This is a genomic window from Rhizomonospora bruguierae (assembly GCF_018397995.1).
Lineage (GTDB): Bacteria > Actinomycetota > Actinomycetes > Mycobacteriales > Micromonosporaceae > Rhizomonospora > Rhizomonospora bruguierae.
In genome coordinates this window covers 56,468-104,254 of sequence record NZ_BBQH01000029.1, presented here as the reverse complement: position 1 = coordinate 104,254, position 47,787 = coordinate 56,468, and the positions used below count along the sequence as shown (strand labels likewise).

45 protein-coding genes and 3 pseudogenes (1 of these 48 running past the window's edge) are annotated in these 47,787 nt (G+C 73.9%); 18 read left to right on the top strand and 30 right to left on the bottom strand.

Features of this window, described 5'->3' with window-relative positions; all coding sequences use genetic code 11:
- Positions 1-132: 132 nt before the first annotated feature.
- Positions 133-918: an enoyl-CoA hydratase-related protein gene (locus KJS59_RS16795; RefSeq protein ID WP_213453847.1), complete on the top strand. Its 786-nt coding sequence runs from the start codon at positions 133-135 to the stop codon at positions 916-918.
- A 293-nt stretch (positions 919-1,211) separates the two neighbouring features.
- On the opposite strand, the gene KJS59_RS16790 is transcribed toward KJS59_RS16795, so the two are convergent.
- The 4 genes and pseudogenes from KJS59_RS16790 to KJS59_RS32435 form a co-directional block, all read right to left on the bottom strand.
- Positions 1,212-1,772 carry a hypothetical protein gene (locus KJS59_RS16790; RefSeq protein ID WP_213453834.1) on the bottom strand — a complete coding sequence of 187 codons (561 nt, stop codon included), beginning with the start codon at positions 1,770-1,772 and terminating at the stop codon, positions 1,212-1,214.
- 4 nt (positions 1,773-1,776) lie between these two features.
- Positions 1,777-2,364, bottom strand: a complete 588-nt coding sequence (locus tag KJS59_RS16785) for a DNA-3-methyladenine glycosylase I (protein WP_213453833.1) — start codon at positions 2,362-2,364, stop codon at positions 1,777-1,779.
- Between the two features lie 29 nt (positions 2,365-2,393).
- Positions 2,394-2,909, bottom strand: a complete 516-nt coding sequence (locus KJS59_RS16780) for an SRPBCC family protein (protein ID WP_213453832.1) — start codon at positions 2,907-2,909, stop codon at positions 2,394-2,396.
- 563 nt (positions 2,910-3,472) lie between these two features.
- Positions 3,473-3,826, bottom strand: a pseudogene (locus KJS59_RS32435) (DivIVA domain-containing protein); the annotation flags it as partial.
- A gap of 90 nt (positions 3,827-3,916) precedes the next feature.
- On the opposite strand from KJS59_RS32435, the gene folP reads away from it, so the two are divergent.
- On the top strand, positions 3,917-4,786 hold the full coding sequence (gene folP / locus KJS59_RS16770) for a dihydropteroate synthase (protein ID WP_213453830.1): 870 nt from the start codon (positions 3,917-3,919) through the stop codon (positions 4,784-4,786).
- Between the two features lie 15 nt (positions 4,787-4,801).
- On the opposite strand, the gene KJS59_RS16765 is transcribed toward folP, so the two are convergent.
- A complete protein-coding gene (locus tag KJS59_RS16765; protein WP_213453829.1) occupies positions 4,802-5,182 on the bottom strand; it encodes an NADH-quinone oxidoreductase subunit A in 381 nt (126 codons plus the stop codon).
- Between the two features lie 237 nt (positions 5,183-5,419).
- On the opposite strand from KJS59_RS16765, the gene KJS59_RS16760 reads away from it, so the two are divergent.
- The 3 genes from KJS59_RS16760 (at position 5,420) to KJS59_RS16750 (ending at position 9,110) form a co-directional block, all read left to right on the top strand.
- On the top strand, positions 5,420-7,264 hold the full coding sequence (locus KJS59_RS16760) for a 2-oxoacid:acceptor oxidoreductase subunit alpha (RefSeq protein ID WP_213453828.1): 1,845 nt from the start codon (positions 5,420-5,422) through the stop codon (positions 7,262-7,264).
- The gene (locus KJS59_RS16755) at positions 7,257-8,294 is read left to right on the top strand and encodes a 2-oxoacid:ferredoxin oxidoreductase subunit beta (RefSeq protein WP_213453827.1); all 1,038 of its coding nucleotides are present in this window, start codon (positions 7,257-7,259) and stop codon (positions 8,292-8,294) included. The genes KJS59_RS16760 and KJS59_RS16755 overlap by 8 nt, the downstream gene beginning before the upstream one ends.
- Positions 8,295-8,576: 282 nt before the next feature.
- On the top strand, positions 8,577-9,110 hold the full coding sequence (locus KJS59_RS16750; protein ID WP_213453826.1) for a phospholipase: 534 nt from the start codon (positions 8,577-8,579) through the stop codon (positions 9,108-9,110).
- A 51-nt stretch (positions 9,111-9,161) separates the two neighbouring features.
- Here KJS59_RS16750 and KJS59_RS16745 read toward each other — a convergent pair whose 3' ends face one another.
- On the bottom strand, positions 9,162-11,903 hold the full coding sequence (locus KJS59_RS16745) for an ATP-binding protein (RefSeq protein WP_213453825.1): 2,742 nt from the start codon (positions 11,901-11,903) through the stop codon (positions 9,162-9,164).
- A 302-nt stretch (positions 11,904-12,205) separates the two neighbouring features.
- Positions 12,206-12,424 carry an FmdB family zinc ribbon protein gene (locus KJS59_RS16740; protein WP_213453824.1) on the bottom strand — a complete coding sequence of 73 codons (219 nt, stop codon included), beginning with the start codon at positions 12,422-12,424 and terminating at the stop codon, positions 12,206-12,208.
- Positions 12,425-12,476: 52 nt separating this feature from the next.
- Between KJS59_RS16740 and KJS59_RS16735 the strand changes: the two genes are divergently transcribed.
- From KJS59_RS16735 to KJS59_RS31820, 5 genes are all read left to right on the top strand, one after another.
- The gene (locus KJS59_RS16735) at positions 12,477-13,874 is read left to right on the top strand and encodes a lytic transglycosylase domain-containing protein (protein ID WP_213453823.1); all 1,398 of its coding nucleotides are present in this window, start codon (positions 12,477-12,479) and stop codon (positions 13,872-13,874) included.
- Positions 13,875-14,021: 147 nt separating this feature from the next.
- Positions 14,022-15,044 (top strand): GNAT family N-acetyltransferase, encoded by a 1,023-nt coding sequence (locus KJS59_RS16730; protein ID WP_213453846.1) that lies wholly within the window; start codon positions 14,022-14,024, stop codon positions 15,042-15,044.
- 249 nt (positions 15,045-15,293) lie between these two features.
- Entirely contained in the window at positions 15,294-15,755 is a 462-nt protein-coding gene (locus KJS59_RS16725; RefSeq protein WP_213453822.1) for a cysteine dioxygenase, read from the top strand.
- 5 nt (positions 15,756-15,760) lie between these two features.
- The gene (locus KJS59_RS16720) at positions 15,761-16,174 is read left to right on the top strand and encodes a rhodanese-like domain-containing protein (protein WP_249714299.1); all 414 of its coding nucleotides are present in this window, start codon (positions 15,761-15,763) and stop codon (positions 16,172-16,174) included.
- Positions 16,171-16,779, top strand: coding sequence for a winged helix-turn-helix domain-containing protein (locus KJS59_RS31820; RefSeq protein ID WP_213453821.1), 609 nt, complete (start codon positions 16,171-16,173; stop codon positions 16,777-16,779). Before KJS59_RS16720 ends, KJS59_RS31820 begins: the two co-directional genes overlap by 4 nt.
- 99 nt (positions 16,780-16,878) lie before the next feature.
- Here the strand turns inward: KJS59_RS31820 and hemB are convergent, their stop codons facing one another.
- The 5 genes from hemB to KJS59_RS16690 are packed head-to-tail and all read right to left on the bottom strand — an operon-like array spanning position 16,879 to position 22,457.
- Complete coding sequence (gene hemB / locus KJS59_RS16710; RefSeq protein ID WP_213453820.1) at positions 16,879-17,877, bottom strand: porphobilinogen synthase; 999 nt, start codon at positions 17,875-17,877, stop codon at positions 16,879-16,881.
- 8 nt (positions 17,878-17,885) lie between these two features.
- Positions 17,886-19,466, bottom strand: coding sequence for a bifunctional uroporphyrinogen-III C-methyltransferase/uroporphyrinogen-III synthase (locus KJS59_RS16705; protein WP_213453819.1), 1,581 nt, complete (start codon positions 19,464-19,466; stop codon positions 17,886-17,888).
- Positions 19,463-20,392, bottom strand: coding sequence for a hydroxymethylbilane synthase (hemC, locus tag KJS59_RS16700; RefSeq protein WP_213453818.1), 930 nt, complete (start codon positions 20,390-20,392; stop codon positions 19,463-19,465). The genes KJS59_RS16705 and hemC overlap by 4 nt, the downstream gene beginning before the upstream one ends.
- On the bottom strand, positions 20,389-21,714 hold the full coding sequence (locus KJS59_RS16695; RefSeq protein WP_213453817.1) for a glutamyl-tRNA reductase: 1,326 nt from the start codon (positions 21,712-21,714) through the stop codon (positions 20,389-20,391). The genes hemC and KJS59_RS16695 overlap by 4 nt, the downstream gene beginning before the upstream one ends.
- Positions 21,711-22,457, bottom strand: a complete 747-nt coding sequence (locus KJS59_RS16690) for a redox-sensing transcriptional repressor Rex (RefSeq protein ID WP_213453816.1) — start codon at positions 22,455-22,457, stop codon at positions 21,711-21,713. The genes KJS59_RS16695 and KJS59_RS16690 overlap by 4 nt, the downstream gene beginning before the upstream one ends.
- A 189-nt stretch (positions 22,458-22,646) precedes the next feature.
- Between KJS59_RS16690 and KJS59_RS16685 the strand changes: the two genes are divergently transcribed.
- Both KJS59_RS16685 and KJS59_RS16680 read left to right on the top strand, forming a co-directional pair.
- Complete coding sequence (locus KJS59_RS16685) at positions 22,647-23,951, top strand: sensor histidine kinase (RefSeq protein ID WP_213453815.1); 1,305 nt, start codon at positions 22,647-22,649, stop codon at positions 23,949-23,951.
- Positions 23,952-23,959: 8 nt separating this feature from the next.
- Positions 23,960-24,628 (top strand): LuxR C-terminal-related transcriptional regulator, encoded by a 669-nt coding sequence (locus tag KJS59_RS16680; RefSeq protein ID WP_213453814.1) that lies wholly within the window; start codon positions 23,960-23,962, stop codon positions 24,626-24,628.
- Here KJS59_RS16680 and KJS59_RS16675 read toward each other — a convergent pair.
- From KJS59_RS16675 to KJS59_RS16665, 3 genes are read right to left on the bottom strand one after another with little or no spacing between them, the layout of a single operon-like run.
- Positions 24,613-25,287 carry an HAD family hydrolase gene (locus KJS59_RS16675; RefSeq protein ID WP_213453813.1) on the bottom strand — a complete coding sequence of 225 codons (675 nt, stop codon included), beginning with the start codon at positions 25,285-25,287 and terminating at the stop codon, positions 24,613-24,615. The two genes, KJS59_RS16680 and KJS59_RS16675, sit on opposite strands and share 16 nt — an antisense overlap.
- A 9-nt stretch (positions 25,288-25,296) precedes the next feature.
- Positions 25,297-25,551 (bottom strand): glutaredoxin family protein, encoded by a 255-nt coding sequence (locus KJS59_RS16670; RefSeq protein WP_213453812.1) that lies wholly within the window; start codon positions 25,549-25,551, stop codon positions 25,297-25,299.
- Positions 25,548-27,137, bottom strand: coding sequence for an AMP-binding protein (locus KJS59_RS16665; RefSeq protein WP_306345169.1), 1,590 nt, complete (start codon positions 27,135-27,137; stop codon positions 25,548-25,550). Before KJS59_RS16665 ends, KJS59_RS16670 begins: the two co-directional genes overlap by 4 nt.
- A 564-nt stretch (positions 27,138-27,701) precedes the next feature.
- Between KJS59_RS16665 and KJS59_RS16660 the strand changes: the two genes are divergently transcribed.
- The 3 genes from KJS59_RS16660 to KJS59_RS16650 all read left to right on the top strand — a co-directional run bounded on the left by KJS59_RS16660 (position 27,702) and on the right by KJS59_RS16650 (position 30,976).
- Positions 27,702-28,616 (top strand): ECF subfamily RNA polymerase sigma factor, BldN family, encoded by a 915-nt coding sequence (locus KJS59_RS16660; protein ID WP_249714307.1) that lies wholly within the window; start codon positions 27,702-27,704, stop codon positions 28,614-28,616.
- Between the two features lie 127 nt (positions 28,617-28,743).
- Positions 28,744-29,925, top strand: a complete 1,182-nt coding sequence (locus KJS59_RS16655; RefSeq protein ID WP_249714297.1) for a DUF5667 domain-containing protein — start codon at positions 28,744-28,746, stop codon at positions 29,923-29,925.
- A gap of 142 nt (positions 29,926-30,067) precedes the next feature.
- Positions 30,068-30,976: an HAD family hydrolase gene (locus KJS59_RS16650; RefSeq protein ID WP_213453810.1), complete on the top strand. Its 909-nt coding sequence runs from the start codon at positions 30,068-30,070 to the stop codon at positions 30,974-30,976.
- A gap of 19 nt (positions 30,977-30,995) precedes the next feature.
- Here the strand turns inward: KJS59_RS16650 and KJS59_RS16645 are convergent, their stop codons facing one another.
- From KJS59_RS16645 to KJS59_RS16605, 9 genes and pseudogenes are all read right to left on the bottom strand, one after another.
- Positions 30,996-31,958, bottom strand: a complete 963-nt coding sequence (locus tag KJS59_RS16645; protein WP_213453809.1) for a lysophospholipid acyltransferase family protein — start codon at positions 31,956-31,958, stop codon at positions 30,996-30,998.
- A 110-nt stretch (positions 31,959-32,068) separates the two neighbouring features.
- Positions 32,069-33,148 (bottom strand): annotated as a pseudogene (locus KJS59_RS16640) (NAD-dependent epimerase/dehydratase family protein); the annotation flags it as partial.
- A 59-nt stretch (positions 33,149-33,207) separates the two neighbouring features.
- The gene (locus KJS59_RS16635) at positions 33,208-33,309 is read right to left on the bottom strand and encodes a 30S ribosomal protein bS22 (protein ID WP_007465623.1); all 102 of its coding nucleotides are present in this window, start codon (positions 33,307-33,309) and stop codon (positions 33,208-33,210) included.
- Between the two features lie 219 nt (positions 33,310-33,528).
- Positions 33,529-33,738: a helix-turn-helix domain-containing protein gene (locus tag KJS59_RS16630; RefSeq protein WP_213453807.1), complete on the bottom strand. Its 210-nt coding sequence runs from the start codon at positions 33,736-33,738 to the stop codon at positions 33,529-33,531.
- A 182-nt stretch (positions 33,739-33,920) separates the two neighbouring features.
- The gene (locus KJS59_RS16625) at positions 33,921-35,105 is read right to left on the bottom strand and encodes an ABC transporter permease (RefSeq protein ID WP_213453806.1); all 1,185 of its coding nucleotides are present in this window, start codon (positions 35,103-35,105) and stop codon (positions 33,921-33,923) included.
- Positions 35,105-35,773 (bottom strand): annotated as a pseudogene (locus tag KJS59_RS16620) (ABC transporter ATP-binding protein); the annotation flags it as partial. The gene KJS59_RS16625 and the pseudogene KJS59_RS16620, both read right to left, overlap by 1 nt.
- Positions 35,770-37,146: an efflux RND transporter periplasmic adaptor subunit gene (locus tag KJS59_RS16615; protein WP_213453804.1), complete on the bottom strand. Its 1,377-nt coding sequence runs from the start codon at positions 37,144-37,146 to the stop codon at positions 35,770-35,772. The pseudogene KJS59_RS16620 and the gene KJS59_RS16615, both read right to left, overlap by 4 nt.
- Before the next feature lie 72 nt (positions 37,147-37,218).
- Complete coding sequence (locus tag KJS59_RS16610) at positions 37,219-38,439, bottom strand: hypothetical protein (protein WP_213453803.1); 1,221 nt, start codon at positions 38,437-38,439, stop codon at positions 37,219-37,221.
- Positions 38,440-38,933: 494 nt separating this feature from the next.
- Positions 38,934-39,854, bottom strand: coding sequence for a proline dehydrogenase family protein (locus KJS59_RS16605; RefSeq protein ID WP_213453802.1), 921 nt, complete (start codon positions 39,852-39,854; stop codon positions 38,934-38,936).
- A 135-nt stretch (positions 39,855-39,989) separates the two neighbouring features.
- On the opposite strand from KJS59_RS16605, the gene KJS59_RS16600 reads away from it, so the two are divergent.
- The gene (locus KJS59_RS16600; protein WP_213453801.1) at positions 39,990-40,535 is read left to right on the top strand and encodes a CGNR zinc finger domain-containing protein; all 546 of its coding nucleotides are present in this window, start codon (positions 39,990-39,992) and stop codon (positions 40,533-40,535) included.
- Here the strand turns inward: KJS59_RS16600 and KJS59_RS16595 are convergent.
- Both KJS59_RS16595 and KJS59_RS16590 read right to left on the bottom strand, forming a co-directional pair.
- The gene (locus KJS59_RS16595) at positions 40,532-41,338 is read right to left on the bottom strand and encodes a sugar phosphate isomerase/epimerase family protein (protein ID WP_213453800.1); all 807 of its coding nucleotides are present in this window, start codon (positions 41,336-41,338) and stop codon (positions 40,532-40,534) included. The genes KJS59_RS16600 and KJS59_RS16595 overlap by 4 nt on opposite strands.
- Before the next feature lie 59 nt (positions 41,339-41,397).
- Positions 41,398-42,348, bottom strand: coding sequence for a Ppx/GppA phosphatase family protein (locus KJS59_RS16590; protein WP_213453799.1), 951 nt, complete (start codon positions 42,346-42,348; stop codon positions 41,398-41,400).
- Positions 42,349-42,476: 128 nt separating this feature from the next.
- Here KJS59_RS16590 and KJS59_RS16585 point away from each other — a divergent pair, with 128 nt between their 5' ends.
- Together KJS59_RS16585 and KJS59_RS16580 are read left to right on the top strand one after the other, a co-directional pair.
- Positions 42,477-43,322 carry a hypothetical protein gene (locus KJS59_RS16585; RefSeq protein ID WP_376771191.1) on the top strand — a complete coding sequence of 282 codons (846 nt, stop codon included), beginning with the start codon at positions 42,477-42,479 and terminating at the stop codon, positions 43,320-43,322.
- 24 nt (positions 43,323-43,346) lie between these two features.
- Positions 43,347-44,552: a LacI family DNA-binding transcriptional regulator gene (locus KJS59_RS16580; protein WP_213453798.1), complete on the top strand. Its 1,206-nt coding sequence runs from the start codon at positions 43,347-43,349 to the stop codon at positions 44,550-44,552.
- Positions 44,553-44,601: 49 nt separating this feature from the next.
- Here KJS59_RS16580 and KJS59_RS16575 read toward each other — a convergent pair whose 3' ends face one another.
- From KJS59_RS16575 to KJS59_RS16560, 4 genes are all read right to left on the bottom strand, one after another.
- Positions 44,602-45,420 (bottom strand): ABC transporter permease, encoded by an 819-nt coding sequence (locus KJS59_RS16575; RefSeq protein ID WP_213453797.1) that lies wholly within the window; start codon positions 45,418-45,420, stop codon positions 44,602-44,604.
- Complete coding sequence (locus tag KJS59_RS16570) at positions 45,417-46,181, bottom strand: ABC transporter permease (RefSeq protein WP_213453796.1); 765 nt, start codon at positions 46,179-46,181, stop codon at positions 45,417-45,419. The genes KJS59_RS16575 and KJS59_RS16570 overlap by 4 nt, the downstream gene beginning before the upstream one ends.
- A gap of 38 nt (positions 46,182-46,219) precedes the next feature.
- On the bottom strand, positions 46,220-47,098 hold the full coding sequence (locus KJS59_RS16565; RefSeq protein WP_249714303.1) for an ABC transporter substrate-binding protein: 879 nt from the start codon (positions 47,096-47,098) through the stop codon (positions 46,220-46,222).
- A gap of 236 nt (positions 47,099-47,334) precedes the next feature.
- Positions 47,335-47,787, bottom strand: the 3' portion of a protein-coding gene (locus KJS59_RS16560) for an ABC transporter ATP-binding protein (RefSeq protein ID WP_213453794.1). The gene runs 333 nt beyond the window's last position; only the last 453 of its 786 coding nucleotides appear in the window; the start codon falls outside the window, past its right edge; its stop codon occupies positions 47,335-47,337.

Below are 47,787 nucleotides of genomic sequence, written 5' to 3'. Positions count from 1 at the left end.
CCGGGTTCCGGGCGCACCGACGTAGCCGGCAGCCGGGCCGACCGCACGCCCGGCCGCCGGCGCCCCGCCGGCCCGACCGCACGCCCGACCGCCGGCGCCCCGCCGGCCCGACCGAGGAGGCACCCGAACGCCGTGACCGAGCCGCTGCTCGTCGAGCGCACCGACGCCGTCGCCACCCTGACCCTGAACCGGCCGGAGTCGTTGAACTCCCTCAACGTCGCACTCAAGGAGGCACTCCGAGACGCCCTGGCCGAACTGGAGGCGGACCGCAGCTGCCGGGCGGTGGTCCTGGCCGGCGCCGGGCGGGCCTTCTGCGTCGGACAGGACCTGCGCGAGCACGTCGACGTGCTGGCCGGCGGGGGCGGGCTGAACACCGTGCGGGAGCACTACAACCCGATCGCGCAGCGCCTGGCCAACCTGCCCAAGCCGGTAATCGCCGCCGTGCGGGGCACGGCCGCCGGCGCCGGTGCCGCGCTCACCCTGCTCGCCGACTTCCGCATCGGCGGACCGTCCACCACGTTTCTCATGGCGTTCGCCAACGTCGGCCTGGCCGGGGACACCGGCGTCTCGTGGAGCCTGCCGCGGCTGGTCGGGCACGCCAAGGCGACCGAGCTGATGCTCCTCGCCGAGCCGGTCCGGGCGGCCGACGCCGACCGGCTGGGCCTGCTCACCCGGCTGACCGACGACGACGAGCAGGTCCTGCCGGCCGCGTGGGAACTCGCCGCGCGCCTCGCTGCCGGGCCGACGGTGGCCTACGGCGCGATCAAGCGGGAGCTCTCCCTGGGCAACGGCGCGATGCTCTCCGACGCCCTCGCCGCCGAGGCGCAGGCCCAGGCGATCTGCGGCGCCACCGCCGACCACCGGAACGCCACCGCCGCCTTCGTCGCCAAGCAGCGCCCCACCTTCACCGGCCGCTGACCGCCCCCGACTCGCAGGCCGGCCGCAGCGGCCCAGCCGCCCGGCTCGGCCGGGCACCGCAAACGGCTCGCCGCGGCTCGGCCGGGCATGGCGAACAGCTCGCCGCAGCTCGGCTGCGAGCCGCGGCGCCGTAGCGTCGTCGATTGATGGCAGGTGGCGGCGGGCGGCGGGCACGTCGCTGGCGACCAGGGGGCGGCGGGCGCCCGGCTGTGGGCTCAGCGGCCCGGCCACCCCACGGCCCGGCTACCTGGCACGGGCGAACGGCTCGCCGGGCACGGGCGCCTGGCGGGCGGTCAATCGTCCTCCTCCGGGTCCTGATTGGCCTCGACGCCGAGCACGTACGCCTGCATCGCCAGCTCCTGGCCGGACGGCCAGACGAACGCCGGCAGCTCGCGCGGCCCCAACTCCATCACGTACGACCAGAACCGGCCCACCGCCTCGGCCGGGGTCTCCGCCTCGATCGGCAGGTCCACGCTGACCAGGAAGGCGCGGCGGGCGCCGGGCGGGGCCAGCCGGCCGGCGAGATCCCGGAAGTCGGCCGGGTCGAGGCGGGTGAGCGGGCCGGTCAGCGCCAGCCCGCCGGCCGGCTGCGGGGCGTCGAAGGCGCGGCGGGTGTAGGCGACGGAGCCGTCCGGCGTCACCCGGCCGAGCGCCACCGCGGCCAGGGCGCCCGGCGCGACCACGCCACCTTCCACCGCCGACGCCGCCAGCGCGACGTTCTCGGTCAGGAAGACCACCTCGTCGCCGGGGGCCGGAGGCTCGCCGCCCCTCCCGGACACCTCGACCCGGTCGTGGTGGAACAGCCGCTCCGCCTCGACCCGCTCCGCCGGCAACACCACAGCCCACTGCGCCATGGGTTCATCCCATCACGGCGGCCGCAGCGGCCACGTGGCAGCCGACCAGGTGATCGTCCACCATGCCGGTGGCCTGCATCAACGCGTACGCCGTGGTGGGGCCGACGAAGCGGAAACCGGCCTTCTTCAGCGCCTTGGCCAGCGCGGTGGACGCCGGGGTGAGCGCCGGCACGTCGGCGAGGCCGGCCGGACGGCGCTCCCGCGGCGGCGGCGCGAACGACCAGAGCAGGGCGGCCAGGCCCGCCGGCAGGTCCAGCGCGGCCCGGGCGTTGACGATCGCCGCCTCGATCTTGGCGCGGTTGCGGACGATGCCGGCGTCGGCCATCAGCCGGGCCACCTCCGCCTCGCCGTATGCGGCCACGCTCGGGATGCGGAACCCGTCGAAGGCGGCCCGGAACGCCGCCCGCTTGCGCAGGATGGTCAACCAGGACAGGCCGGACTGGAACGCCTCCAGGGTCAGCCGCTCGTACAGCCCGTCGTCGGTGCGGACCGGCCGGCCCCACTCGGTGTCGTGATAGACCGCGTAATCCGGCGTGCTGCCGCCCCAGGCGCACCGGGCCAACCCGTCCGCGCCGACCACCACATCAGCCACGCGCCGACCCTAACCAGGGGCACCGACAGTCACGGCAGCCGTCCGGCCTCCACGAGCCGGGCGAAGCGCTTCAGCGCCTGGGTCAGGCTGATTTTGGACCCGGGCCAGAGCAGCGGCCAGGCCACCCGGCCCGCCCCGCCCCCGGGCAGGTGGAACCACTCGTGCCAGACCACCTGGGTGCGCTCCCGCTCCATCGGCGTGCACCGCAGCACGCCCGGGCCGCGCAGCAGCCGCCCGCAGTGCACCACGCGCACCTCGTACGGCGGGTCGAGGCTGGCCACCCGCATCTCGTCCCGCAGCACCGCCGGCCCGACCGCGGTCACCGCCTCGATCAGGCTGCCCTCCCCGCCGTCCCCCTCGACGATCCGCACCCGGGTGAACGGGATCCAGTCGCCCTGCCGCTCCCAGGCGGTGAACGCCGCGTAGACCCGCTCGGCGGGCGCGTTCACGATGACGGTGGCGGTCACCTCGCCGGCGCCGGGACGCGCCGCCTCGGGCCACCCCTCCGGGGGCGGGTTCGGGTCTGCCGGCTCCCCCGCGGTCACCGGCCGCCCGCCGCCGGTGCGCCGGTCTCCGCGGCGCTCGCCGGCCCGTGCGGCCCCTCACCGCCGTCCTCCGGCAGGCGTTCGGCCACCGGACCACCACCGTTGTCGCTCGGCTCGGTCGCCGCCGGCACGCCGTCCCGCGGCTCATCGACGCCCTTCCGATCCTCGGGCCCCGTAGCCGCGGGCTCCGCAGCCGGGACCTCCGCCGGGGCGCTCGCCTCCTCAGACCCGCCCGGGGCCTCGTCAGCGGCCTCGTCGGCGGCCGCGGCAGGGGGCTCGGCAGGGGTCTCGTCCGCGGTCTTGTCAGCGGGTTCGCCAGCGACCTTGTCGGCGGGCTCATCAGCGGCCTCATCGGCGGCCGGCACCGTCTCGTCCACCGGCGGCTGCGCCGGAACCGCCTCGACCGCGACCGGCTCGGTGGCCGGCTCCGTGGCGCCGGCGGGGGCCGGCTCGGCCGTCTGGGCGGTGGGGGCCGGCTTGGTCCGCTCGGCGGTGGCCGGGGCAGGAGTCGGCTCGGGGGCGGTCTCGGTACCGGGCTCGGCGGTGGCGGTGGCGGCCTGGAGCGCCGCCTCGCGGGCCCTTCGCAGCACGTCGGCGTCGGCGGTACGACCGGCGCGCAGCGCCTCGACCTCCGCCTCCAGCACGCCGATCAACTCGTCCTTGTACCCGATGTCGTAGGCGGCCCGGCGCATGGCCTGGTCGACCTGGGCCATCCGGTAGCCGCGCAGGGCGAGGTCGAAGCGGACCCGCTGCACGTCCTCCTCCACCAGGGGGCGGGTACCGGGCAGGGGGACCGCGCGACCGTCCGGCTCGACGGCGCCGAGACCTGGGTCGGCGCCGGTCACCAGGACCGAGACGCCGAAGACGATGGCGCCGACGGTCAGCGCGACGACGAGCACGAGGAGGAACTGGGCCATACGCCGATCGTGGCATGACAACCTGTGGCGGGGCGACCCCGGCACACCGGTCGACCATTGGCACGATCCTCGATTTGTTGGGAGACGCAGATGAGCGGGCCCCTGCGGCTCGGGCGACGCACCTTCGGCGCGCGCCGCCCCGCGGTAATGGCGATCGTCAACCGCACCCCGGACTCGTTCTTCGACCGGGGCGCCACGTTCGCCGCCGACGCGGCCCTGCACGCGGTGGAGCGGGCGGTGGCGGACGGCGCGGACATCGTCGACATCGGCGGGGTGAAGGCTGGCCCGGGCGACGAGGTCGACGTCGCGGAGGAGATCCGCCGCACGGTCGGCACCGTGGCCGCGGTGCGCGCCGCGTTCCCGGACGTGGTCATCTCGATCGACACCTGGCGGCCGCGGGTGGCCGCCGAGGCGGTGGCGGCCGGCGCGGACCTGATCAACGACACCTGGGCGGGCGCCGAGCCCGACGTCGCCGAGGTGGCCGCTCGCACCGGCGCCGGCCTGGTCTGCTCGCACGCCGGCGGCCTGCGCCCCCGCACCCGCCCCCACCGGTCCACCTTCGACGACGTGGTGGCCGACGTGATCGGCACGGTCACCCGGCTGGCCGACCGGGCGGTCGCGCTCGGGGTCCGCCGCGACGGCGTCCTCATCGATCCGGCGCACGACTTCGGCAAGAACACCCGCCACTCGCTGGAGATCACCCGCCGGCTGGACGAACTGGTCGCCACCGGCTGGCCGGTCCTGGTGGCGCTGTCAAACAAGGACTTCGTCGGCGAGACGCTGGACCTGCCGGTGGCGGACCGCCTCGAGGGCACCCTGGCGGCCACGGCGGTCTCCGCGTGGCTCGGCGCCACCGTCTTCCGCGCCCACCACGTGCGCCCCACCCGGCGCGTCCTGGACATGGTGGCCGCGATCCGCGGCGACCGGGCCCCCGCCGTCTCCCGCCGCGCCCTCGCCTGATCCCCGGACCGCGGGTCAGGTCCAGTGGAGGGTGCGCTTGCGCCAGGCGTAGAGGATGCCGAGGGCGAGGACGGCGACGAAGATCGCCATCTCCACCACGGTAGCGGCGCCGAAGCCGGGGCGGTCGAAGATCACGGCCCACGGGAACAGGAACACCGCCTCGACCGCGAACAGCACGTACAGGAACGCGTAGACGTAGTAGCGGATCTGGGCCTGCGCCCAGTCGCCGCCGACCGGGTCGAGGCCGCACTCGTAGGACTGGGTCTTGCCCGGCGGGTTGGCGGGGGCGCCGGGGCGCAGGAGGCGGTTGGCGGAGAAGGCGGCGACGAAGACGACGGCGCCGGCGAGCAGCAGGAGGCCCAGGGTGGCGTACGAGCCGAGATAGGACCCGCTCATGTGGGCAGCTTACCGAAGCGGGAATGGCGTCACGGACGGGTGGGACGGCCGTCACTTCTGTGACTCCTCGGGTTTAGGAAAGCGGTTGCTTGCCCGGAAAGTCGGGAAGGTTCGGTTCCACTAGCCGGACCCGAGGCGGAGGATCAGGCCCCCGGCGACGTACGCTTCCAAGTGACTAGCGACGCGGTCCGGCCCGTCAGGCGCGCCCCCGCCGGTATCCCGAGGAGGTCATCTTCCGTGACCAAGCAGGTCCGCCAACTGGACCGGGTGGTTATCCGGTTCGCCGGCGATTCTGGCGATGGCATGCAGCTCACCGGGGACCGGTTCACCTCGGAGACCGCACAGCTCGGCAACGACATCTCCACGCTGCCCAACTTCCCGGCCGAGATCCGGGCCCCCGCCGGCACCCTGCCCGGCGTCTCCAGCTTCCAGGTGCACTTCGCCGACTACGACATCCTCACCCCGGGTGACGCACCGAACGTGCTGGTCGCGATGAACCCGGCGGCGCTGAAGGCGAACCTCGGGGACCTGCCCCGGGGCGCGGACATCATCGTGAACACCGACGAGTTCACCCGGCGCAACCTGGCCAAGGTCGGGTATACGGCGAGCCCGCTGGAGGACGGCTCGCTGGAGGCGTACTCGGTGCACCCGGTGGCGCTGACCACGATGACCATCCGGGCCCTGTCCGAGCAGGAGGTCTCGAAGAAGGACGCCGAACGGGCGAAGAACATGTTCGCCCTCGGCCTGCTCTCCTGGATGTACTCCCGGTCGTACGAGTCGACCCTGGCGTTCCTGGAGCGCAAGTTCGCCGCCCGCCCCGAACTCGTGCTGGCGAACATCACCGCGTTCAAGGCGGGCTGGAACTTCGGCGAGACGACCGAGGACTTCTCGGTCCGGTACGAGGTGAAGCCGGCGAAGATGAAGCCGGGCACGTACCGGAACATCACCGGCAACGCGGCGCTGGCGCTGGGCATCGTCGCCGCGGGCGTGCGCTCGAAGCTGCCGGTCTTCCTCGGGGCCTACCCGATCACACCGGCCAGCGACATCCTCCACGAGCTCAGCAAGCACAAGCGCTTCGGCATCACCACCATGCAGGCCGAGGACGAGATCGCGGCGGTCGGTGCGGCGCTGGGCGCCGCGTACGGCGGCGCGCTGGGCATCACCACGACCAGCGGCCCGGGCGTGGCGCTGAAGGGCGAGACGATCTCGCTGGCGGTCGCGCTGGAACTGCCGCTGGTGATCGTGGACGTGCAGCGGGCCGGGCCGTCCACCGGCATGCCGACCAAGACCGAGCAGGCGGACCTGAACATGGCGCTGTTCGGGCGGCACGGCGAGGCGCCGGTGGCGGTGATCGCGCCGCGCTCCCCGTCCGACTGCTTCTTCGCGGCGCTGGAGGCGGCGCGGATCGCGCTGACCCACCGCACGCCGGTGATCCTGCTGTCGGACAACTACGTGGCGAACGGCTCGGAGCCGTGGCTGCTGCCGGAGGTGGCCGACCTGCCGGACCTGTCGGTCCAGTTCGCCGCCGAGCCGAACGGCCCGCAGGGGCAGTTCCTGCCGTACCTGCGTGACCCGGAGACGCTGGCCCGCCCGTGGGCGATCCCGGGCACGCCCGGGCTGGAGCACCGGATCGGCGGCCTGGAGAAGGCGGACAAGACCGGCGACATCTCGTACGACCCGCAGAACCACGACTTCATGGTGCGCACCCGGGCGGCCCGGATCGACGCGATCAGCGTGCCGGACGTCGAGGTGGAGGACCCGGACGGCGACGCCCGGGTGCTGGTACTGGGCTGGGGCTCGACGTACGGGCCGATCGGCGCCGCCTGCCGGGGCCTGCGGCAGCGGGGGCTGACGCTCGCCCAGGCGCACCTGCGGCACCTGAACCCGCTGCCGGCCAACCTCGGCGAGGTGCTGTCCCGGTACGACCGGGTGGTGATCCCCGAGATGAACCTGGGGCAGCTGGCGCACGTGATCCGGGCCCGGTACCTGGTCGACGCGGTGCCCTACAACAAGGTCCGCGGCCTGCCGTTCACCGCCGCGGAGCTGGAGCAGATGCTGGAGGACGTGGTCAAGAATGCCTGAGCAGCCGATCAGCTTGAAGCTGACCGCCAAGGACTTCAAGTCCGACCAGGAGGTCCGCTGGTGCCCGGGCTGCGGCGACTACGCGATCCTCGCCGCGGTGCAGAACTTCATGCCCGAGCTGAACATCCCGCGCGAGCGGATCGTGTTCGTCTCCGGCATCGGCTGCTCGTCCCGGTTCCCGTACTACATGAACACGTACGGCATCCACTCGATCCACGGCCGCGCGCCAGCGATCGCGACGGGCCTGTCGGTCTCCCGGCCGGACCTGTCGGTGTGGGTGGTGACCGGCGACGGCGACGCCCTCTCGATCGGCGGCAACCACCTGATCCACGCGCTGCGCCGGAACGTGAACCTGAAGATCCTGCTGTTCAACAACCGGATCTACGGGCTGACCAAGGGTCAATACTCGCCCACCTCCGAGCTCGGCAAGATCACCAAGTCGACCCCGGTGGGCTCGGCGGATTCGCCGTTCAACCCGCTGTCGCTGGCGCTGGGCGCGGAGGCGACGTTCGTGGCGCGGACCATGGACTCGGACCGCAGGCACCTCCAGTCGGTGCTGCGGGCCGCCGCCGAGCACGACGGCTCGGCGTTCGTGGAGATCTACCAGAACTGCAACATCTTCAACGACGGCGCGTTCGACCAGCTCAAGGAGCCGGCGACCCGGGATGATTACCTGATCCGCCTGGAGCACGGGCAGCCGATAACGTTCGGCAAGGACGGGCAGTTCTGCGTGGTCCACCCGCCGGGGGCGTTCGGCCTGGAGGTGCGCGAGACGGCGGGCGTGTCCCCGGAGGAGATCGTCGTGCACGACGCGACGGTCACCGACCCGGCGTACGCGTTCGCGCTGTCCCGGCTGGCCGAGGCCGACCTGCGCCACACCCCGATGGGGGTGTTCCGGTCGGTCCGGCGCCCGTCCTACGACAGCATCATCAACGAGCAGCTCAGCACGGCCAGGGCGAAGGCGAACGGCGCCCCGGAGGAGCAGCTCGCCGGCCTGCTGACGGCCGGCGACACGTGGACGATCATGTAAGACCGTCCGGTGGGGTCGGCAGGTGGCCCCTTTTCGTCGCGCAACGGCCCGGTGCACCGAGTGTGTGCCGGGCCGTTGCTCGTGTGTGGAGAGACCGCCACCCGAAGCTGGCCGGTACGGATCCGGGAGTGGCGCGTTAATTGGGCGTTTTCCCGGCCGGCGCCCAAAAATCGATCTCGATACAGATTTATGACGGACGATGCCTCGACACTGGTGATCACCCGGCGACCCGCCGGGTGATCACCACATTCGCAACCCCCGAACCCCCCTCGGAGGCTCGTCATGCAGGCACGCCGGCTGCTCACGCTGCTGGGCAGCACCGCCCTCGCCCTCCTGTTCGCACTCGGGATCGCCGGCCCCGCCTCGGCCGTCACCGCCGCCGACAAGCTGGCCGTCCTGTCCAGCTGGACCCAGACCAGCGCCGCCAGCCAGAACGCGTTCCTGTCCGCGCGCGCCAACCAGAGCGCCTGGGCCGGGTACGCGTTCGACTGGTCCACCGACTACTGCTCGGCCAGCCCGGACAACCCGCTCGGGTTCGACTTCAAGAGCTCGTGCGCCCGGCACGACTTCGGCTACCGCAACTACAAGGCCATGGGACAGTTCCCGGCGAACAAGTCTCGGATCGACAGCGCCTTCTACGAGGACCTGAAGCGCAAGTGCGCCACCTACAACGCCGTCGTCCGGCCGGCCTGCACCAGCCTGGCGTGGACGTACTACCAGGCGGTGAAGGCGTTCGGCAGCCTGGTGGTCAGCCAGGCCGACCTGGACCGGGCGGCCGAACTCAAGGCAGCCGGGCTGGCCACCGCCGCCCGCTGACCCCCGCCCCACCGGTGCCGGCGCAGCCACGGAATGCGCCGGCACCACCGGTCAGGGGACGTTTTCGAACCGCGGTGAGCCCGCCCGCAGGTCCGGGTACTCGACGGCCAGGGCCGCCTCGACGGCCTCCTCCAGCGAGTACGACGCGCCCTCGGCGTAGGCCGCGTCGAACGTGCCGTCCCCGATGAACGCGCGCACCCGGGTCTGCTGGGCCGTCCAGTAGGGACCGAAGATCCCGGCCAGGGAACGCAGCCCCGAGCGGGTCGCCTGGGCGGCGCCGAACAGCCGGGCCGCGGTGACCGGCTCGCCGCCGAGCACGCAGCGCACCGCCAGGGCGCTGAGCGTGTCGCAGGCGCGCGAGTGGAACCCGTAGGCCATCCGGGAGCGCAGCGCGACGGTCAGGTGGTCGTGCGCGGCGACCAGGTCCCGGCGGGCCAGCGCGACCATGCCGAGCAGCATGTCCACCGCCCGCCGGCCCCGGTCCGCCGGGTGGGCCGACTCCACCGCGCGGGCCGCGCCGAGCAGGTCCGCCGCCTCGTCCAGGGCGCCGCGCCGCCAGAGCAGCTTGGCAAGCGTGTAGACCGCCTCCAGCGCGTCGCCGGTCACCCCCCGGGCCCGCGCCCACTCCAGGACCTCCCGGCAGACGCGCTCGGCGTCCACGAACTGCCCCACGTCCACCAGCGTCGCCGCCCGGCCGGCCAGCACCCGGGCGAGCAGCCCCGGGTCGTCCGCGAGGCGCGCCGCTGCCTCGGCCCGCTCGGAGAAGCGCAGCTCCTCGGCGAACTCACCGTCCGCGCCGGCGTGCTGCGAGTGCATGTGGTACGCGACGGCCAGCTCCGCCTCGGGGATCGGCTCGCCGGTCTCGGCGATCCGGCCGTACAGCCGGAACAGCCACAGCCGGGCCTCCCGGGCCAGGCCGCGCTCGCGCCACCACTGGTCCAGGCCGCCGGCCATCCCCAGGCCCGGCCGGGCGCTGCCACCCACCGCGGACCAGCGCAGCGCGGCGCGCAGCTCATCGGCGTACGGGTCCAGTTCGTACAGCGACATCGTCACCGGCCGGCCGTCGGCGCCCAGCTGCGCCCGCTCGATCGCGTGCCGGCACCAGTCGACGTGCCGGTCCCGGGCCGCCCGCTCCTCGCCCGCGCCGGCCAGCCGCCGGGCCGCGTACCCGCGGATCGGGTCCAGCATCCGGTACGAGGTGCCCGCGGCGGTCGGCTCCGCCTGGATCAGCGACTTGTCGACCAGGGTCGCCAGCGGGTCGAGGCAGTCCTCCCCCAGCAGCCACTCCACGGTGGACAGGTCGACCGGTCCGGCGAACACGGACATCCAGCGCAGCAGCCGGGCGGGGCGGGGCCCCAGGGTCCGGTACGACCAGGTGACCGTCGCCTGCATGGTGGTGTGCCGCGGTGCCGTGCCGCGGTCCACCACCGGCGCGTCGGCCGGCTCCGGCACGCTCCGGGCGGCATCCTCGCCCCGGCCGGCGTCCCCGCCACGGTCGGGCTCGCCCCGGCCGGCGTCCAGCGCGCCGAGCACGTCGTCCAGGCGCTCGGCGAGCTGACTCGCGGAGAGCACCCGCAGCCGGGCGGCGGCCAGCTCGATCGCCAGCGGCAGGCCGTCCAGCCGGGACACCACCCGCTCCAGGTGGGCCAGCTCGTTCGCGTCCGTGCTGCGCCCGCCCCGGGCCGCCATCGTGCGGTCCCGCATCAGCGCCACCGCCTCGCTCGGCTCGCCCTCGCCGGCCGGCTCCAGCGACAGCGCCGGAATCCGCCAGACCACCTCGCCGGGCAGGCCGAACGGCTCCCGGCTGGTGGCCAGCACCGACGCGGCGCTGCCGCCGCCGAGCAGCCGCGCAACGATCTGCACGGACGCGGCGAGCTGGGCGTCGCAGGTGTCCAGCACCAGCAGCAACCGCCGGTTCGCGGCGTACTCGACGATCGTGTCGACCACCGGGCGCCCCGGCTCCGGGCGCAGCCCCAGCACCGACGCGACCGCGAAGCCCAGCAGTCCCGGGTCGGTGATCGTGGCGACGTCCACGAACCAGATCCCGTCCGGGTACTCGCCCACCAGGTCGCCGGCCAGCTCGACGGCGAGCCGGGTCTTGCCGGCCCCGCCGGCGCCGACCACGGTCACCAGCCGCTGCGCGGTCACCAGCGAGCGCAGTTCGGCCCGCTCCCGGACCCGGCCGACGAACGTGGTGATCTGTGTCGGCAGGTTGTGCGGGCTGGCGTCCAGCGTGCGCGGGCGCGGGAACTGCCGCTCCAGGCCGGGCGCGACGAGCTGGAACAGCCGCTCCCGGTCGTCGAAGCCGCGCAGCCGGTGCAGGCCCAGGTCCACCAGTTCGGCGTCGACGCTCAGCGGCGCCGCGTGCTGGGCGGTCGCCCGCGAGCAGAGCACCTGGCCGCCGTGCGCCGCCGCCGCGACCCGGGCCGCGCGGTGCACCTCCGGGCTCGCGTACTCGCCCCCCAGCGGCTCCGCGTACCCGGTGTGCAGGCCGATCCGTACCCGGGGTCGCGCCGCGGCGGTGGGCCACTCGTGCGCGGCGAGCGCCCGCTGCGCCTCCGCGGCGGCCGCCAGCGCCGCCCCGGCGTCGGAGAACGCGAAGAAGAACGAGTCGCCCTCGGTGAACAGCTCGGCACCTTCGCCCGTGGCCAGCGTCCGGCGCAGGACCCGCCGGTGCTCCTTCAGGACCGCGCGGTACCCCGGTCCGAGCATCTGGGCCAGCCTCGTCGACCCTTCGATATCGGTGAACATGAAGGTCACCAGCCCCGCCGGCAGGTGAGTCCGTGCAGTCAAGCGTGGAACCTCCGCCCCCCTGGAAGTCGCGTTCATGCTGTCGCACCCCGGACTGGTCGCGCATCGTAGAAACGGCTTGCGTACGCCTCGCCCAAAGCGGTTCAACCAGGGACGATGCGATGACGAAGATCAACGAGCGGACGCGACGGGGGCGGTTCGGCCGGCGTAACGACCGGTCGGCGCGGCGGTTGCGGCCCACGGGGCCAGCACCAACGGGCCGTACGGGTGACCGGGGCGCGGATGGGCACGCCGATCGGTGATGGAAGAGCCGGAATCGCTGGAACTCCGGAGAAACAGGACGGTCAGCCGCAGCCGCAGGCACCGCCGCAGCAACCGCCACCAACCGGACCGGACGCGGGCTGGCCGCCCCGGCCACCGGTCGCGAGGGCCACCGTCGTCAGTAACTTGACCGTGTCGGTATGGCCGGACGGGCAGGTCGCGGGCTCGGCCGCCGCCCTCATCGGACGGGTCACCTCGAACGTGTCGCCGCAGGCGCGGCAACGGAAGTCGTACCTGGGCATGCGCCCAGGATAGGCGAGCGGGCCGCCCGCATCGATGCGCCATACTCGACGGGTGGCGGACGTGACGGACCGGAGCGCCGGTGACGACCCCGTGACCGGCGAGACCCCCAGACCCGTGCTGCGTTCCTCGATCCCCTCCTGGGCGGGCCCGCTCGGCAGTTCCGGGGCCGCACCCGAGCCCGAAGCTGAGGCCCCACCGGCCGCCGCCGGCCCCGAGACCACAGTGGTCGTCCCGGAGCAGACCGCAGCCGCCGAGAAGCCGGCGGCGACCACGGCGATCGAGAACCCCGCTGAGCAGACCACGGCCGCCGAGGAACCGGCGACGGCGGCCAGGGCAGCCGAGAAGCCGGCGGCGACCGCGGTAATCGAGAAGCCCGTTGGGCAGATTTCGGCTGTCGCGGAAGCGGCGGCGGAGGAACCGGCCGAAGGGGAGGAACCGCGCGAAGGCGCGAAGGCCACCGCGGCCGGGAAGGCGGCGGAGGCCGGCGGGCCGGCCGCGGACGCCGTGCCGCCGGGTCGGCGGCGGCGGATCAGGTTCGCGCACCGGTTGCGGCGGCTGCCGCCGCCCCGCCGGGTCGCGGCCGCGATCGCCGGGTACGCGCGCCGGCCGGCCGGCCGGACCACCACGTCCGGCTTGCTGATGCTGCTGTTGGTCGGGGTGGCCCTGGTGGGTGGCGCCGTGGTGGTCCCGGCGACCGCCGGGTCGAGAGCGGCCGGCGCGGCCGGTACCGCCTCGCCGGAGGCGACCCCGCCGGCACCGGGCGTGGGCGCGACCGACGTGCCGATCGGGTTGCCGACGTTCGAGCCGACCGCCTACCCCACCGATACCGCGACCGCCGGGCCGACCGACGCCCCGGTGAACCCCGGCTACGGCGGGCGCCCGGCCGACGTGCTGGTCGGCTGGGCGGCGCAGCTCACCGAGCGGACCGGCATCCCGGTCGTCGCCCTGCAGGCGTACGGGTACGCCGAACTGGTCCTCGCCCAGACCACGCCCGGCTGCCACCTGAGCTGGACCACGCTGGCGGCGATCGGCAAGGTCGAGTCGGGGCACGGCAGCGCGAACGGCGCCACGCTCGGCCCGGACGGCCGGGCGCTGCCGGCGATCGTGGGGCCGCCGCTGAACGGCACCGGCGGGAACGCCGTCGTGCGGGACACCGACGGCGGGGCACTGGATTTTGACAGCACGTACGACCGCGCGGTCGGCCCGATGCAGTTCATCCCCAGCACCTGGCGCTCGTTCGCCGTCGACGCCGACAACGACGGGGTGAAGGACCCGAACGACATCGACGACGCGGCGCTGGCGGCGGCGAACTACCTCTGCTCCAACGGCCGGGACCTGTCCGTTGCGGCCGACTGGTGGGCCGCGATCGGCGCCTACAACACCCCACAGTCCTACCGGGAGGCGATCTACGCCGCCGCGAACGACTACGGGCAGCGCAGCCGGGGCTGAGCCGCCTCAGGGGCCGCAGGGAACCACAGGGGCATCAGAGGCGAGCCGCACGGGCGGGACATAGGTGGCACCGAGCGTGACGGGATCCGTACTTTGCCCGCCGGACCACTTCCCTGAGCGGCGGATCAGCGGCAAGCTAGTGCGGTGATGGTGCGCGAGTGGGATCCGCTCACGGCTCCCGACGAGGAGATCGAGTCGCTGTTGGGCACGCTCAACGCGGCCCTGGCCGCCGATCTGCCGGAGGACCCGCCGTGGCGCAACGCATACCTGCGTGAGTACCTCGGCGAGACGATGCAGGGTGAGCGTCGCATCTGCTGGGTCGCGCAGGAGGGCACGCCGGCCAGCCCGGGCAAGCTGAAGGCGCAGGCCAGCGTCCTGCTGCTCGGGGACATCGGCGTGCTGGACCTGTTGGTACACCCCGACTACCGCCGGGCCGGCGTGGGCCGGTCGCTGATCGGCGAGGCGGCCCGGCGGGCGTACCGCGAGGGCTTCACCTCGGTCGGCGTGGAGGTCATCGGCGACACCCCGGCGGTGCCGTTCTACGAGTCCATCGGCTTCGCCTGCGCGTACCGGGAGAGCCGCAGCGTGCTGCCGCTGTCCTCGGTGGACTGGTTGGCGCTGGGCGAGATGTCGCGCGGTATCGGGGCCGGCTACCGCATCGAGTACTACCCGGGTGGGCCGCCCGAGGAGCTGATCGCCTCGTACGCGCGGGCCAAGGCCGAGGTGCGCGACGTCGAGGACGATCCCGGCGACCTGGACCTGCGCCCCAGCTCGTACGACCCGGAGCGGCTGCGGGACAGCATCGCCACGCTGCACCGGCGCGGCATGAAGCCGTACATCGTGCTGGCCATCCACGAGAAGACCGGCGAGGTGGCCGGGCTGACCGAGGTGGTGGTCCCGGCGCAGCACCCGAGCCGGGCGGACCAGTACGACACGATCGTCGTCCCGGATCACCGCGGCTACGGCATCGACCGGGCGATCAAGGCCCGGATGCTGTTCGAGCTGCGCTCGGCCGAGCCGCAGCTGACCGAGGTGCAGACCTGGAACGCGCTGGACAACGCGCCGATGCTCAAGGTCAACGCGGAGCTGGGTTTCCTGCCCGACCGGGAGTGGCGCGAGTACGACGCGGACGTGGCGGACGTGGTGGCGCGCCTGGGCGCCCCGGCCTGAGTCGCCGGGGCCCGCTCGGCTCCGGCGACCACACCCCGCGGCTCGCCCCGCGGGGTGACGGGCAGCTCACTTTCCGACTTATCCTATCCACCCGGTAGGAAAAACCGGCTATACTTCCGGCATGTCGATCCGCTCCCGACTGCTGCCGGCACACATCGCCGGCGGTCTGGCCCGCTGTCGCTGACGCCGACCACTCCCCGCGCCTCAGCGACCACAAGCCAGCCCGAACCCACCCGCCCGGGAGCACCCATGACCTCGACCCTCACCCTGCCCACCGACCCGTCTGCCCTGGCCCTGAGGTACGCCTCCGAACCGGAGCAGTGGCCGATGGCGCCCCGGTTCACCCCGGCCGCCCGCTGGTACGCCCGGGTCGCCACCGCCGACGACCACGAGGCGTGGCTGCTGACCTGGCTGCCCGGCCAGCAGACCGACCTGCACGACCACGGCGGCTCCGCCGGGGCGTTCACCATCGTCTCCGGCACCCTCACGGAGTACACCCTGGACGGTCCCGACCTGCGCGGGCGCGAGTTCGCCACGGGCGAGGTGCGCCGCTTCGGCTCGCGGCACGTCCACCTGATCCGCAACACCTCCCGCCGGCCGGCCGTCAGCCTGCACGTGTACGCCCCCGCCCTCACCCGGATGACCCGGTATGAGCTGTCCGCCGAGGGGCTCCGCCCGGTGGCGGTCGAGCGCGCGGGGGCCGACTGGTGACACCGGTGACCACCCGCCCCGCCGGGGGGCGCAGCATCGACGAGGTGCTCGCCGCCGCCCGCGCCCGGCTGCGCCGCCTGGACCCGCACGAGGTCTACCGCGCCCAGCGCGAGGGCGCCGCCCTGGTTGACATCCGCCCCGCCGTGCAGCGCGCCGCGCACGGCCTGATCCCCGGCGCCCTGGCCATCGAACGCAACGTCCTGGAGTGGCGCTTCGACCCGGCCAGCGACGCCCGCCTGCCCATCGCCGACCGGTACGACCTGCCGGTCATCGTGTTCTGCCAGGAGGGCTACACGTCCTCGCTGGCCGCCGCCGCCCTGCAGGACCTGGGCCTGCACCGGGCCACCGACCTGGCCGGCGGGATCGCCGCCTGGCGCCGGGCCGGCCTCCCGACGATCGCCGGAGGTATCCCCGCATGACCGTCACGCGCCTCGACTCCGCCTACCGATCCCTGGTCGCCGAGGCGGACCCGGACCGCCCGCACCTGCTCGTCACGGTGCAGGTCCCGGTCCCGGCCGGCCCCGACGCCGCCACCCACGCCGGTCGGGTCGCCGAACGCCTCCGGGAAGCCTGCCGCGACCTGCCAGGCGGGCCCGCCGACGCCCAGGTCGTCACGACGGTCTCCGTCCTGCTCGACACCCTGGACGCCGGCGTCCCGCCCGCCCCGGCCGCACCGGCCCCGAACCCGGCCCGGCGCGCGGACCTGGTCCTGATGCCGCTGCGTCGGCTGGCCCTGCTGCGCGGCGAGCCCCTGGAGATGACCCGCCGCGAGTACGACCTGCTGCTCTTCCTCGCCCGCAACGGCGAGCGGGTCTTCACCCGCGGCCAACTCCTCCGCCAGGTCTGGGGCTACGCCGTCCCCTCCGGCGAGCGCACCGTCGACGTCCACGTCCGCCGCCTGCGCGTCAAGCTCGCCGGCCGCGGTCCCGAGATCAACACCATCCGCGGCGTCGGCTACCGCCTGGACCGCCTGGACCGCCTCACCCTCATCGACCCGTACGGCGAAGCCACCCTGGCCGCCTGAGCCGCCGGCTCGGTACCCGGCCCATACGCGGGTGGCGGAGAATCGCCCCGGTACTTCGCCACCCGCACCTCCCACTGGCTCCGCCGCCGTGGCAGCGGGTCAGTAGCGGTGGCGAAGGAGGGTGGCGGCCTCGACGGCCCAGTAGGTGAGGACGTTCTGGGCACCCGCGCGCCGGATCGAGGTCAGCGTCTCCAGGATCGCGCGGTCGCGGTCCAGCCAGCCCTTCCCGGCCGCGGCCTCGATCATCGCGTACTCGCCGGAGACCTGGTACGCGGCGACCGGCAGGTCCACGGCCTGGCGGACGGCGGCGACGACGTCCAGGTAGGGCAGGGCGGGCTTGACCATGACCAGGTCGGCACCCTCGGCGACGTCGAGGGCGACCTCGCGGAGGGCCTCCCGGACATTGGCCGGATCCTGCTGGTAGGTGCGGCGGTCGCCCTGCAACGGGGACTCCACGGCGTCCCGGAACGGGCCGTAGAAGGCGGAGGCGTACTTGGCGGCGTAGGCCAGGATCGACACGTCGGCGAAGCCGGCGGCGTCGAGGGCCCGGCGGACGGCGGCGACCTGGCCATCCATCATCCCGGAGGGGCCGAGGACGTGCGCGCCGGCGGCGGCCTGGGCGACCGCTATCTCGCCGTAGTGGGCCAGGGTGGCGTCGTTGTCGACGCCGCCGTCCGCGGCGAGGACGCCGCAGTGGCCGTGCGAGGTGAACTCGTCCAGGCACAGGTCGCTCATCACCACCGTGGCGTCGCCCACCTCGGCCACCACGTCACGGATGGCGACGTTGAGCACGCCCTCGGGGTCGCAGCCGGCGGAGCCGAGCTCGTCGCGCCCGACCGGCACGCCGAACAGCATGAGGCCGCCCACGCCCGCCCGCACCGCCTCCACGGCGGCCTTGCGCAGCGACTCCCGGGAGTGCTGGACGACCCCCGGGAGGGAATCGATCGGGCGGGGCTCGGTGAGCCCCTCCTTCACGAACATCGGCAGGATCAGGTCGGCCGGCGCGATCCGGGTCTCCTCCACCAGGCGGCGCAGCGCCGGGGTACGCCGCAACCGCCGGGGCCGGGCCTGCGGGAATGCGGCGCCGGGGTAGGTCATCGCTCCTCCTAGCGGAACCGGAGCGCCGTCGGCCCCTGCACCTTGGAACCGCGGCGCTGCTTGGCGGGCATGGCGGCAAGCTTCTCGCGCAGCTCCACCGCGTACGCGGCGAGCGCCTCCACGAGGTCCGGCACCGAGGCGTGGCCGGGCTGCACGTCCACCCGCAGGCCGAACTCGGTGGCGGTCTCCGCCGTCTTCGGCCCGATCACCGCCACCACCGTACGCGTGTGCGGCTTGCCCGCAATCCCCACCAGGTTCCGCACCGTGGAGGACGAGGTGAACAGAACCGCGTCGAAACCACCCGACTTGATGGCGTCCCGGATCTCGGCGGGCGGCGGCGCGGCGCGCACCGTCCGGTAGGCGGTGACGTCGTCCACCTCCCAGCCGCGCTCCAGCAGGCCGGCGGCGAGGGTCTCGGTGGCGATGTCGGCCCGCGGCAGCAGCACCCGGCCGACCGGGTCGAGGATCTCGTCGTGCGGCGAGAACTCGGCCAGCAGGCCCTCGGAGGTCTGCTCGCCGGCCGGGATCAGCTCCGGCTGGATGCCGAACGCGCGGACCGCGTCGGCTGTGGCCTCGCCGATGCAGGCGATCTTCACGCCGCCGAAGTGGCGGGCGTCCAGGCCGTGCTCGCCGAACTTCTCCCACACCGCGCGGACCGCGTTCACCGAGGTGAACACCACCCAGGCGTACCGGCCGTCGACCAGGCCCTTGATCGCCCGCTCCATCTGGGCGGGGGTGCGCGGCGGCTCGACCGCGATGGTCGGCACCTCGCACGGGATGGCCCCGTACGCGCGCAGCCGCTCGCTCATCGCCCCGGCCTGCTCCTTGGTGCGGGGTACCAGCACCTTCCACCCGTACAGCGGGCGGTTCTCCCACCAGCCCAGCTTGTCGCGGTGGGCGACCGCCGAACCGGCGGTGAGCACGACGCGCCCGGTGAAGCCGAGCGCCGCGGCGACGAAGCTGTCGACGGTGGACGCGGTGGTGTACTGGGTGTCCCCCGTCCCGTCGCCGGTGACGGCGACCGGGGTGGCACCGTCGACACCGGCGGCGAGCAGGCCGTCCCGGACGGCGGCGAGGTCACCGGCGTCCACCGCGACCGCGGTACAGCCGCGCTCCACGGCGGCGGCGAGGGCCTCGAAGTCCAGCGCGGCGACGTCCTCCGCGTCGGCGAGCGTGCGCACCCCCGGCATCGGCACGCCGGCGTAGGCGGCCACGCCCGCGGCCTGCCCGATGCCCGGGACGACCTCGAAGTGCACCGCGGTCCGGGCAACCGCCTGCACCTCCTTGATCACCGAGTCGTGCCCGAACGGGTCGCCGCCGACCAGGTGCACGGCCGACAGGCCGGACCGGGCCGCGGACAGCAGCACCTTCGCCACGTCGCCCGGGGCACCCTCGGCGGGGGTGAACTGGGCGTCCGGCTTGGCCTGCGCGCGCACCGAGGCGAGCAGCGCCTCCGGCACGCCCCGGTCGTAGATCACCTGGTCGGCGCCGGTCAGCGCGGCGTGCGCCCGGCGGGTCAGCAGGCCCGGGTCGCCGGGGCCGGCCCCGACGAAGGCGATCCGGCCGGCGGGCTTATGGATGCGGGTCATGCGTTACTCCCAAGTACTGTATCGGCGCCGGCGTCGAGGAGGTCGGCCGCCAGGGCCAGACCGATCTTCGCCGCGTCGGCGGGCGTTCCGGAGCGGGACAGCCGGATGCAGCGACTGCCGTCCAGGCTGATCACCGCCCCGCGCAGGTAGATCTCCTCGCCGTCGTCGCCGTCGACGAGGTCCGCCAGGCCGGCGACCGGGACGTTGCACCCGGCCTCCAGCGCGGCGAGCAGCGCCCGTTCCGCGGTCACCGCGTACCGGGTCGGTGCGTGGTCGAGCGCCCCCAGCAGCTCGCCCAGGTCGGTGTCGTCGGCCCGGCACTCCACGGCCAGCGCGCCCTGCGAGGGGGCCGGCAGCATGAGCATCGGGTCGAGGGTCTCGGTGATGACGGCCTCCCGGCCGAGCCGGGCCAGGCCGGCACGGGCCAGGACGATCGCGTCCAGGTCCGCCTCGGGGCCGAGGACGCGGCGCAGGCGGGTGTCCACGTTCCCGCGGATCGGGGTGACCTCCAGGCCCAGCCCCAGCGCGTGCAGTTGGGCGATCCGGCGGACCGCGCCGGTGCCGACCACGGAGCCCGCCGGCAGCTCGGTGAGCATGCCGCCGGAGCGGGTGACCAGCGCGTCACGCGGGTCGGCCCGGCGGGGCACGGCGGCGACGTGCAGCCCCTCCGGCTGGGCGGTGGGCAGGTCCTTGTACGAGTGGACCGCGAAGTCGATCTCCTTGGCGGCGAGCGCGTCGCGCAGCGCGGAGACGAACACGCCGACGCCGAGCCGCTGGACCGGCGCCGCCGAACGGTCGCCGGGGGTCACGATGTCGACCAGTTCGACGTCGCGCCCGGTGACCGCGCGCACCGCCTCCGCGACCATGCCCGACTGGGCCATCGCCAGGGCGCTGCCGCGGGTGCCCAGGCGCAGCTTGCCGGTCATCGATCCTCCCCCTGCATCGCCGGGATCCGGTCCGCGGCCGGCTGGCTGTCGCCGGGCACGTCCAGGTCGAACAGCTCGCGCAGCAGCGCGGCGTACTGGTCGCCGCCCGGTTCGGCGGCCAGCTCGCGGACCCGCACGGTCGGCTGGTGCAGCAGCCGCTGGACCACCCGGTGCACGGTGTGCGCCACCTCGGCGCGCTGGTCGTCGCTCAGCTCCGGCCGGCGCTGGCGCAGCCGGCGCAGCTCGGTGCCGACCACCTCGTCGGCGCGGGCGCGCAGCGCCGCCACGGTCGGGGCGACGTCCGCCCCGCGCAGCCAGCCGAGGAACGTCTCCAGCTCGGCGGCGACGATCCGCTCCACGGCGCCGGCCTCGGCGAACGGGCCGCGATCGGGGTCGGCGCGCAGCTCGCCGGCGAGCGCCTCGATGTCGATCAGGACCACCTCGGGCAGCTCGCCGATCGCCGGCTCCACGTCCCGGGGTACCGCCAGGTCCAGCAGGACCAGCGGCCTCGCCCGCCCGGCGACGGCGGCCGCGACCGTCTCGCGGTCCAGCACCGCGCCGCGGGACGCGGTGGCGCTGATCACCACGTCGGCCTCGGCCAGGGCGGGCGCCAGGTCGTCGAACGGTACCGGCTGGGCCCCGTACGCCTCGGCCAGCCGGGCCGCCCGCTCGGCGCCCCGGTTCGCGACCCTCAGCGGTCCGGCGCCGGCGCGGGCGAGCGTGGCGATGCTGAGCGCGCCCATCGCGCCGGCGCCGACGACCAGCGCCGGGTGGCCGGCCAGCGCGCCGCCGAGGTGGCCGGCGGCGGCCTCCAGGGCGGCGGTGACCACGCTGCGCCCGGCCCGGTCGATCCCGGTCTCGGTGTGCGCCCGCTTGCCGACCCGCAGCGCCTGCTGCATCAGCTCGTGCAGCAGCCGGCCGACGGAGTCCGCCTCGCCGGCGGTGTGGTACGCGTCCCGCAGCTGGCCGAGGATCTGCGCCTCGCCGACGACCATCGAGTCCAGCCCGGTGGCGACCCGGAAGGCGTGCCGGACGGCGGCGCTGTCGTAGTGCACGTAGAGGTTGGCGGCCAGGACCGCGGGGGAGACGCCGGCCCGCTCGGCGAGCAGGCCGCAGATGTCGGACAGTCCGCCGTGGAAGCCGGTGACCGCCGCGTACACCTCCACCCGGTTGCAGGTGGACAGGATCAGCGCCTCGCCGACGTACTCCTGGGCCAGCAGTCCGGTCAGCGCGGCGGGCAGCTCCGCCGGGGAGACCGCCAGCCGCTCCAGCGTCGAGACCCCGGCGGTCCGGTAGGACGCGCCGACCACCAGCAGGTTCACGAGCCGACCGCCTCCTGGTTGCCGCCCGAGGCGCCGTTGCCGGCCATGCCGCCGGGCAGGGCGGTCAGGGATGCGGTCGGGCCCGCCGAGCCGGCCGCGGCCTTGCGGTGTTCGTGGAAGGACAGGATCTGCAGCTCGATCGCGAGGTCGACCTTGCGCACGTCCACCCCCTCGGGCACCGAGAGCACGCACGGGGCGAAGTTCAGGATGCCGGTGACGCCGACCGCGACGAGCTGGTCCGCGACCGCCTGGGCGGCGCCGGCCGGGGTGGCGATCACACCGATCGAGATGGACTCCTCGGCCGCGATCCGGGGCAGCTCGCGGATGTGGTGCACGGTGAGCCCGCTGATCACCTCGCCGATCTGGGCGGGGTCCGCGTCGAACAGGGCGGCGATGCGGAAGCCGCGGGTGGCGAAGCCGGCGTACCCGGCCAGGGCGTGCCCGAGGTTACCGACGCCGACCAGGGCGACCGCCCGGTGCTGGGTCAGGCCCAGCACGTACTCGATCTGTTCGATCAGCAGGGCCACGTCGTACCCCACGCCCCGGGTACCGTATGAGCCCAGGTGCGACAGGTCCTTGCGCAGCTTGGCGGAGTTCACCCCGGCCGCGGTGGCGAGGCCCTCGCTGGACACGGTGTCGTGCCCCGCCTCGGCGAGGCCGTGCAGGGCGCGAAGGTATTCCGGTAGGCGGGCCACGGTGGCCTCGGGCAGTTCCGACAGTCCGCCTGGGCGGTGCTGACTCATGGGGCTCCGTTGGGCTCCGTGCGGTTGCTCTCCGGTCCTGATGCCGTCGTCCCACCAGGGTAGGCGCTTGTGAAGATGTGCACAAATCGCGATCTTGAACCGGTCACCCGGACGGTAGTGCCCGCCCTACCTTTGAGACACCGGGCGACAGGATGGGTGGGGGACGGGACGATGCCTAGCGTCGATGGCATGACCACCACGACCGCGGCGACCGCCGTCGCAGGCGCCAGCCGGCATCCGGGAGTCCCCCGCCAACTGCTCATCGACTCGGCGTACGTGTTCAGCGGGCTGCCCATCGCCCTGGCCAACTTCGTTGTGGTGGTCGCCGGGGTCAGCCTCGGCACCGGGCTGCTGGTCACCGTGGTCGGCATCCCGGTGCTGGCCGGCGCGCTGCGGCTGGCCCGGTTCTTCGCCGACCTGGAGCGGCTGCGCATCCCGGCCATCCTGCGCCGCCCCCGGGTCCGGCCGGCGTACCGGGAGCCCAGGCCGGGCGCGGGCCGCTTCGCCCGGGTGCTGATCCCGATCGCGGACGGGCAGTCGTGGCTGGACGCCACGTTCGGCTTCCTCCGGCTCATCGTGTCGCTGTTCTCGTTCGCCTTCGTGCTGACCTGGTGGGTCGGCGCGATCGCCGGCCTGCTGTACCCGCTGTTCGACTGGGCCATCCCGCACACCGAGGACAACACGCAACTGCACGAGATCCTGGGCATGTCGGACACCCCGCAGAGCCGGATCGGCCTGAACCTGGCCATCGGCGCCTTCTTCGCGCTGACCCTGCCGCTGGTGGCCCGCGGGATGGCGCTGCTGGAGGCGAGCTTCGCCCGCGGCCTGCTCACCGGCGTCGCCGAGGTCCGCGACCGGATCACGGTCCTGGAGGAGCGCCGGGCGGCCGCCGTCTCCGCCGAGGCGAACGCGCTGCGCCGGCTGGAGCGGGACATCCACGACGGTCCGCAGCAGCGGCTGGTCCGCCTCGCCATGGACCTGGGGCGGGTCCAGGAGCAGATGCACACCGACCTGGACGCGGCCCGGCAGACGATCGACGACGCGCTGTCCCAGACCCGGGAGACGCTGAACGAGTTGCGGGCGCTGTCCCGGGGCATCGCGCCGCCGGTGCTCACCGACCGCGGGCTGCCGAGCGCGCTCGCCGCCCTCGCCGGCCGCAGCGCGGTACCGGTCGAACTGTCGGTGGACCCGGCCCTGGGTGCCCCCGAGGGCCGGTTGGACGCGGCGGTGGAGAACGCCGCCTACTTCGTGGTGGCCGAGACGCTGGCCAACGTGAACAAGCACAGCCGGGCCGGCGAGTGCTGGCTGACCGTCACCCGGGAGCCGAAGGCGCTGCGCATCGTCGTGATCGACGACGGGGTGGGCGGGGCGCACCTGGCCAAGGGGCACGGCCTGGCCGGCCTGGCCGACCGGGTGCACGCCACCGGCGGGCAACTCGACCTGACCAGCCCGGCCGGCGGGCCCACCGAGATCAGGGTCGAGCTGCCGTGCTAAACAGGCGCATGCGTGTGGTGATCGCGGACGACGCCGTGCTGCTCCGGGAGGGGCTGGTCCGGCTGCTCACCGAGCGGGGACACGACGTGCTCGCGGCGGTCGGCGACGGGCCGGCGCTGGTGGCGGCGATCGTCGAGCACCAGCCGGACATCTCGATCGTGGACGTGCGGATGCCGCCCTCGCACACCGACGAGGGGCTGCGGGCGGCCGTGGAGGCGCGCCGGCTGGTGCCGGGCAGCCCGGTCCTGGTGCTCTCCCAGTACGTCGAGGTCTCCTACGCCGACGACCTGCTCGCCACGGTCCGGCCGGCCCGCCCGGGCGGCTCCGGTGGCGGGGTCGGTTACCTGCTCAAGGACCGGGTGGCCGCCATCGCCGAGTTCCTCGACGCGCTGGACCGGGTGGCCGCCGGCGGCACGGTGCTGGACCCGGAGGTGGTGCAGCAACTGCTGGTCCGGCGCCGGCGGGACGACCCGCTGCGGGAGCTGACCCCGCGCGAGCGCGAGGTGCTGGGCCTGATGGCCGAGGGCCGCTCGAACACCGCGATCGCCCGCGCACTGGTGGTCAGCGACGGCGCGGTGGAAAAGCACGTCCGCAACATCTTCACCAAGCTCCAGTTGCCGCCCGACGAGGAGCAGCACCGGCGGGTCCTGGCCGTGCTCGCCTACCTGCGCGGCTGAGCGAGCGCCACCGCCTCCAGCAGGGTGTCCGCGACCGGCACGCCGTACCCGCGCAGCCGGTCGGCGTCGGTGAACCCGCCGGTGTAGAGCACGGCGCGGGCGCCGACCGCCGCGGCAGCGTCCGCGTCGTCGAGCGAGTCGCCGATCAGGACCGCGTCCGCGCCGGGCACCCCGAGCGCGGCCAGGTGGGCGGCCAGGTGCCCGGCCTTGTGATCGGCGCTGCCCCGACCGGTGCCGCCGTGCCCGTTGCCGCCCGGCTCGGCACCGGTGCGCAGCCCGTCCACCCGGCGGAACAGTTCAGTGAGGCCGTACCCGTCGACGGTGGGCACCAGGTCCGTGTGGAACCACATGGACAGCAGGGACTGCTCGCCGCCCCAGGCGCGGATGGCCGCCCTCGCGTCGTGCGCCAGGGCGCACTCCGAAAGCCGCGTCCGGTACTCGTCGTGGAACAGCTTGTCCAGGCGGGCGAACTCCTCGGCGTCCACCGGCCGGTCCAGCACCTCGGCGTAGTACTCGGCGATCGGCCGCCGGAACTGGCGGCGGTGCTCGTCGGGGGAGACCGCCCGGCCGTTGACGCTCGCGAAGGCGAGGTTGGTGCAGCGCACCACCGCGTCGAAGTCGTTGAGCAGGGTGCCGTTCCAGTCCCAGACCAGGTGCATCGGGCGATTCTACTGGCCGGCGCCGACGCCCAGGTCGCGCAGCAATCGGCCCTCCTCGACCCGCCAGTAGCCGTGCTCCCTGCCGTCCAGCAGCACCACCGGCACCCGGTCGCCGTACTCCCGCCGCAATTCGATGTCCGAGTCGACGTCCAGCTCCGCCCAGCGCTCGCCGCTCGCGGCGGCCACCCGGTCCATGGCGTCCTTCGCCACGTCGCACAGGTGGCAGCCGTCCCGGGTGATCAGCGTCAGCCGCCCCGCGCTCATGCGCCCTCCTCCAGACCCGGCAACCGGCTCTTGCGGACCTTGCCGATGGTCGAGTGTGGCAGTTCGGCGACGAACTCCAGCGAGGTGGGGCACTTGAACCGGGCCAGGTTGGCGGCGCAGTGCCCGAGCAGCCCGGCCACGTCGACGGTGGCGCCGGGCCGGCGCACCACGTACGCCCGGACCGTCTGGCCGGTGACCGGGTGCGGCGCGGCCACGACCGCGGCCTCGGCCACCGCCGGATGCGCCGCCAGGACCCGCTCGACCTCGTGCGGGTACACGTTGAAGCCGCTGACCAGGATCAGCTCGCCGATCCGGTCGACCAGGAACAGGTCGCCGTCCGCGCCGGCGTAGGCGATGTCGCCGGTGGCCCACCAGCCCTCGGCGTCCGGCCCGCCCCGCCCGTCGGGCCAGTACCCGGAGAACAGGTTCGCGCCGCGCACCACGATCTGGCCGGGGTCGGTGCCGGGCGTGCCGAGTTGCAGGTCCGGCTCGCCGGCGTCGTCCGGCTCCGGCTCCGCCCCGCCCGCGTCCGGCCAGATCACCTCGCCGGCCGGGCCGACCAGGCGGACCTGGACGCCGGGCAGCGGCCGGCCGATCGACTCCGGCTTGGGCGCCGGGCTGGCCAGCGTGGACGTGACGACCGGCGCCGTCTCGGTGAGCCCGTAGCCGACCAGGACCGGGTGCCCGGTGGCGACGGCGAAGCGGGTGGCCGCCGCGCCGTCCAGCGGGGCCGCGCCGCTGACCGCGAGCCGGACCGACGCCATCGCCGCACCGGCGCCCGCCAGCAGCCCCCAGGCGAGAAACATGGACGGGACCCCGAGGAGCGCCGTCAGCCGGTGCCGCTCGATCAGCTCCAGCGTCCCGGCCGGGTCGAAGCGCTCCACCAGCACGCCGCAGGCGCCGTGGTACACCACGGCACCGAGCCCGCAGTTCAGCCCGTACGCGTGGAACAGCGGCAGCGCCAGCAGGACCCGGTCGTCGCGGCCCAGCGGCGCGGGCGTCACCCGGGCAAGCTGCTCGTGGTTGGCGACCAGGGCCCGGTGCGACAGCATGGCGCCCTTCGGCTCGCCCTCGGTGCCGGACGTGTAGAGCAGCACCGCGAGATCCTCGCCGCCGCACCCGGGGGCTTCCACGGTGGCCGGGCGGGGCGCGGTCAGCGCCGCCAGGCCGTCGCCGCCGAGCGGGTGGACGTGCCGCAGCGCCGGCAGGTCGGCCCGGATGCCGGCGACCGCGGCGGCGACGTCCCGGGTGGACACCAGGACGGCGGCGCCCGAGTCGGCCAGCACGTGGCGCAGCTCGCGGGGGGTGTACTCCGGGTTGACCGGCACGGCGACCAGGCCGGCGCGCAGCGCGCCGAACAGGACGGCGGCGAACTCCGGCACGTTGGGCAGGGCGATCGCCACCCGCGCCGGGTAGCCCCGCTCGGCGGGCAGGTCGAGGGCGGACAGTCCGGCGGCGACGGCGTCCACCAGGGCGTCCAAGTCTCCCCAGGAGACGGTCCGGTCCGGGCAGATCAGCGCCGGGCGCCCCGGCCCGGACCGGGCGGCCGCGCGTACCAGGGCGGCGAGGTCGCGGGGTTCCTGCACGGTCGCCGAGTTTGGCACACCGGCCCACATTCATCGGGCGGAAACGATACCGAGATGAAATCGTGTCCTTAACTCGCGCATGAACGGGGAATGAGCCCCCCGGCTGGCGCGACGGCACGCCGATCCCGCGTGTCGCGGCGCCGGCAGTCCACATCGACCGGCCAACACGTCAGGTGACAGCGCACAACCTGTGCGACACAGTCCGTGCATCACGACAAACAATACTTCTCTCTGTAACGGACTCCACACATGTGGGTGAGGTTGGCCCTATGATCGTCCGGGTCGGCTCGCCTCATTGCCGCGAGTCGACACCCCTCACCCCGAGGAGGCCGCTGTGCCCGTGCAAGCACCGCACCCGCCCCTGCAGGGCGAGCGTCGGCAACCGGCGTCGCCCATCCGGTACCCGGACGGGCGCGCGGGACCGGCCCCGCAGCCGGATCACGCTGGTGCATTGCTGCGCGGGTATGCGGAGGAGGGGTAGTGACCGCGGCTTCATACGTCTACAGCAACTCCCAACTGGTCAGCCGCGAGGTGCTCGCGGCGCGCGAGGCCCTCGCCGGCGGGCTGGCCCTGCTGCGCGACGAACTGCGCGAGGTGGTCAGCCTCGCCGTCCGGGGCGACGGCGGCGTGGACCGGACCCGGACCCGCCCGCCCACCAACGAGGGCCCCAGCCGGCACACCCCCGGCGGCAACGCCAAGCCGCTCGGTGGCCGGGTCGCGTCCCCGCCCCGGCCGCCGATGCCGACGCAGCCCGGCCGGGCGCAGGGCGCCGAGGACGACACCGTCGTCATCCTCCGGCCCCCGGTCAGCGCGGACGACACCGCGACCCAGCAACTGCCCAAGCAGCCGCCGGCGCCGTCCGGCGAGCCGCGGTACCCCAGCCGGCCAGACCCGTCCGACGCCGCCGCCGAGGTGTGGGCGTTGGTGGAGCGGGCGCAGGCGGGCGAGGCCGAGGCGTTCGGGCTGATCTACGACCGGTATGTGGACACCGTGTTCCGGTTCGTCTACTTCCGGGTCGGCAACCGGCAACTGGCCGAGGACCTGACGTCCGACACCTTCCTGCGCGCGCTGAAGCGGATCGGCAGCTTCACCTGGCAGGGGCGGGACCTGGGCGCCTGGCTGGTCACGATCGCCCGGAACCTGGTCGCCGACCACTTCAAGTCCGGCCGGTACCGGCTGGAGGTCACCACCGGGGACGTGCTGGACGCCGACCGGGAGGACCGGGGCCCCGAGGGCAGCCCGGAGGCGGCCGTCGTCGACCACATCACCAACGTCGCCCTGCTGACCGCGGTCAAGCAGCTCAACCCGGAGCAGCAGGAGTGCATCGTGCTGCGGTTCCTGCAGGGCTTCTCGGTGGCCGAGACCGCGCAGGCGATGGGGAAGAACGAGGGCGCGATCAAGGCGCTCCAGTACCGGGCGGTCCGGGCGCTGGCCCGGCTGCTGCCGGAGGGGTTCAAGCCGGGCCCGGGGGCAGCGTGACCGCCTTCACTCTTCGTAGCCGTGTGCCGGGGGGACCCGTAACCCGGCGTCCCCACCGGGCGTTTGTCCGGGTGCGACCAACGGTCGCCGACCCGAGGGTCGTGACCAGCGAAGGGGGGTGCCCACGGTGACTACTGCGACGTTTTTCCGCTGGCGCGCCGAGCGCTTCGCGCAACTGCTCGACGAGGCCAACGGCGGGCGCCGTCACCACACCCGCTCCCGGATCGATACGGAAGTCGGCCAGCTCGTCACCCTGAGTCACCGGACCGCCGCGCTGCGCCCATCCGTCGACACCGAGATCGACCCGGATTTCAAGGCCGGCCTGCGGGCCATGCTGCTGGCCACCGCGGAGCGTGACGGCATCGGCGTGACCGCCGTGGCCGCCGAGCCCGAGCCGGCCACCAAGGCCGCCAGCGTCTCCGCCCTGGCCCGGTTCGGCCCCCGGGCCGGTCAGCGGACCGTCGAGGGCGGCGGGCTGTCCGTGCGCGGGCGGCGACTGCGGACCCGGGGGGCGATCCTCGCCGGCGTCGCGGTCGGCGCCATCGCCGTCTCCGGCATCTCCACCGCCAGCGAGGACGCCCAGCCCGGCGACGCCCTGTACGGGGTCAAGCGGAGCACCGAGCGGGCCCAGCTCGCGCTGGCCAGCTCCGACGTCAACCGCGGCCAACTCCACCTGGACTTCGCCCGCACCCGGCTGACCGAGGCCAGCGCGGCGAACACCGCCGGCGCCACGCTGCCCACCCTGCTCGCCGACATGGACTCGGACACCCGCTCCGGGGTGAAGCTGCTCACCACGGCCGCCGCCTCCCGGCGGGACGACGGGCCGCTGCGGTCCCTCGACGCGTTCCTCACCGGCCAGCAGGCCGGCGTGGCGAAGCTCGTCACCCGCGCCGACGGCGAGGATCGCCAGCGGGCGATCGAGTCCCGCACCCTGCTGGAGGACGTCCGGGTCCGGGTCGACGCGCTGCGCCGCACGCTGGCCTGCGGGGCCAGCCCCGACGCCAACACCGACTCGCTCGGCCCGCTGCCACGCACCTGCGGCGTCGTCGCTTCGGACCGGGACAGCTCCCCCACCAACGCCCCGGGTCGGCAGGGCGTACAGCCGCCCGCCGAGGAGTCCCGCGGGGGCACCCAGCCCGAGCGGACGTCCGCCCCGGGCACACCCACCCAGGGCAGCGCCTCGCCGACCGTCGGTGCCACCGCCACCGAATCCCCGGTGGAGCCCAGCGAGTCACCCACCGGATCCAGCGGCGGGGGGCTGCTCGACCAGGTCGGCCGCATCCTGGGCGACCTGCTCGGCGGCGGCTGAGGTACGCGAGTACTCGGGGCCCGGCGACGCGCCGGGCCCCTCGCGCGTGGGGGAGTCGATCTTCGGCGGCGCTCGTCCGACACGGATACGCTTCGTCAGACGGGGGCGCCGCCGGGGCGGTGCCGGAGAGAGGAGGTTCGGCGTGGCCCTTAGCCGCAGGCAGCCGGCGGGGCGGTCGCTGACCGTCCAGACCGACGCCGAGGGGCACACCGCCGGCTGGGCCACCACCGAGGCGGCCCGCGACTTCGAGGCCGCCCTGAAGCTCCCGCCGGACACCTCGACCGCCGCGTTCTTCGATGTCGACAACACCATGATGCAGGGCGCGTCGATCTACTGGCTGGCCCGCGGCCTGGCCGCCCGCAACTACTTCACCACCGGTGACCTGCTCCGCTTCGGCTGGCAGCAGCTGCGGTTCCGGGTGGTCGCCGCCGAGCACTCCGGCCACATGACCAGCGCCCGGGAGGCGGCGCTCGCCTTCGTCGAGGGCTGGCAGGTGGCCGACCTGGAACGGCTCAGCGAGGAGATCTTCGACGAGCTGATGGCCGAGCGCATCTGGTCCGGCACCCGCGCCCTCGCCCAGCTCCACCTGGACGCCGGCCAGCGGGTCTGGCTGGTCACCGCCGCCCCGGTCGAACTCGGCCGGGTGATCGCCCAGCGCCTCGACCTGACCGGTGCGCTCGGCACCGTCGCCGAGGTCCGCGACGGCGTCTACACCGGCCGTCTGGCCGGCGACCTCATGCACGGCCCCGCCAAGGCCGACGCGATCCGCCAGCTCGCCGTCGCCGAGGGCCTGGACCTCGCCCGCTGCACCGCGTACAGCGACTCCAGCAACGACCTGCCCATGCTCTCCGCCGTCGGGCACGCCGTCGCCGTGAACCCGGACGCCGGCCTGCGCCGCGAGGCGCGCGAGCGGGGGTGGGAGGTCCGCGACTTCCGCACCGGCCGCAAGGCCGCCAAGGTCGCCGCCCCGACCGCCCTGGCCGCCGGCGCCCTCACCGGCGCCGTCCTCGCCGGCCTCGCCCTGCGCCGCCGCCGCACCCCACCGGCCTGACCTACCTGGCCAGCCCGACCTACTTGGCGAACGGGTCCGGGCGGCGCTCCAGGAGCCGGTGCAGGGTCTGCTGGATGGTCTCCCGGACCTGGTCGGCCAGGTTGAAGACGACCAGCGGGTCGTCGGCCGAGTCGACCAGGTCGGCGGTGCGGATGGGCTCGCCGAACTCGATCAGCCACTTGCTCGGCAGCGGGATCAGCCCGAGCGGGCCGAGCGCGGGGAACGTCGGGGTGACCGGGAAGTACGGGGCGCCGAGCAGGCGGGCCAGCGGCTTGATGTCGGCCAGCATCGGGTAGATCTCCTCGGCGCCGACGATGGCGGCCGGAATGATCGGCGTGCCGGTGCGCAGGGCCGCCGAGACGAAGCCGCCCCGGCCGAAGCGCTGGAGCTTGTACCGCTGGGAGAAGTGCTTCCCGACGCCCTTGAAGCCCTCGGGGAACACGCCGACCAGTTCGCCGCCGCACATCAGCCGCTCGGCGTCCGGGTTGCAGGCGACGGTGCCGCCGGACTTGCGGGCCAGTTCGGAGACGAACGGCATCCGGAACACCAGGTCCGCGCCGAGCAGCCGCAGGTGCCGCCCCGGGTCCGTGTGCTCGTGCACGGCGACCGAGAGCATCAGCGCGTCCAGGGCGAGGGTGCCGCTGTGGTTGCCCACGATCAGCGCGGGGCCCCCGGCGGGCAGGTGCGCGGCGCCGGTGACCTCGGTACGGAACCAGCCGTGGAAGATCCGGCTCAGCGCCGGCTGGAACACCCGCTCGGTCAGTTCCCGGTCGAAGCCGAACTCGTCGACCTCGTACTGGCCGGACAGGCGCTGGCGCAGGAACGCCAGGCCGGCGGCGACCCGCCGGTCCCACGCGTCGCCGGGGCGGTCCGGCACGGCGGGCTCGGCGGGCGGCGGCACCGGGTGGCCGTTGCGGCGCGCCGGGCGCTCCAGGTCGCCGGCGTCCTCCGGCGGCGGCACCGCGAACCCGCCGGCGCTCATGAGCCCTCCCGCCCCGCGCGGACCTGGCCCGGGTGCTCCCGCGCCGCCCCGCGGACCTGGCGGGCGCGCTCCCGCGCCGACTCGCGGTCCTGGCCGGCGTGCTCCCGCACCGCCTCGCGGACCTGGCGGATGCCGGCCAGGACCGCCTGCTCGGCGCGGGCCAGCCGCTCGGTGTCCAGCACCCGGGTTGCCTCGCCCTGGCCGCGGATGAACTCGTCGAACGCCTCGGCCGTGGTCCGCGGGGTGAAGCCGAACTCGGTGACCAGGCGGGTGGTGTCCACCACTCGGCCGTGCACGAACAGGTCCAACTGGTCGAGGCCGAAGCTGCGCAGGCCGACGTTCGCCCCGAGCGCGGCGGTGGCGGACAGGCCCGGCTCGATCACCGGCATCGCCAGCCGGCCGGCCCGGCGGATCGCCTGGGAGAGGGTGAGCACGCCGGCCCCGGCGACGTTGAAGGTGCCCGGGTGCTCCTCGATGACCGCCCGGTGCAGCACCTCAAGGGCGTCGTCGCTGTGCACGAACTGCAGCCTCGGGTCCCGGCCGAGGACGGTGGGCACCACCGGCCGGGAGAAGTACCGGCTCAGCGTGGTGTCGGCCCGGGGGCCGATCAGCGGCGCGAAGCGCAGCACGGTGGCGGTCACGTCCGGCCGGCGGCGCCGGAAGCCGCGCAGGTACCCCTCGATGTCCAGGATGTCCCGGGCGAAGCCGCCGCGGGGAAGCTCGCGCGGCTCGGTCTCCTCGGTGAACACCGCCGGGTCGCGGAACGACGCGCCGTACGCGGCCGTGGACGAGCGCAGCACCAGCTTGCGCAGCCGGGCCGCCTGCTGGCAGGCGGCGAGCACCTGCATGGTGCCGATGACGTTCAGTTCCTTCTGCACCGCCCGGCCGCCGGCCCCGGGGTCGGCCTGGGCCGCGACCGCCAGGTGCACGACCGCCTCCGCGCCCAGGTCGGCGAGCACGGACGTGCCGCTGCCCGGGTCGACCCGGATCACATCGACGTCCCCGAGCAGGGCCGCCAGGTCGGGCGGGGGCGCGGCGGCGTCCAGACCGATCACCCGGGCCACCCGGGGATCGACGGCGAGCCGGGCGGCGACGTGGGCGCCGATGAACCGGCTCACACCGGTGACAACGACGACCCGCGGCACGCCACCCGGCGCACCGCGCGCGGCGCTACCGGAGCCGGCGGGCACGAGACGCCCTCTTTCGATTCGCGGTGTACCGCCCGGGCCGATCGACCCGGGCGGCCGGATCACTTGCCGAGGCGGCGACGCTGGACGCGGGTCTTGCGCAGCAGCTTGCGGTGCTTCTTCTTCGCCATACGCTTGCGGCGCTTCTTGACCACGGAGCCCATACGGCAGCCCTCTCGATTGCTACGTGTCCCGGGCGCGCGGCGGCGGGCCCGATCATGAACGGCGGTTCGCGACCTGCTCACGCGCGTGAGGCGCGCGGGTCGCGGTCGCCGTCCAGGGTAACCGCCCGGCCCGGTCGAGCGGAAACCGAGGTGCTCGGGAGGGTCAGCCGGCTCGCCGGGGTCGGCTCACCGGCGCGTCATGCGGACGTGCCGTCACGGTCACGCGGATTCGGGAAACGCCTGCCGCAGATACGTGTGTACCGCGTGCTCCGGCACCCGGAAGGACCGTCCTACCCGTACGGCCGTGAGCTCACCGGAGTGGACGAGCCGGTAGACGGTCATCTTCGACACCCGCATCAGCGTCGCCACCTCGCCGACGGTGAGGAACCTGACCTCACCGAGCCGGGTGTCCCCGGGTGTTCCGGTCATGGTTGCACCAACCCATTCTGCTGTTGCGCGTGCGGACCGGGTTCGCGGCGTTCTAAGCCGCGCGAACGCGCGTGTGTGTTGCCAGTACCGTAGCGGGACGACTGAGCGCGCCGGGGGGCGTTTACCACACTTGACCCCAAAAGGGGGTGCAGCAGACGGGGCGTGTCGGGGCGGTAGGCCGGTCATTCGCTGCGCAGCGCGACCACCGGGTCGAGCCGGCCGGCGCGCTGGGCGGGTACCACCCCGAAGACGATGCCGACGGCGGCCGAAACGCCGAAGGCCAGGGCCAGGGACCACCAGGTGATCGCCGCCGGGATCGGCGAGAGGGCCTGGACGACCAGGGCGGTGCCCACCCCCAGCGCCATCCCGGCCGCCCCGCCGATCGAGGTCAGCAGCACCGCCTCAAGCAGAAACTGCACCCCGATGTCGCGCGGCCGGGCGCCGACCGCCTTGCGCAGGCCGATCTCGCGGGTCCGCTCGCGGACCGAGACCAGCATGATGTTGGAGACGCCGACGCCGCCGACCAGCAGCGAGATGCCCGCGATGGCGGCCAGCACCCCGGTCAGCACGCCGAGGATGTCACCGAGCACGCCGAGGATCTGCTCCTGGGTGACCGCGCTGAACTCGGTCTCCGGGTGCCGGTCCCGCAGCGTGGCGACGACCTGGTCACCCAGTTGGTTGATGCGTTCCCGGTCCGGCGCCTTGATCGCGATGCCGTCGATGCGGGTGGTGCCGAACAGCCGGTGCGCGGTGGTGACCGGGATGTGCACCTCGCCGTCCCGGTCCACGCCCAGGCTCTGCCCCAGTGGGGCGAACACACCGATCACCCGGAACCGGACGCCGGCGATGGTGACCTGCTGGCCGATCGGGTCCCGGTCGCCGAACACCGCGCGGGCGACACCGGCGCCGAGCACGGCGACCCGGCGGCCGGTGTCCACATCCGACCGGGTCAGGTAAGAGCCGCGGCCGAGCGAGCGGACGAACACCGCCGGGGTGGTCTCCAGCACCCCCTGCACGGTGGCGAAGCGCTCCCGGTTGCCGGCCCGGACCAGTTCGCCGCTCGCGACCGTGACCGCCACCCGGCTGCGGTCCCCGACCACCCGCGAGACGGCGTCCACGTCGGCGAGCGAGAGGCGGGAGACCGACGGCGCCGACCCGAGGGTCACCTGGCCGGGCACCACGATCAGCAGGTTCGAGCCGAGCCCCTCGACCTGGCTCTCCACCTTCCGCTTGGTCCCGGTGCCGATCGCCACCAGGACCACGACCGCCGCCACGCCGATCACCACGCCGAGCATGGTGAGCAGGCTGCGCAGCCGGTTCGCCCGCAGCGCGTCCAGCGCGACCCGCCACGCCTCGGCCAGCCTCATACGATCACGCCGTCCCGCAGGACGATCTGGCGGCGGGCCCGGGCGGCCACCTCCCGGTCGTGCGTGACCAGCACGACCGCCACCCCCGAGTCGGCGTTCAGCGCCTCCAGCAGCGCCAGCACCGACTGGCCGGTGGCCGAGTCCAGGTTGCCGGTCGGCTCGTCCGCGAGCAGCACCGCCGGGTCGGTGACCAGCGCGCGGGCGATCGCCACCCGCTGCTGCTCGCCACCGGACAGCTGGTTCGGGCGGTGTCCCAGCCGGTGGCCGAGCCCGACCCGCTCCAGCATCGCCGCCGCCCGGGCGCGGCGCTGCCGGGCACCCAGCCCCCGGTACACCAGCGGCAGCGCCACGTTGTCCACCGCCGAGGTGCGCGGGAGCAGGTGGAACGCCTGGAAGACGAAGCCGATGGTCTCGTTGCGCAGCCGGGCCAGGTCGGCCGGGTCCAGCCGGGAGACGTCCCGGCCACCGATCACCAGTCGGCCGCTGGTCGGCCGGTCCAGGCCGCCGAGCAGGTGCATCAGCGTGGACTTGCCGGAGCCGGACGGCCCGACCAGGGCCACGTAGTCGCCTTCCGGAACGGTCAGCGACACCCCGCGCAGGGCGGGAACGCGCACCCCGTCAAGCTCGTAGGTGCGGGTGACGCCGGTCGCCTCGATCGCCGCCGTCATGACAGGGACTGGCCGTCGCGCACCTGGTCGGCGCCGCGCACCACGACCCGCTCGCCGGCGCCCAGCCCGGCGAGGATCTGGACCACGTCCTGCCCCTGCACGCCCACCGTGACGGGCACCCGGGTCGCCCGGCCGTCCCGGACCGCCCACACCGCGTCGCCGCCGTCCGCGCTGAACACCGCCGCGGCCGGCACGGTCACCGCGTCCGCCGCCTCGCGCACCCGCAGGTGCGCCACCGCGCTCATGCCGGGCCGGGGCGTCGGCGCGGCCCGGCCGTCCGGGTACTTTCCGGGGCCCAGGGTCAGCCGCACCTTGTACGCCACACCGCCCCGGCTGGACTGGGTGGGCAGGACGTCCACCGCGCGCACCCGGGTCTCGTACGTGGCCCCGGTGGCCGCGTCCAGTTCCACCGTCCCGGTGGCGCCGGGCGTGACCAGGAGCACGTCGGTCTCGTCCACCTCGGCGAGCAGACCCAGCTCCCGGGTGTCCACGATGGTCAGTACCGCCGTGCCGGCGCCGACCTGGCCGCCCACCGGCACCGCGCCGTCCACGCCCGGCAGGGGCGCGCCGCCGCTCGCCCCGCCGGCCGCGGCCGGGGCCGGACCGGGGACCGCGCCGCCAGCGCCGGCCGCGTTCAGCAGGTCGGAGAGCGAGGTCTGCGCGCCGCCGGTCACCCCGCCGAGCTGGACGACGCCCGCGATCGGCGCGCGCAGCGTCAGCGCGTCCACCGTGGACTTCGCCAGGTCGTACGCCTGCTGCGCCTGCATCCGCTGGGCGGCGCCGAGCGCGCCCACCGCCGACGAGAGGCCCGCGACCCCGCGCTGCACCGCCCGGATCGCCTCGTCGGCCGCCCTGGCCGCGGCGTCGTACTGCCGCTCGGCGACCGTCACCTGCTTCAGCAGCGCCTCCCGAGTGGCCGGGTCGGCGATGCGGCCCGCCGCCGCGCGCGCCGCCTCGAACGCCTCCTGCGCCGCCCGGTCGGTGCGGCGGCTCGCGCCGGTCAGGTTCACGCCGCCGACGCCACCGGACGCCCGCTTCGCCGCCGCCAACGCCTTGCTTGCCTGCGCCAGCCGCTCCCGGGCCGGCGGCGAGTCGATCACCGCGACGATCTGGCCGGCGCGGACCCGGTCCCCGGGGCCGACCGGGAGCGAGCGCAGCGTCCCCTCGGCCGGTGCGGTCAGCGTCGCCGCCGCCCGCGCGGTCACCGAGGCCGGCGCGTCCACGATCTCCGCGACCGCGCCGCGCTGCACCGCGCCGACCGAGACGCCCGACGGCTGGTCGCCACACGACGCCGCGGTGGTCCCGAGGGCGAGCAGGCAGACGGCGAACAGCGTGAAGGTCCGCGCGCCGCGCGGCCGGGAGGTGGGGCGCACGGGGTCATGCTATGCCCGCACCCGGCGCGCGCACCGTCCCCACCGGCACGCCCGCTACCCGATACCGCCGCGTCAGGCGGCGACGCGCTTGACGTAGTCGACGCAGTCGGCGCTCACCGTGGACCAGGGCGCACCGAACGCCGCACGGGACGCCGCGTCCGCCGGCTTGTCCTCGTGGATCACCAGGCGGAAGAACTCCAGCAGCTTCTCCCGCCCGTACCGGTCGCCTAGCCGGCGGCTGGCCAGGTACCCGATGCCGTAGAACGCGGCGACCTGCGACTCGGGGGTGTTCGCCGTTGGCTCGACGCGGTCCAGCTTGCCGTCCCAGCCCTTGTCCCGCAGGTACCGGTGCACCGCCTCCAGGTCCGGGTACTTGGTGACCGGCCGGCCCTCCTCCATCGCGTACTCGGCGATCCCCTCCACCAGCCAGAAGTAGCCCGACGTGCCGGTGGCGCCGCCGCTGAGGGTGGCCACGTGGGTCAACTCGTGGCGCAGCACGTCGTCCACGAAGTCGTTGTCGATGTCGTCCAGCCGGACCGCCACGTCCAGGGTCTGCGGGCCGGAGGGCAGCGCGTAGCCGATGGACCACTTCGGCACGTCGCCCCCGTACCAGCTCTCGACCTCCCGGGAGGTGCCGAAGAAGATCACGTACCGGTCGGGGCGCTTGCCGATGACGAACCGGTCGGCGACCGCGGCGGCCTGCTCCGCCACCGCCTGGAGCTTCGGCAGCCGCCCGGCGAACGAGCGGCTCGCGGCGATCAGCGTCCGTTGGCCGCTGCGGGCGCTCAGCGCGGACATCTCCCACGGGCGGGGACCGTTGGACGCCCGGCCGGAGTCGTCCAGGGCGGTCATCAGGGCCCGGTCGCCGGCGGTCGACCAGCGGGTGGTCACCTGGATGCGCTGCGGGGAGCAGCCGGGCGCGACGAAGCAGAGGGAGACGTTGACGTCCGCCTCCCAGCGGGAGCGCGCGTCGTCGAGGGCGTGCAGCGAGTCCACGCTCTGGGTGAACGAGGCCACCTTCAGGGCGCGCAGCGACCCGTACCGCAGGCGCAGTTCGTCCCGCAGCTTGGTGGCGGTGGGCTCGGCGACGCCGAGGTAGGCGGCCTCGTCGCCCTTGATCAGGGCCTCGGACTGGGCGGTGAGCCGGTCGGTGATGACGCCCTCGACGCCGCCGCCCCGCGCGCCGCCGCCCCCGGGGCCGGTGCCGGTGGCGCCGGCCCGGGTCGCGGCCACCCTCACCAGCACCGCCAGCGGGGTCGTGCAGATCAGCAGCGCGGCGACCACGGACAGCACGATGGGCAGCGTCCGGCGCCGCCGGGCGGGCGCCGGAGCCGGCCAGCCCCCCGGATACGCGGCTCCCGGATACGCGGACCCGGGGTACGCGGCCCCGGGGTATTGGGCCCCGGGGTACGGGTTGCCTGGATACGGCGCCGGCGGCGGGGGCCAGGTGGGCGCCCCGGGTGGCGCATAGCCTGGCCACTGCTCCCCCGGCGGCTGGTACTGCGCAGGCGGGCGGTACCCGCCCGCCGCGTGCGGGGCACCCAGCGCATGCGGGGCACCCAGCGCATGCGGGGCACCCAGCGCATGCGGGGTGTCGTAGTAGGGGCGGGACGGGGCGTCCACGGGCGCGGGTTGCGAGGGGCCCGACGGTAGATCGGACGGATCATGCCCCGGCTGGTCAGACTCCCCGTACGCCACGAACCGGGACAGTAAGGCCCGGACGGCCGGCGCGCGATCCGCCGTTCAGCCGACCCCGACGGTTGGCCCTACTCGCGCGGCTGGGGGCCCTACTTGCGCGACCCGAGGGCGCGGGCGAAGAACGCCACGTTCGCGGGACGCTCGGCCAGCCGGCGCATCAGGTACCCGTACCACTCGGTGCCGTACGGCACGTAGACCCGCATCTGGTACCCGTCGCCGGCGAGCCGCCGCTGCTCGTCCGGGCGCACCCCGTACAGCATCTGGAACTCGAACTCGTTCGGCGCCCGGTCGAACCAGCGGGCCCGGTCCTCGGCGATCGCGATCAGCCGCGGATCATGCGTGGCGATCATCGGATAGCCCTCGCCGGACATCAGGATGTTCATGCACCGCACGTAGGACTTGTCGACGTCCAACGCCGACTGGTACGCCACCGACTCCGGCTCGTCGTACGCGCCCTTGCACAGCCGGACCCGCGAGCCCGCCGTCGCCAGCTCCCGGCAGTCCGCCTCGGTGCGGCGCAGGTACGCCTGGAGCACCGCGCCCGTGTCCGGATGGTCCTTGCGCAGGTCGGCGAGGATCTCCAGGGTGGAGTCGGTGGTGGTGTGGTCCTCCATGTCCAGCGTGACCGTGGTGCCGGCCGCGGCGGCCGCGACGCAGATGGCGCGGGCGTGCTCGACGGCCAGCCGCACGTCGATCTTCTGGCCGAGCGCCGAGAGCTTCGCGCTGACCTCCGCGCAGCGGCCGAGCCCGGCCCCCTCCAGCGCGCCGAGCAGCCGAACGTACTCGTCGCGGGTGGCCTGCGCCTGCTCGGCGGTGAGCGTGTCCTCCCCCAGGTGGTCGAGGGTGACCTCGAGGCCGTCGGAGACAAGCTGGCGGGTCACGCGCAGCGCGTCGTCCGTGGCCGTGCCGGCGACGAACCGGCGGACGACCGACCGGCTGACCGGGGTCGTCTCAACGAGCCGCGCCAACCGGGCTGACCGGGACGCGGCGAGGATCACCGAACGCAGCATGCCGCGAGCGTAACGCCGCGCCCGGGCGGTCGCGCCGGGGGCGCCGGAAGAGAAGATCCACTCACGCCTACGGTTGGTCGCGGTCGGATTACCCGCCGGTGCCCCGCCCCGCCCCGGGTCGTCTACCGTTGTCGGGTGGACTTCGATGCCTACGCACGGACCGCGGTGCAGGTCGTCAACGCGCCGCTGGCCAGCCTGGCCGACCTGCGGGTGCTGCTGGAGGCGGAGAGCACCTGGATGCACGACGAGGTGACCGACCGGGACGTCACCCTGTTCCGGCGGGCCCAGAAGCGGCTGCGGGACGTCTTCGAACTGGGCACCTCCGGGCGCGACGCCGAGGCGGTCATCGAGCTGAACGCGCTGCTGGAGGCGTTCCCGGTGCAGCCGCGGATCTCCGGCCACGACGCCAGCGACTGGCACATGCACGTCACCAGCCGCGGCTCCTCGGTCAGCGCCGAGTACCTGGCCGGCGCGGTCTGGGGGCTGTCGGTGTGGCTGTGCTCGTACGGCAGCGCCCGGTTCGGCATCTGCGCCGACGACCGCTGCGGCAACGTCTACCTGGACACCTCGTCCAACAACTGCCGGCGGTTCTGCTCCGAGCGGTGCGCCACCCGCTCCCACGTGGCCGCGCACCGGGCCCGCAAGCGGGCCGCTGACGCGCTCACCCCGGCCAGCGCCTAGACGTTCGCCCCGGTCGGCGCCTTCAGGTACCGGCGGGCGAACGCCAGCGCCTCGGCGAGGTCCGCCTCGCGCACGTCGCGGCTCTTGGCGCCCCGGGTCGCCACCTCGACCGCGACCGAGCCGGTGAAGCCGCGCCCGGCCAGCGAGGAGAGCAGTTCCACGCACGGCTGACTGCCCCGCCCGGGCACCAGGTGCTCGTCGCGCCCCTCGCCGGTGCCGTCACCGAGGTGCACGTGGGCCAGCTTGTCACCCATCGCCGCCGCCATCGCCAGGGAGTCGCCCCGGGCGGCGGCGCAGTGGGACAGGTCCAGCGTGTAGGCGTCGTACCCGGCGCGGGTCGGGTCCCAGCCCGGGGCGTAGGGCACGAACTCCCGGCCGGCCATCCGCACCGGGTACATGTTCTCGATCGCGAACGACACCGACGGGTACCGGCTGCGCAGCCGGCGCAGGCCCGCCTCGAAGGTGCGGGCGTACTCCCGCTGCCAGGTGAACGGTGGGTGCACCACCACGGTGGGCGCCGCCAGGGCGGTGGCCAGCTCGGCGGAGCGGCGCAGCCGCTCCCACGGGTCGGCGCTCCACACCCGCTGCGTGACCAGCAGGCAGGGCGCGTGCACCGAACGCACCGGCAGGCCGTAGTGCTCCGCCAGCCCGCGCAGGGCGCCGAAATCCTGGCTGACCGCGTCCGTCCAGACCATCACCTCCAGGCCGTCGTAGCCGAGGCTGGCCGCCATCTGAAACGCGGCGGCCGTCGGCTCCGGGAACACCGAGGAGCTGGACAGGAGTACGGGAACGCCGGTTGTCACGGTTGCCAGCGTAACGCCAGTGCGCCGGCAACCCCGCCGCGCCGAGGGGGCCAAACGGGTCAAACCGGGACGGCTTCCAGCTGGTCCAGGCGGCGCAGGATCACCCCCTCGCGCAGCGCCCAGGGGCACAGTTCGACCTCCTCCACACCCAGCCGGCGCATCGCTACCTCGGCCACCACCGCGCCGGCCAGCACCTGGTGCGCCCGCGCCGCGCTGACCCCCTCCAACTCGGCCAACGCCGCCGGCGGGATCAGCCGGATGAACCCGAGCACCTGGCGCAGCCCGGTGAGGGTCAGCCGCCGCGGCGCCCACAGCCCCGCGCCCGACGGGGCCGCGCCCGCCAGCCGGGCCAGCGTGCGGAACGTCTTCGAGGTGACCACGGGCCGGTCCCACCCGGCGCCGCGCAACTTCTCCACCGCGCCCGCCAGCCGGGACTCCACGTACTCGCGCAACTCGTCCACCGCGTACGCGGCCGGCGGCGCCGTCGCGTCCACGTCCACCCCCAGGAACCGGCGGGTCAGCCGGCCCGCGCCCAGCGGCAGCGACAGCGCCAGGTCCGGCTGCTCGTCGACGCCGGCCGCCAGTTCCAGCGAGCCGCCGCCGATGTCCACCACCAGCAGCCGCCCGGCCGACCAGCCGAACCAGCGGCGCACCGCGAGGAACGTCGTCCGCGCCTCGTCCTCGCCGGAGAGCACCCGCAGGTCCACGCCCGTCTCCTCGCGGACCCGGACGAGCACCCGCGACGCGTTCGTCGCGTCCCGGACCGCCGACGTGGCGAACGCCAGCAGGTCCTCGGTCTCCAGCCGCACCGCGGCCGCCCGGCCGTCGGCGACCGCCCCGACCAGGGCGTCCGCGCCGGCCGGGGTCAGCGCGCCGTCCGGGCCGATCTGCTCGGCCAGCCGCGGCGCCGCCTTCTCCGAGTGCGCCGGCCACGGGTGGGCGCCGCGGTGCGCGTCCACCACCAGCAGGTGCACCGTGTTCGAGCCGACGTCCAGCACGCCCAGTCGCATGCCGTCGACCTTAAGGTCTGGCCCCCGGCCCGCCCGGTGCCGGCTCCGCGTGCGGCGATCGGTACCGACACGGTGTCCGCGCCGGCCGGAAACGGGGTCCGGCGCGGTTCACGGCGTACGCTGACCGGGTGGCAAGCGGTAACAAGCTGCGCGTACTGGTCGACGTTCCGGACGATCCACGGTCGCGCGAGGTCGATCTGGACTTCCCCCGGGAGTGGATCGAGTTTCCCGACCCGGACGACGCGGAGCACGTCATCCGCGCCGACCTGACCTGGCTGCTGTCCCGCTGGACGTGTGTCTTCGGCCGCGGCTGCCACGGCATCATCGCCGGCCGGGCGGCCGACGGCTGCTGCTCGCACGGCGCCTTCTTCACCGACGCGGACGACGAGAACCGGGTCCGCGCCGCCGCGAAGCGGCTCACCCCCGAGACCTGGCAGCACCACCGGCGCGGCTTCAAGCAGTACACCGAGATGGACACCATCGACGGCAAGAGCCCGGCCCGGCGCACCGCCACCCAGCGTCCCGACGGCCCGTGCGTGTTCCTCAACGACGCCGACTTCCCCGGTGGCGGCGGCTGCGCCCTGCACGCCCAGGCGCTCCGCGACGGCGTACACCCGTTGGAGTACAAGCCGGACGTCTGCTGGCAGCTGCCCATCCGCCGGGAGCAGGACTGGGTGAAGCGCCCGGACGGCACCAAGGTTCTCGTCTCCACCGTCACCGAGTTCGACCGCCGCGGCTGGGGCGCCGGCGGCCACGACCTCGACTGGTGGTGCACCTCCTCCCCGGAGGCGCACGTGGGCCGCGAACCCATGTACGTCTCGTACGGCCCGGAGCTGGCCGCCCTCATCGGCCAGGCGGCATACGACCGGCTCGCCGAGCTGTGCGCGGCCCGGGCGCGCGGCCCCCAGGTGGCTCCCCATCCGGCCACCCCGGCCCGGCGCACGCCCAGCCCCCGAACCAAGCGCACCTCATAGCGGCGCTCCCGCTGGTTCCCCCGCTTGCATGGGCTTGGCGCCCCGCGTCCCGCGATTCATCTCGCCAATGAACCTGGCTATCCTACGGTGACGGCTGAGTGGGAACGTATCCATCAGGACAAGTCCATGATCGTCAGGCTCGGAAAGGGCACGACTGAGAGCATGGCAACGACCGCGAACACCCCGGGACAGCACGGCCAGAGCCATGTGACCCTGCAGAGCATCGCCGAACAGGCGAATGTCCACGTGTCGACGGTATCGCGGGCATTGGACCCGAATCCCACCCGCCCGGTCAGCGCCGAAACGGTGGAGAAGGTGCGGGCGATCGCCCGGAAACTGGGCTACGACCCCAATCCCTGGGCCCGGAGCCTGCGGACGAACCGAACGAGAACGCTCGGCCTGGTGATCCCGCGCCTCGTGGACAACGTGTTGACCGTCATATTCGAAGCGGCCGAGTCCACGGCGCTCCGCCTGGGGTACCAGGCGATCACGGTGAGCACCGGGGACGATCCGGCCCGGACAAGGAACGGCCTGCGCGTACTCAGGGAACGCCGCGTCGACGGCCTCATCGTGGCGACCGCGCACCTGAACGACCCGACCATCGACGACCTCACCGAGCGCAACATGGCGTTCGTGCTGCTGAACCGGGGCAACGGTACCCATCCGTGCTACCGGGCCGACGATGAGCTGGGGGCCTACCTGGCCACCCGTCACCTGCTGGAGCGCGGGCACCACCGCATCGCGCACGTCGCCGGAATCCGGGGAACCTCCACGGCCGCGGACCGTCGTGCCGGTTACCTGCGGGCGCTGAACAGTGCCGGCATCGCGGAGGACGGGAGCCTGATCCTCGATTCCGAGCTGGGGATCGACAGCGGCATCGAATCGGGGCGGGCGTTGCTGACCCGCGCCGGCGCTCCTACCGCGATCTTCGCCGCCAACGACTACATCGCGATCGGGCTGATGGCGGCGGCCCGCGATCTCGGCCTGCGCGTACCCGAGGATGTCGCCATCGTCGGGTACAACGACACCCGCATCGGTGAGGCCCTGTGGGTACCCCTGACGAGCGTCTCCATTCCGCTGACGGCCATGGGCACCCGCGCCGTGGAGTCGCTGATCGACCTGATCGAGGGCCGCCCCATCGAGTCGGAGGTCTTCACCCCCCAACTGCGCGTCCGGGCCTCCAGCGAGTATCGCCGGGGTCCGTCCCTGCTTGGCGACAGCCGGAGCTGACGGGCGGCGGCCGCGTACCGGGCCGCGCCGCCGAGCGGGCTGGCGCCGGTCACCGCGTATGCCAGGGGGCGGCCTTGCGCAGTACCCAGACGATCGCCAGGCGTGCCAGTCCGCCGAACAGCGCGAGCACGAGCACACCCACGAACGCGGTGTTCTGGTGGAACGACCGCGCGTTCAACAGCACGAAGGTGCCCAGGCCGTTGAGGCCGGCGATGAACTCCACCGAGACGGCGGCGATGATCGCCCGGCCGACGGCGACATGCAGGCCGGCGATGACGAACGGCAGGCTCGACGGCAGAACGAGGTCAAAGATGCGCCGCACGGACGAGACCCGGTAGACCTCCACCACGTCGTTCAGGCTCGAGGGAACGGCGCTGGCTCCGTCGGCCGTGCTCACCGCGCAGGGCAGGAAAGCGGCGACGACGATCAAAGCCAGTCGGGCGTCGCCGGTGTACCCCAGCCAGATGGTCGTCGGCGGCACGATGGCCAGCAGGGGCAGCGCGTAAAGGCCGTTGAGGTACGGCGAGAGCAGTTGCCGCAGCCAGAGCAGGCGGCCGCTGACCAGCCCGAGGGCGGTCCCCAGGAAGGAGCCGACGGCCAGCCCGACGACGATGGCGACCACCGACTCCCGGACGGCGGAGCCGAACTCCTCCGACAGCACCGTGGGCACGACCGCCCCGAGGACGCCGAGCGGCGTCGGCAGGTACGACGGCAGCCACAGGGCCACCGTGAAGTGCCACGCGAACAGGAACACGACGATCACGACGGCCTTGGCCAGGATGCTCCGCACGTTCCACGACCGGCGAGCGGGCGCCGCCGCGGACGGCTTGGCCGCCCGCATGCTCCGTGGTCGCATGACCGTGGTCATTTCGCGGTCTCCTGTCGCCACGGCGAAAACTTCTTCTCCACCACGCCGCCCAGTGCCACCAGTACCGCCGCGAGCACGGCGATCAGAAGTGTCAGCCCCAGTGCCGCGGCGGAATCGAACCGGTTTCCGGCGAGCAGCAGCATCCCGCCGAGCCCCGTGGGGTTGAGGAAGAACTCCGCGGCGACGGTGCCGACGAAGGCGATGGCGATCCCCTGCCTGACCCCGGTCATCACGTACGGCATGGAATGCGGAATGAGAACGTCGATCCAGAATCTACGCTCGTTCGAACCGTAGATCTTCGCCACCTCCGCCAGTACGGACGGCACCTGCCGGGCGCCCTCGGATGTGTTGATGAGAATCGGGAACACCGTCACGATGAAGACCACAAGGGACTTGGCGGCAAGCCCGAAGCCCAACCCGGAGAGGATGAACGGCGTCAGGGCCACCACGGGAATGGCTTGAACGAAGTAGATCAGCCACTCCGTACCTTCCCGCATGAGCCGCACCCGGCTGAGCAGGAACCCGTAGACGACGCCGACAAAGATGGCGGCACTCAGACCGATTACATAGAGCTGTGCGGATTGCCACAGGGCCTCGCCCAGGCTGCCGTCGGCAGCGAACTCGACCAATGCGCCGGCCGACTGGCCCGGCGTGGCGAACAACACCGGATTCTGCTGGCCGGCGAGCTGCCAGGCGACCAGTCCGAGTCCGAACGCGAGCAACGGCAGGACGATCTTGCGTACCGCACCGAATGTCATCATGAGCACACCTCTAACAGCCTGAATGCCCCCAGCTACCGTTACTTGTCCAGCAGCGCGGTCGCCGCCTCGAAGATGCTCGGATCCACGACCTCGTCGTACTTCGGCTGCTTGTCGGCCTTGATGTTGCCGGCTTCCACCTGCTGCTGGAGCACGTGCTCGATGCGGTCCCTGCTGAGCCCGGCGCCGTCGGTCGGCCAGTAGCCGATCTTCAGGTAGTCGGCCAGCGCGGATTTGGCGACCGTCGGGGTACGACCGCTCATCTTCGCGGCGACGTCCGCGACCTTGTCGCTGTTGGCCGGGTCGCTGATGAAGACGATGGCCTTGCGAAGGGCGGCGACCGCTGCGGCCAGACCGTTCTTGCCGTCCGCGTCGGCGATAACCTTCTCGTTGGCGATCATCATGAAGAAGTGCATGAGCGGGTCGGCGTCGGTGATGCGGGTGACGATCTTCGTTTCCCGCTTCTCCTGTACCATGGCCAGTTCGTCCGGGTGCAGGACCGCCGTGTCGACCTGCTTGGCGATCATGACATCGGGTGACTGCGTTCCACCGACGCCGACGGCACTGACGTCGCTGTCCTTCAGGCCGCAGGACGTCAGCATCGCCGACAGCGCGATCGCCTTCGGCGCTCCGGCCGCGTCGATGGCGATGGTCTTACCCTTGAGGTCTTCGCAGGTGGCGACCGCCGCGTCGGCGGAGCCGACGAGGTAACTGGACGCCTCGAAGCCGAGAACGCCGGCGATCGGGCTGCCCGAGGACCGCATCGAGAGCGCCAGCGGCGTCCCGACGAAGCCGGCGGGAATTTCGCCCGAGGTGACCGCACGGCCGACGTCGTTCGACGTCGCGAACTGCCGCAACTTCACGTCGACGCCCAGGTCGGAGAAGTAGCCCTGCTCTTCCGCGACGTAAGCGACGGACATCAGGTAGATCGGCGGTATGCCGGCGATCCCCAGGGTCAGACTCTTGCCGGACCCCGATTTCGCGCCGTCACCGCCGCCGCAGGCGGTCAGTAGCAGCGCAACCGCGATTGCTCCGGCGGCCGCCCGTAAACGTGTAGCTTTCATCTTTCACAGCTCCTTCTTCTATCTGGCGCACGGGATCCGGAAACGGGTTCCGGAACGTTGATCCGGCACCCCCGTCCGGGGAATGTGGTTGGTCAGGCTCCTTCCGGTTCCTTGGCCCCATCGCCCATGACGAGGCCCCAGATGTGCTCACGCAGGTCGAGGAATTCCGGCGACCGGGAGACGGCCCGATCGCGCGGCTTCGGCAGGCCGATGTCGATCAACTCCAGGACGCTGCTCGGGCGGCCGCCGAGCACGGCAACCCGGTCGCCGAAGAGCACCGCCTCGTCGATCGAGTGGGTAACGAAGATCATCGTTGCCGAGTACTCCTGCCGGAGCCGGAGCATCTCGTACTGGAGCACCTCCCGGGTCTGCGCGTCGAGAGCGCCGAACGGCTCGTCCATCAACAGCACACGCGGTTGCACGGCCAGCGCCCTGGCGAGCCCCGCCCGCTGCTGCATTCCACCCGAGAGCTGATGCGGGTACGCCTTCTCGAACCCGCCCAGCCCGACCATGTCGATCAAGTGCCTGGTCTGCTGCAACGCGCT

Coding starts and splice junctions, on each gene's coding strand:
- KJS59_RS16690 (WP_213453816.1), bottom strand. CDS start 22,457: ATGAGTCAGCACCGCCCAGGCGGACTGTCGGAACTGCCCGAGGCCACC.
- KJS59_RS16685 (WP_213453815.1), top strand. CDS start 22,647: ATGACCACCACGACCGCGGCGACCGCCGTCGCAGGCGCCAGCCGGCAT.
- KJS59_RS16750 (WP_213453826.1), top strand. CDS start 8,577: ATGCAGGCACGCCGGCTGCTCACGCTGCTGGGCAGCACCGCCCTCGCC.
- KJS59_RS16680 (WP_213453814.1), top strand. CDS start 23,960: ATGCGTGTGGTGATCGCGGACGACGCCGTGCTGCTCCGGGAGGGGCTG.
- KJS59_RS31820 (WP_213453821.1), top strand. CDS start 16,171: ATGACCGTCACGCGCCTCGACTCCGCCTACCGATCCCTGGTCGCCGAG.
- KJS59_RS16765 (WP_213453829.1), bottom strand. CDS start 5,182: ATGAGCGGGTCCTATCTCGGCTCGTACGCCACCCTGGGCCTCCTGCTG.
- KJS59_RS16705 (WP_213453819.1), bottom strand. CDS start 19,466: ATGACCCGCATCCATAAGCCCGCCGGCCGGATCGCCTTCGTCGGGGCC.
- KJS59_RS16740 (WP_213453824.1), bottom strand. CDS start 12,424: ATGCCCAGGTACGACTTCCGTTGCCGCGCCTGCGGCGACACGTTCGAG.
- KJS59_RS16670 (WP_213453812.1), bottom strand. CDS start 25,551: ATGAGCGCGGGGCGGCTGACGCTGATCACCCGGGACGGCTGCCACCTG.
- KJS59_RS16645 (WP_213453809.1), bottom strand. CDS start 31,958: ATGAGCGCCGGCGGGTTCGCGGTGCCGCCGCCGGAGGACGCCGGCGAC.
- hemC (WP_213453818.1), bottom strand. CDS start 20,392: ATGACCGGCAAGCTGCGCCTGGGCACCCGCGGCAGCGCCCTGGCGATG.
- KJS59_RS16635 (WP_007465623.1), bottom strand. CDS start 33,309: ATGGGCTCCGTGGTCAAGAAGCGCCGCAAGCGTATGGCGAAGAAGAAG.
- KJS59_RS16625 (WP_213453806.1), bottom strand. CDS start 35,105: ATGAGGCTGGCCGAGGCGTGGCGGGTCGCGCTGGACGCGCTGCGGGCG.
- KJS59_RS16755 (WP_213453827.1), top strand. CDS start 7,257: ATGCCTGAGCAGCCGATCAGCTTGAAGCTGACCGCCAAGGACTTCAAG.
- hemB (WP_213453820.1), bottom strand. CDS start 17,877: ATGACCTACCCCGGCGCCGCATTCCCGCAGGCCCGGCCCCGGCGGTTG.
- KJS59_RS16575 (WP_213453797.1), bottom strand. CDS start 45,420: ATGACCACGGTCATGCGACCACGGAGCATGCGGGCGGCCAAGCCGTCC.
- KJS59_RS16790 (WP_213453834.1), bottom strand. CDS start 1,772: ATGGCGCAGTGGGCTGTGGTGTTGCCGGCGGAGCGGGTCGAGGCGGAG.
- KJS59_RS16725 (WP_213453822.1), top strand. CDS start 15,294: ATGACCTCGACCCTCACCCTGCCCACCGACCCGTCTGCCCTGGCCCTG.
- KJS59_RS16730 (WP_213453846.1), top strand. CDS start 14,022: ATGGTGCGCGAGTGGGATCCGCTCACGGCTCCCGACGAGGAGATCGAG.
- folP (WP_213453830.1), top strand. CDS start 3,917: ATGAGCGGGCCCCTGCGGCTCGGGCGACGCACCTTCGGCGCGCGCCGC.
- KJS59_RS16675 (WP_213453813.1), bottom strand. CDS start 25,287: ATGCACCTGGTCTGGGACTGGAACGGCACCCTGCTCAACGACTTCGAC.
- KJS59_RS16590 (WP_213453799.1), bottom strand. CDS start 42,348: ATGCGACTGGGCGTGCTGGACGTCGGCTCGAACACGGTGCACCTGCTG.
- KJS59_RS16630 (WP_213453807.1), bottom strand. CDS start 33,738: ATGACCGGAACACCCGGGGACACCCGGCTCGGTGAGGTCAGGTTCCTC.
- KJS59_RS16570 (WP_213453796.1), bottom strand. CDS start 46,181: ATGATGACATTCGGTGCGGTACGCAAGATCGTCCTGCCGTTGCTCGCG.
- KJS59_RS16605 (WP_213453802.1), bottom strand. CDS start 39,854: ATGCTGCGTTCGGTGATCCTCGCCGCGTCCCGGTCAGCCCGGTTGGCG.
- KJS59_RS16565 (WP_249714303.1), bottom strand. CDS start 47,098: ATGTCCGTCGCTTACGTCGCGGAAGAGCAGGGCTACTTCTCCGACCTG.